The sequence below is a fragment of the Paracoccus niistensis genome, assembly GCF_042432925.1.
Classification (GTDB): domain Bacteria; phylum Pseudomonadota; class Alphaproteobacteria; order Rhodobacterales; family Rhodobacteraceae; genus Paracoccus; species Paracoccus niistensis.
In genome coordinates this window covers 108462-162887 of record NZ_JBHLWE010000017.1, presented here as the reverse complement: position 1 = coordinate 162887, position 54426 = coordinate 108462, and the positions used below count along the sequence as shown (strand labels likewise).

The window sequence follows — 54426 nt, the reverse complement described above, 5'->3', positions numbered from 1 at the left end:
GCACCAGATGCACCCGGTCCGCGACCCCCAGCGCCTGCGCCTGGGCGATGATGGCGGCCCGCAGCGCCGCGCGGTCGTCTTCCAGCGGATGGGCCTTGAAGACGATGTGATGGTGGCGCGGGGCCGCGCGGGCAAAGGCCTCCAGCACCTCGCCCGTGAACTCGGACATGGTGCGGTAAGGCGAATGGGCGCGGAAGCTCGAATCATGTTCAAGCTGCATCAGCACCAAGACATAGGGAAAGCCCGCCCCGCGGATCGCGCGGGCCTGCCGCCAGCGGCGGACGGCATGGACCGGCGACAGCAGCAGGCGCGCGAGGTTCAGCCGGAACTCGCGAGCCAGGGAGATGTCGCGGTGCGAGGTGAAGCCCGGATAGCGCCGGTTCGCCGTCAGCACGAGGAAGTGGTAAAGCGTGCCGTAGAACTTGTGCTGGCGCATGTCGCCCCACCGGGCGGGCGGGCGATTCACCTCGGCCCCGTAGGCGCGCTGGACGGCCCGCATCCGGTCCAGGCTGATCTCCATCAGTGCCGAATAGCCGTTCGAGCCGCCGCGTTCGTAGGTGATCCAGTAGGGGCGCAGGTAGCCTTCCTCGAAGACATGCAGGTTCAGGCCCTTGCGCGTGGCGGCCTCGCGCGCGGCGGCGTGGATCGGGCGGACGTCGCCGTAAAGCACGATGTCGGTGACGCCCTTTCCGGCGATCAGCCGGTCCAGGTGGGCGGGCCATGCATCGGGCCCGCCGGTGTGGGGGACGAAGAAGGCGCGGTCGCGCCAGAAGAACTCGTCCCCCGCGTTGAAGCCGACGCGCCAGACCGTGGCGCCCGCCGCGCGCAATAGCCGTCCCAGCCGGTCGAAGAACGGCCCGTGCGGACCCTGCAGCAGCAGGAAGACCCGCCGCTCGGGGGGCAGGTCCGCGGTCAGGGACAGGGCAGAGGGCAGGCCGGGCGCGGGCGCGTTCATGACAGGATCCAGCCCAGGCGAGGGAACGGCAGGTGAAGCGGGACGGGGGCGAATCTGCGGCAAGGTTAATAAACGGGACGAGGGCCGGGTCAACCACCGGGCGAGTCAGGCGCGGGCCAAGGCTTGCGCCCGCCGCGCGCGGGCGTCATCGTGTCGGTTCCACAAGGATAGCAGGGGCGGCCCGAGATGTTCACCGGAATCATCACCGATATCGGCACGGTCGCCGCGGTCGAGATGCGCGGGGACATGCGTGCCCGCATCGCCTGCAACTACGACATGGCCGGCGTGGACATGGGCGCCTCGATTGCCTGCGACGGCATCTGCCTGACCGTGGTGGCCAAGGGCATGGACTGGTTCGAGGTCGATATCTCAGCCGAAACGCTGGCGCGCACCAACATCGGCGCGCAGGGCTGGCAGCCCGGTCAGCGCATCAATCTGGAACGCGCCCTGCGGGTGGGCGACGAACTGGGCGGTCATATCGTGTCGGGCCATGTCGATGGCATCGCCCGCGTCGTGGGCGCCCGGGACGAGGGCGACAGCCTGCGGCTGAGCTTCGAGGCGCCGCAGGGGCTTGCGCGCTTCATCGCGCCAAAGGGCTCGGTCGCGCTGAACGGCACCTCGCTGACCGTGAACGAGGTCGAGGGCAACCGCTTCGGCGTGAACCTGATCCCCCATACCCGCGAGGTCACGACCTGGGGCGATGTGGCCGAGGGCGACCTGGTGAACCTGGAAATCGACACGCTGGCACGCTACGTCGCGCGGCTGGCCGAGGCGGGCTGAGAAAGGGCCGCCGGGACGTCGCGGGCCGTGACATCTTCCGCCCGGGGACCGCTTCGGTTAAGGCAACCCCAAATGTCTGCAGGGTGCCACGATGGAATATGAACAGCCCGGACCGGTCGAACGCGACTGGTCGGATGCCGTCTCCCCGATCGAGGAGATCATCGAGGACGCCCGCAACGGCCGCATGTTCATCCTTGTCGACCACGAGGACCGCGAAAACGAGGGCGACCTGGTCATCCCCGCGCAGATGGCGACGCCCGACGCGATCAACTTCATGGCGACCCATGGCCGCGGCCTGATCTGCCTGTCGCTGCCGGGCGAGCGGATCGACGCCCTGGGCCTGCCGCTGATGAGCCCCAAGAACTCGAGCCGCCACGAAACCGCCTTCACCCTGTCCATCGAGGCGCGCGAGGGCGTCACCACCGGCATTTCCGCCCATGACCGCGCCCGCACCGTGTCGGTCGCCATCGACCCGACCAAGGGCGCGGGTGACATCGCCACGCCGGGCCATGTCTTTCCGCTGCGCGCCCGCACCGGCGGCGTGCTGGTCCGCGCGGGCCATACCGAGGCCGCCGTGGACATCGCCCGGCTGGCCGGGCTGAACCCCTCGGGCGTGATCTGCGAGATCATGAACGACGACGGCTCGATGGCGCGGCTGCCGGACCTCGTGGCCTTCGCGCAGAAGCACGGGCTGAAGATCGGCACCATCAGCGACCTGATCGCCTATCGCCGCCGCCACGACAACCTGATCGCCGAACGCGATGCCCGCGCCGTGACCTCGGTCCATGGCGGCGAATGGATGATGCGCGTCTTCGCCGACGAGGCGCAGGGCGCCGAGCATATCGTGCTGAGCAAGGGCGACCTGACCACCTCCGAGCCGGTGCTGGTGCGGATGCATTCGCTGGACCCTCTGCACGACGTCCTCGGCATCGGCCGCGCCAGCGACCTGCCCGCCGCGATGCGGATGATCGCCGCCGAGGGCCGGGGCGTGGTTGTCCTGCTGCGCGACCTGTCGCCCACGCTGCCCAAGCCCGGAGAGACCGGATCGCACACCCTGCGCAACTATGGGCTGGGGGCGCAGATCCTTGCCACGCTGGGCATCCACGAGATGGTGCTGCTGACGAACTCGGCGCCGCTGAAGATCGTCGGGCTTGACGCCTATGGGCTTTCCATCCATTCCACCCGCCCGATTCCGCAGGACTGATCCGCCATGGCCGCGCTGACCGAACATTACACCCTGCCCGTCCCGGCCTTCGATGAGCCGGCCCGGCTGCTGATCGTGGTCGCGCCCTATTACCGCGCGGTCGCCGACGACCTGATCGCCGGCGCAAGGGCCACGGCCGAGAGGGCGGGGGGCACGGTCGATCTGGTCGAGGTGCCGGGGGCGCTGGAGATCCCGACCGCCATCGCCATGGCCGGGCGGCTTGCGCAATACGATGGTTATGTGGCGCTGGGCTGCGTAATCCGGGGCGAGACCACGCATTACGACACCGTCTGCAACGACAGCTCGCGCGGGCTGACGCTGCTGGGGCTGCAGGGACTGTGCATCGGCAACGGCATCCTGACAGTGGAAAACATGGACCAGGCCGTGGTGCGCGCCGATCCGCAGGGCCAGAACAAGGGCGGCGGGGCCGCCGCCGCAGCCCTGCACCTGATCGCGCTGCAGCGCCGCTGGGCCGGGGCAAAACGCCCCGTGGGCTTCGGCCGTGACGAAGGCCCCCGCGACGTGATCCGCCTGGCGGGCGAACTCGACGGATCGGCCCAGGGATGAGCGACCTGTCACAGAACCCCCGCCCCAACCGCCGTGCGCTCAGCGCCGCCGCCCGCGTGTATGCCGTGCAGGCCCTGTTCCAGATGGAAGCCGCCGACCAGTCCGCGGACCGCGTGGTGCGCGAGTTCGCCAACTGGCGCATCGGCGTCGATTATGACGAGGGCACCTCGCCCGAGGCCGACGAGGACCTGTTCGAACGGATCGTGGACGGTGCCGTCAACTGGCAGGCGCGGATCGACCAGATGACCGACCGCGCGCTGGTCGCCAAGTGGCCGATCGACCGCATCGACCCGGTCCTGCGCGCGGTCTTCCGCGCCGCCGGGTCCGAACTGGTGGGAACGGATACGCCGCCCCGCGTGGTGATTTCCGAATATGTCGCCGTCGCCGACGCCTTCTTCCCCGAAGGAAAGGAAGCGCGCTTCGTCAACGCCGTGCTGGACCACATGGCCCGCGCCGCCCGTCCGGAAGCGTTTTGAGCCTTTCCGGGCGGTGACAGGCGGAATGCGGGTCCCTACATAACAGGGATCACGCATGGGAGGTCGCGCGATGCCCGAACTCATCCGCCTTTATATCCGCAACATCTTCTTCGGCTTTCTGCTGGCGCTGGCCTTCACGGCGGCGCTTGTCGGGCTGGACGTGGCGAACCTGCGCCACCTGACGCTGGAAACCACCGGGGGCTGGCTTGCGCTGGGGCTTCTGGTGATCTTCAACACCATCGTCTTTGCGGGCGTGCAGTTCGCCATCGCCATCATGCGCATGGCCGAGCCCGAGGACGGCCCGCGCGGCGGCACCCGCGCCCCCGTGGCGACGCCCGAGCCGGTGCTGGCGCCTGCCCCGGCCGCGTCCCGCCGCCGCTGAGCGGGAGCGTTTCCGGGTCAGTTTGCCACGGGAATTGTGCGAGTTTTGCAACAGTCCGATCCGGCCCGGCTCTGCACTGCAGGGCCGGGCTTCTTTCAACGCACAGCGCAGTCGGCCTGCAAGCCGTCGCGCCTTGGTTGCGCAACCCCTTGTGCCCACGTTGTTCTTTTTGCCGAGGCAACCCTTCTTTGGCAGGTCGGGAGCCTTCCTGATCGGCTCTGTGCCGGTTCCATCACGTTCCCGTGAGCTTCGGGTCTTGTCCCCGGGTCTTAACGCTTGGGCACCTGATCCATAGATCCGCGTTGTATCATCGAGCGACCCATCTGAGTGGTCGCAGAAGGATCGAGAGGCTCAGAATGCAAAAGATTTCCCTGTTCGCGAGTGCGTCCGCCCTGGCCATTCTGCTTGGCGCCCCGGCGTTCGCACAGACTGAATTCGCCCCTGGCGCCAGCATCATCGGCGCGGGCAACATCAACGAGCAGATCACCGACGTCGAGGATGCGGTCGAAGACGATTTCGCCCGCTCCAGCGACCCGCGCCGCTTCGGTCGCCCCGACAGCGCCCGCGAAGGTCTGTTCGGCTCGATCGCGCTGTCCTACACCGGCCGCGATGGCAACGACGAGAACCAGGACTTCACCCTGGGCGGCCGCCTGTCGCACAACGCGGGCCCGTTCCAGCAGTCGGTCGGCATCTTCCTGGAATTCAGCGAGGATGACGACGGCGACAAGGAAACCGAGGACACCTCCGTCATCTATGACGGCAACTACTACTTTAACGACCAGCTCTACGCGTTCATTCTGGGCCGCGTGAGCACCGACGGTCTGGCCGAAGAGTGGGAAGACCTCGACCCCGTCCTCGACGCGGACGAGATCGCCGAATACGAAGGCCGCGCCAAGCGCGACGCGTTCATCGGCATCGGCCCGGGCTACCGGATCATCAACAACCAGCAGACCGCATGGCGCGTGCAGGCTGGTGTCGGTATCCGCTACACCCAGCTGGTGGACTTCGCGGAAGATGACGGCCTCGAGTCGAACACCGACACCGGCTACATCGTGTCGTCGCGCTTCTACCACGCGTTCAACGACAACTTCTTCCTGACCAACGACACCGACTACCTGACGTCGGACGCCAACGACCTGGCGACCAACGAACTGGGCCTGAACTTCCGCATGTCGGACAACCTCGCGACCCGCGTGTCCTACAAGTCGGAATACAACTCGGAGCGGGAAATCCGCACCGACAACACGGTCGGCGTCTCGCTGGTTGTCGGGTTCTGATCTTCCCTCGATCGGAACCTCTCTCGGGAAGGGGCGGTCGCAAGGCCGCCCTTTCTTCTTGGCCGCACCTGCCGTGACCCTTGCGCCCATGGAAAAGGCCGCCCCCGCGAAGGGGCGGCCTTTTGGATGTGGCGGGAACCGCAGCGACCGTGACGGCGCAGGTTCCCCCGAAAGCCTGGATGTCCAGGTGGGTGCCGGTTAACAGGACCAGGGCCCTGACAGAGCCAGCCCCCTCGGAGAAGTTATAGGCCAGTGGGAAAAATGGCCGATCACGAGAAGAGCAGAAACCCGCCTTTCTTCTAGGTAGGAAGGACGCGCGGGCTGCGCAAGAGCGTCCTGCACGGGCCCGCGCGCTTGCGGGATGTTTCCGCTTCGTTCATGGTGGCGCGCATGCATGACGACGTTTCATCCCCCGCCGACCTGCTGCCCGCGCAGCCCGGCCACAGGCTGGCCCGAGGCGTCGCGCGGATGCTGCTGGGCATGGGCCACGCGCCGCTGCTTGAATTCGTGCCCGCGCCGGGACTGCGGGTGGACGTGATCTCGGTCACGCCTTCGGGCGAGATCTGGATCGTCGAATGCAAGAGCTGCCGCGCGGATTTCACGGGCGACCGCAAGTGGCAGGGCTACCTCGAATGGTGCGACCGCTTCTTCTGGGCGACCGACTGCGATTTTCCTGTGGAGCTTCTGCCCGAGGACAATGGCCTGCTGGTCGCCGACCCCTATGGCGCGGAACTCGCCCGGATGGCGCCCGTGGCAAAGCTGGCCGCCGCGCGGCGGGCGCGGGTGCTGCGCGACATTGCGCGGGTCGCGGCCTGCCGGCTGGTGCGCGTGAATGATCCGGGGGCCTTCACCGAGGGATAGGGCAGGGGAGCCGCTCTGTTCGACGGCTTCCTCGAGTTATCCACCGCGCAGGCAGGTTCAGCGCCGCGCGGGACCCTTGGGGCGGGGCTTGCCCTTGGGCTTGGCGCCGCCCTGGCCGATCTCGCGCGCGGCCTCGGCGGCGGCCAGCAGTTCCTCGGCGATCTCGGTAGCTTCCTCGGGATCGAAGTCCAGCGGCAGGTCGATCCCTTCGCCCTCGACATAGATGCGGACCATCCCGAGGTCGGTCGGCCCGATCTGCAGGTTGGCGGCGACGTCGCTTTCCTTGTTGATGCCCATCGCGCGATCCCCTTGCATGGCTGTGACGCGGATCGGTCTAGCCGAGTGCGCCCGCAGACGGCAAGATGCGCTTGCATCGGGCGCCGCGACGATTTATCTGCTTCGCCTGTGCCGCCTTAGCTCAGTTGGTTAGAGCGCTGGATTGTGGATCCAGAGGTCCCCCGTTCAAGCCGGGGAGGCGGTACCATCTTCCAGCCTTTACGCTTTTGCCCGGGACCGCTAGCAGGCGGCGATTTCCCTTTGCGCTGGAGCCTGCCGGATGCCCGACACCCCTGATTCGCCATCCGAACGCAAGCGCGGCTCGGGCGTTCGTCTGGTTTATGACGCGCTGCGCGACGAGATCCTGGAACTGGTCCTGCCCCCCGGCACCCCCATCGACGAGGTCGCGCTGGCCGAACGCTTCGGCATGTCCCGCACGCCCATCCGCGAGGCCCTGCTGCGGCTGGCGGGCGAGGGGCTGATCGAGACGCTGCCCAACCGCTCGGCCATCGTCGCCAACATCGACTTCCTGAACCTGCATCACTTCTTCGACGCGATGACGCTGATGTATCGCGTGACGACGCGGCTGGCCGCGCTGAACCGCAGCGACGCCGATCTGGCGACCATCCGTGCCCGCCAGGCGCAGTTCGCCGCCGCGGTCGAGGCGCAGGACGCGCTGGCGATGATCGCCACCAACCGCGCCTTCCATGCCGCCATCGCGGATGCGGGCGGCAACCCTTACTACATCGCCTTCTTTCTGCGCGTGCTGGACGAAGGGAGGCGGCTTCTGCGGCTGTATTACCAGTCCTACAACGACCGCCTGCCGCAAAGCATCGTGGGCGAGCACGAGGACATCATCGCCGCGATCGAGGCGGGCGACGTCGAGCTGTGCGACCGGCTGGGCCGGGCCCACGCCGACCAGATCATCCGCCAGATCCAGTCCTTCTTCGCCCGTGACCGCCGCGAGGACGTGCCGCTCTGATCGAAAATTTTTGTCGACATGGAAAATACAATCCGGCAAGAATGCTCCTGACCACAGATTCGGGGCGCGCACACTTTCCCTGCGCCGAAGGAGCCAGCATGAAGACCGACATTTTCACCGGCGTGATCCCCGCGCTGATGACGCCCTGCACCGCCGACCGTCAGCCCGACTTCGACGCGCTGGTCCGCAAGGCGCAGGATCTGATCGCGGCCGGCATGTCGGCGGTCGTCTACTGCGGCTCGATGGGCGACTGGCCGCTGCTGACGGATGCGCAGCGGATGGAAGGCGTGGAACGGCTGGTGAAGGCCGGGGTGCCGGTCATCGTCGGAACCGGCGCGGTGAACTCGGGCGCTGCCGTGGCCCATGCGGCCCATGCGCAGAAGGTCGGCGCGGCGGGGCTGATGGTGATCCCGCGCGTCCTGTCGCGCGGCAGCTCGCCCATCGCGCAGAAGAACCACTTCAAGGCCATTCTGGCGGCCGCGCCGGACCTGCCGGCGGTGATCTACAACAGCCCGCATTACGGCTTCGAGACCAAGGCGGACCTGTTCTTCGCCCTGCGCGCCGAGCATCCGAACCTCGTTGGCTTCAAGGAATTCGGCGGCACCAAGGCGATGACCTACGCGGCCGAGCACATCACCAGCGCCGACCCGGAGGTGATCCTGATGGCGGGCGTCGATACCGGCGTCTTCCACGGCTATGTCAAGGCGGGCGCGACCGGGACCATCACCGGCATCGGCAACGTGATCCCGAAGGAGATCCTGCATTTCGTCGCGCTGGCCAAGGCCGCCGCCGCGGGCAACGTGAGTGCCCGCCTGCGCGCGCGCGAACTGGGCGAGGCCCTTGAGGTGCTGTCGTCATGGGACGAGGGCACGGACCTCGTGCTTTATTACAAGCACATGATGGTCATGCAGGGTGATGCGGAATATACGCTGCATTTCAACGAGACGGACGAGCTCAGCCCCAGCCAGCGCGCCTGGGCCGAGGCGCAGTTCAACCAGTTCCGCGCCTGGTACGCCGAATGGACCAGGCTGCCCGGCGCCGCCCCCGGCGACTACACCTGAAAGCAAGCTGTCGATTTGCCGGGTCGATGTGGAATACTGTCGGAATTATCAGGTTGATCCGCTGCAAGTCGCGCGGGTAGCTGACGACGTCAGGACGAACGGCCAGAGAGCCAGACAGGGAGTGTGACAATGAAGACCTCGATCTTCGGTGCGGCGCTGGTCGCCGCCACCGCCATCGCCGGCGCGGCCCAGGCCGACAAGCTGGACGACATCATCGCCTCGGGCACGCTGCGCTGCGCGGTGGTGCTGGACTTCCCGCCCATGGGGATGCGCGACGATCAGAACAACCCGATCGGCTTCGACGTCGATTACTGCAACGACCTGGCCGCGGCCCTTGGCGTCACCGCCGAGATCGTGGAAACCCCCTTCCCCGAGCGCATCCCCGCGCTGATGGCGGGCCGGGTGGACGTGGGCGTGGCCTCGACCTCGGACACGCTGGAACGGGCCAAGACCGTCGGCATGTCGGTTCCCTATTATGCCTTCGAAAACGCCGTCGTCGCCCGCGAAGGCGTCGAGATGACGAACTGGGAAGGCATGAAGGGCAAGACCGTGGGCGCTACCGCCGGCACCTACGAGGCGATCTGGCTGGAAGGCAAGGTCAAGGAATGGGGCGAGGGCGAGTTCCGTCCCTACCAGACCCAGGCAGACGTCTTCCTGGCGCTGAGCCAGGGGCAGCTCGACGCCACCGTCTCGACGGTCGAGGTCGCCAACGCCAACGTCAAGTCGGGCAACTTCCCCGGCATCCGCGTCGTGGACAAGGCGCCGATGGTGCCGGACTATGTCGCGCTGTTCACGCTGCGCGAGGAATACGGCCTCATCAACTACCTGAATCTGTTCGTGAACCAGCAGGTCCGCACCGGCCGCTACGCCGAGCTTTACGCGAAATGGGTGGGCGAGGGCGAGCCCGCCGACCTGACCGTGAACGGCGTCTACCGCTGATCCAAGGCGCGGCGCGGAACGACCCGCGCCGCGTTCCCCGACACGGACAGGATCAGGCATGTTCGGTTACACATTCCAGTGGAAGCAGGCCCTCGCGCGCCTGCCGCAGATGCTGGACGGCGCCCTTGTCACCATGCAGATCGCCATCCTGTCGATGGTCATCGGCATCGTGCTGGCAGTCCTGCTGACGGTGTTCCGTCGGTCCGGCAGCCGGATCCTCGGCGCCATCGCCACAACTTGGGTCGAGGTCGCGCGCAACACCCCCGCGCTGTTCCAGATCTACATGGCCCATTTCGGGCTGGCCAGCTTCGGCATCCATCTCAGCCCCTATGTCTCGCTTCTGGTGGGCATCACCTTCAACAACGCAGGCTATCTGGCGGAAAACTTCCGCGGCGCGTTGAAGGCCATCCCGGAAACGCAGACCCGCGCCGGCCGCTCGCTGGGGATGAGCGCGCTGCAGGCCTTCCGCCATATCGTCATGCCGCAGATGCTGCGCATCGCCTTCCTGCCCATGACGAACCAGATGGTCTGGGCGGTGCTGATGACCTCGCTGGGCGTGACCGTGGGGATGAACACCGACCTTTTCGGTGTGACGCAGGACCTGAACGCGCTGACCTTCCGCACCTTCGAGCTGTTCGCCATCGCGGCCGTCATCTTCTATCTGATCGTCAAGGTGATCCAGACCGCCGCGCGGCTGATCGCCTGGCGCATGTTCCGGTACTGAGGGGGCACGCATGTTCGACACGGCCCTGAGCACCGCCGACCTTGTCTTCCTCGCCAAGGGCGCGGGCGTCACCATCCTTGTCACCCTGATCTCGGTGGCGCTGGGCACCATCCTTGGCATCATCTTCGGGGTGGTCCGCTATCAGGTCGGCCCCTGGTGGGCCGCGCCCCTGACCTTCGTGCTGGACGTCTTCCGGTCCGTACCCCTGCTGATCCAGCTTGTGCTGGCGAACGCCTTCCTGGGCGTGGTGCTGAAGCTGCGGATGTCCGGCTTCACCGTCGCCTGCGGGGTGCTGACCATGTACACCGCCGCCTATTGCGCGGAAATCGTGCGCGGCGGCATCGAGGCCGTGCCGATGACCACCCGCCGCGCCGCGCGGTCGCTTGGGCTGACCTGGCGGCAGGACATGACCAACATCGTCATGCCGCTGGCGACGCGCGTCGCGCTGCCCTCCTGGATCGGCCTCGCGCTGGGGGTCATGAAGGACTCGGCCCTCGTCTATGTCGTGCAGGTGACGGAGCTGCTGAAATCCACGCAGATCCTCATCACCCGCCTGCAGGAGCCGCTGTTCCTGCTGATGATCTGCGGGGCCTTCTATTTCCTCATCAGCTTCCCGCTGGCCCGGCTTGGCGGCTATCTTGAAAGGCGCTGGTCCAATGATTGAGATCGAGAACGTCCGCAAATCCTTCGGCTCGCTCGAGGTGCTGAAGGGCATCGACCTGACCGTCGACAAGGGCGAGGTGCTGACAGTGATCGGCGGCTCGGGGTCGGGCAAATCGACGCTGCTGACCTGCATCAACGGGCTCGAACCCATCAACGGCGGCCGCATCGTCGTGGACGGGATCGAGGTCCACGCGAAGTCCACCGACCTCAACAAGCTGCGCCAGAAGATCGGCATCGTCTTCCAGCAGTTCAACGCCTTCCCCCACCTGACGGTGCTGGAAAACGTGACCCTTGCCCCCCGCAAGGTGCTGGGCATGTCGAAGGCCCAGGCCGAGGAGGTCGCGGTCAAGCAGCTGACCCATGTGGGCCTTGGCGACAAGCTGGGCGTCTATCCGACGCGCATGTCGGGCGGCCAGCAGCAGCGCATGGCGATCGCCCGGGCGCTGGCCATGTCGCCGTCCTACATGCTGTTCGACGAGGTGACCTCGGCGCTCGACCCCATGCTGGTGGGCGAGGTGCTGGACACGCTGCGGATGCTGGCGTCCGAGGGCATGACCATGATCTGCGTCACGCATGAGATGAAGTTCGCCCGCGAGGTCTCCGACCGCGTGGCCTTCTTCCACAAGGGCGTGATGGCCGAGATCGCGCCGCCCGCCGAGCTGTTCGGGGCGCCCAAGGACCCCGAGCTGCAGAAGTTCCTGGCCGCGACCCACTGACATGACTGCGGAACTGATCGTCATCGGGGCCGGCGTCGTCGGCCTCTCCATCGCTGCCGCCGCGCAGGATCGCGGCCTGTCGGTCACCGTGATCGACCGGGAAGGCCCGGCGGCGGGCGCCTCGGCCGGAAACGCGGGGGCCTTCGCCTTCACCGATATCCTGCCGCTGGCCTCGCCGGGCATCCTGCGGAAGGCGCCGCGCTGGCTGCTGGACCCCTTGGGACCGCTGACCGTGCCGCCGGCTTACGCCCTGCGGATCGCGCCCTGGATGCTGCGCTTTGGCCGGGCCTGCGCGCCCGACCGGGTGGCGCGGTCCATCGTCGCGCAGACGGCGCTGATGGACCTGTCCAAGGCCGAACTGGAGGGCTTTCTGGCCCTGACCGGCACGGCGGACATGCTTCGGCGCGAGGGCAACCTGCAGGTCTATGAATCGCAGGCCGAGTTCAACGCGAGCCTGCCCGGCTGGGACGCCCGCGCCCGCCACGGGATCGAGTTCCGCCACATGGACGCGGGCGAGATGGCGCAGGTCCAGCCCGGCCTGTCTCCGCGTTTCACCCACGGCACCTTCACGCCCGGCTGGTATTCCATCGCGGACCCCAAGCTTTACACACTGGCGCTGGCCGATCACGTCCGCGCCCGTGGTGGGGCCATCGAGACCGCCGAGATCGCCGCCCTGCGTCCCACTGACGCGGGCGTCGAGTTGCGCGCCACCGACGGCCGCAGCTTCACCGCCGCGCAGGTGGTCGTCGCGGCGGGGGCCTTTTCCCACCGCCTCGCCCGCACCCTGGGCGAGCGCATCCCCTTGGAAACCGAACGCGGCTACAACACCACGCTGCCCCCGGAGGCGCTTGACCTGAGGACGCAGGTGACCTTTGGCGGCCACGGCTTCGTCGTCTCGCGCCTGTCCACCGGCATCCGCGTCGGCGGGGCGGTGGAACTGGGCGGGCTCAAGCTGCCCCCGAACTTCCGCCGGTCCGAGGCGATGCTGAAGAAGGCCAAGGCCTTCCTTCCGGCGTTGAAGACCGAAGGCGGCGTGCAGTGGATGGGCTTCCGCCCCTCGCTGCCCGACAGCCTGCCCGCCATCGGCCGGGCGCGGGCGACGCCCCGCGTGACCTATGCCTTCGGCCACGGCCACCTCGGCCTGACGCAATCCCCCGGCACCGCCCGGCTGGTCGCGGACCTGCTGACCGGCCGCACCCCTGCCATCGACCTCGCGGCCTTCTCGCCGCAACGCTTCCGGAGCTTCGCATGACGACCCACACCTTCTCCTGCATCGACGGGCATACCTGCGGCAACCCGGTGCGGCTCGTCTCGGGCGGCGGCCCGCGGCTGGAAGGGGCGACGATGCTGGAACGCCGCGCCCATTTCCTGCGCGACTTCGACTGGATCCGCACCGGCCTGATGTTCGAGCCGCGCGGTCACGACATGATGTCGGGCTCGATCCTCTATCCGCCGACGCGCCCCGACTGCGACGTGGCGGTGCTGTTCATCGAAACCTCGGGCTGCCTGCCCATGTGCGGCCACGGGCTGATTGGCACCATCACCATGGGGATCGAGAACGGCCTGATCCAGCCGCGCGAGCCGGGGAAGCTGTCGATCGACGCCCCCGCCGGCCGCGTGGACGTGACCTACCGGCAGGAAGGCCGCTTCGTCGAGGAAGTGCGCCTGACCAACGTCCCCGGCTTCCTTTACGCCGAGGGGCTGACGGCCGAGGTCGAGGGCCTGGGCGAGATCGTGGTGGACGTGGCCTATGGCGGCAACTTCTACGCCATCGTCGAGCCGCAGAAGAACTTCCGCGACATGGCCGACCACACGGCCGGAGAGCTGATCGGCTGGTCGCCCAAGCTGCGGGCGGCGCTGAACGCGAAATACGACTTCACCCACCCCGAGCATCCGGCGATCAACGGGCTGAGCCACATCCTCTGGACCGGCCAGCCGACGGTTGAGGGCGCGCACGCCCGCAATGCCGTCTTCTATGGCGACAAGGCCATCGACCGCAGCCCTTGCGGCACCGGCACCTCGGCCCGCATGGCGCAGCTGGCCGCCAAGGGAAAGCTGAAGGTCGGGGACGAGTTCTGGCACGAATCCATCATCGGCTCGATCTTCAAGGGCCGGGTCGAGGCCGCCGCCCGCGTGGGCGACCGCGACGCCATCATCCCCTCGGTCGCGGGCTGGGCGCGGATGACCGGCTACAACACCATCTTCATCGACGAGCGTGACCCCTTCGCCCACGGCTTCGTCGTGAAATGACCGCCCGCCGCATCCTGCCGGGGCTGGCGGAAGGTCCAGTCCTTGCAATGGCCGAGGGCCTCAGCTTCTGGGGCGGCGTCGATCCCGAAACCGCCCGCGTCATCGACGCCCATCACCCGGCGCATGGGCAGGCGCTGGCCGGGGCCGTGGCGATGATGCCGACCAGCCGGGGGTCCTGTTCCGGCTCGGGCGTCATGCTGGACCTGATGCTGAACGCCCGTGCCCCGGCGGCGCTGGTGTTTTCCGAACCCGAGGACATCCTGACCCTTGGCGCCCTGATCGGGGCCGAGATGTTCGGCCGCACGATGCCGGTCCTGCGCGTCAGCCCCGAGGACTTCGCCCGCCTGTCTGCCCAGCCGAGCCTGCGGATCGAGGCGGATGCCATCACCGGCGGCGGCCTCTCGATCCCGATCGAAGACGCCCCCGACACCGCCCTGACGCTGACCCCTGAGGACCGCGCGATCCTTGATGGCCGGGACGGCGAGGCGGCGGCACTTGCCATGCGGATCGTCTGCGCCATGGCCCGCCAGCAGGGGGCCGAGCGCCTGACCGGCATCACGCGCGGCCACATGGACGGCACCATCCTCGCCCATCCGGCGAACCTGATCTTCGCCGAGAAGATGGCAGACCTCGGCGCGAAGGTGCGGGTGCCCACGACGATCAACGCGATCTCGGTGGACCGCGAGGGCTGGCCGGGGCAGGGGGTCGATCCCGATTTCGGCGCCCGCGCCTCGCGCCTGGCCGACGCCTATGTCCGCATGGGCTGCCGCCCCAGCTTCACCTGCGCGCCCTATCTGCTGACCGACCGCCCGGCGGCGGGGGAAGACATCGCCTGGGCGGAGTCGAACGCGGTGATCTTCGCCAACACGGTCCTCGGCGCGCGGACGCCGAAGCACCCCGATTACCTCGACCTCTGCATGGCCGTCACGGGCCGCGCCCCCTTGGCCGGGGTCTATCTTGAGGAGGCCCGCCACCCCGCGCTGGTGCTGGACGTGGAGGCCCCCGAGGGCGCGGATGACTCCTTCTGGCCGCTCCTCGGCTATGTCGCGGGCCATGCCGCCGGGGCTTCGATCCCGCTGCTGCGCGGAGTGGCGGGGCTGAACCCATCGACCGACGACCTGAAGGCCATGTGCGGGGCCTTCGGCACCACTTCCTCCGCCCCGATGCTGCATGTCGAGGGCGTCACGCCCGAGGCGCATCTGCCCCCGCTGCCCCATGCAGCCCAAGGCCGCATCACCCGCGCCGATCTTTCGCGGGCCTGGACCGAGCTGAACGGCCGCCCCGAGCAGGTGGACCTGATCGCCGTCGGCAGCCCACATGCCTCGGCCCCCGAATGCCGGATGCTTGCCGACCTGCTGGACGGCCCCGTCGCCATCCCGCTGATCGTCACCGCAGGCCGCGCGATCATCGCCGACCTCGGCCGCGACGGCACGCTTGCGCGGCTGAAAGCCAACGGCGTGCAGGTCATCCCCGACCTCTGTTGGTGTTCCATCACCGAGCCGGTGTTTCCCCCGCAGGCACGGGCGGTGATGACGAATTCGGGCAAATACGCCCATTACGGCCCCGGCCTGTCCGGCCGCCCGCTGCGCTTCGGCAGCCTTGCCGACTGCGCCCGCGCCGCGCGCACCGGCCGCGCCGCCCCCATCCCCGACTGGCTGACCTGAGAGGCCGCGATGCGCAGCAGCAAGACCATCCACGTGATCTCCGCCCATGCCGAGGGCGAGGTCGGCGACGTGATCGTGGGCGGCGTGACGCCCCCGCCCGGCGAGACGCTGTGGGAGCAGTCCCGCTGGATCGCCCGCGACAACACCCTGCGCAACTTCGTCCTGAACGAGCCGCGCGGCGGCGTCTTCCGCCACGTCAACCTGCTGGTGCCGCCGAAGAACCCCGAGGCCGACGCCGCCTTCATCATCATGGAGCCCGAGGACACGCCGCCCATGTCCGGCTCGAACTCGATCTGCGTGTCCACGGTGCTGCTGGACGCGGGCATCCTGCCGATGACCGAACCCGAGACGCGCATCACGCTGGAAGCCCCCGGCGGCCTCGTCCGCGTCCGCGCCGAGTGCAGGGACGGCAAGGCCGAGCGCATCTTCGTCGAGAACCTGCCGAGCTTCGCGGGCAGGCTGGACGCGTCCTTGGAAGTGGAGGGGATCGGTTCCCTGACCGTGGACACCGCTTACGGCGGCGACAGCTTCGTCATCGTGGACGCCGCCGCGATGGGCTTTTCGCTGACCCCGGACGAGGCGCATGACATCGCCCGCCTCGGCGTCCGCATCACCAGGGCCGCCGACGAGCAGCTTGGCTTCCACCATCCGACCAATCCCGACTGGCGGCATTTCTCCTTCTGTCTTTTCGCAGGCCCGGTGACGCGGGAAGGCAACGAGCTCCGCGCCGGCGCCGCCGTAGCGATCCGTCCCGGCAAGGTGGATCGCTCGCCTACCGGCACGGCACTGTCGGCGCGCATGGCCGTCCTGCACGCGCGTGGGCAGATGGGGATGGACGACCGCCTGACCGCTGTCTCGTTGATCGGCTCAACCTTCGCCGGCCGCATCCTCGGCACGACCACCGTGGGCGACCTGCCCGCGATCCGCCCCGAGATATCGGGGCGCGGCTGGATCACCGGCATCCACCAGCACATGCTGGACCCCTCGGACCCCTGGCCCGAGGGCTACCGGCTGACCGATACCTGGGGCGCCCGCTGAGGGCGCCTTTTCCGCAAGAAAAGGAGCGCATGATGGCCCAACCGATCACCGTCAGTCCCGAGGCCCTGGCCGAAAGGGTCACGCGCATCTTCGCGGCCGCGGGCCTGTCGCAGCTTCAGGCGGAAACGCTGGCGGCCACCATCGTCGCGGGCGAGCGCGACGCCTGCAAGTCGCACGGCATCTACCGGATCGAGGGTTGCCTGCGCACCGTCGCCGCCGGAAAGGTCCAGCCGCAGGCCGAGCCGGAACTGCAGGACGACGGCTCGCCCATCGTGCGCGTCGATGCGAAGGGCGCGTTTTCCACCGCCGCCTTCGCCGTGGGCCTGCCGGTGCTTGTGGCACGGGCGCGGCAGCACGGGCTCGCGGCGATGGTCGTGAACTCCTGCACCCATATCTCGGCGCTCTGGCCCGAGATCGAGGCGATCACCGCCGAGGGCCTTGCCGCGATGGCGATGTGCCCCAGCTATTCGACCGTCGCGCCTGCCGGTGGAGCCGCGCCGCTTCTGGGCACCAATCCCTTCGCCTTCGGCTGGCCGCGCAAGGGCGCGTCCCCTTACGTCTTCGACTTCGCCACCTCGGTCATGGCGCGGGGCGACGTGGAACTGCACCGGATCGAGGGCCGCCCGCTGCCCGAGGGCACGGCGGTGGACCGCGACGGGAACCCCACAACCGACCCGGCCGAGGCGCTGGCGGGCGCGATGCTGCCCTTCGGCGGCCACAAGGGCTCGGCCATCTCGACCATGATCGAGCTTCTGGCCGCCGCCATGATCGGCGACCTGACCAGTGCCGAATGCCTCGACTATCTCGGCACCACGACCCTCGGCCCGCACCACGGCGAGCTGATCCTCGCCTTCTCGCCCGAACGCTTCGCCGCCGGCCGTGGCGATCCCTTCGCCCGCGCCGAGACGCTGTTCGAGGCGATCCTGGGCCAGGGCGCCCGCCTGCCGTCCCAACGCCGCTTCGAGGCGCGCAAGCGCTCGGCGGCGGAAGGCATCGCGCTGACGGCCGAGGAGGTGGAGATGCTGGAGCGGCTGGAACGCGCGCCCTTTGGCGAGAAGGCGTAAGCGCTGGTCCGCTTTCGGCGGCAGGACACTGCCCGGAACAAGAAAACCGCCCGAAGGCAGCTTCGGGCGGTTTCATTATTTCACGGGCGTGACCCCAATCCCAAGTCAGGATCGAAAGGCGGCGCCCGCGACAGGCGCCGCCTTCACGTTCACCCCGCCAGTAGCGCCGCGTTGCCGCCCGCCGCCGTGGTGTCCACGCAGAGATGCCGCTCATGCGCGACATGGGCGCGGTCGGGCATCGCCGTGATCAGCGGCAGGACCGGGCCTTTCCGCCCGGCCAGCGCCTGCGCGTAAGCCTCGGCCAGCTCGGCCTCGCCCCACCACAGCGCGCCCGAGAAGCCGTCGAGATGCGCCAGCGCGGCGGGCTCGACCCGGCCCGTGGCCTCGACGGCCGATCCACCCAGTGCCTCGACCGCCGCGCGCTGGGCGCGGGCCGCGCCCGGACCGGGGCCGAGGCACAGCAGCGGCGGGCGGGTGTAGAGGCTCAGGCGGTTCATCTCGCCCGTCGGGCCCGGCATCAGGCGCTCGTCGATGCGGCGCTCCTCGGTCTGGCGAAGCGCGCGTTCCAGCGCGGCCATGTCCTGCGCGCCCTCGAAGGCGCCTTCGGCCAGGTCCGCCCCTTCAGGCGCATAGAAGCGCGGCAGGTAGTTCGGGCCGCCCGCCTTGGGGCCGGTGCCCGACAGCCCTTCGCCGCCGAAGGGCTGCGAGCCGACAACCGCGCCGATCTGGTTGCGGTTGACGTAGATGTTGCCGGCGTGGACGGCCTCGCTGATCTCCTGCACGCGGCCGTCGATGCGGGTGTGCAGGCCGAAGGTCAGGCCGAAGCCGCGGGCGTTCACGTCGCGCACGACCTCGTCCAGCTTCTCGGCCGGGAAGGTGGCGACGTGCAGCACGGGGCCGAAGACCTCGCGTTCCAGGTCGCCGATGCCTCCCACGCGGATCAGCGTCGGCGCGACGAAGGTGCCGCCGTCCGGCTGTGCGCCCTGGTGTAGCACGGCATTGCCGTTCGCCTGGATGTATCCAGCGATGTTGGCCTGCGCGTCGCGGTCGATCACGGGGCCAACGTCGGTCGAGACATGCCAAGGGTCGCCCACCGCCAGCTGGTCCATCGCGCCCTTGATCATCTCGATCACGTGCGGCGCGCTGTCCTCCTGCAGATAGAGGCAGCGCAGGGCGGAACAACGCTGGCCTGCCGACTGGAAGGCCGAGGCCACGATGTCGCGCACCGCCTGTTCCGGCAGCGCGGTCGAATCCGCGATCATGGCGTTCAGCCCGCCCGTTTCCGCGATCAGCGGCGTGCCGGGGTCGAGGTGCTGCGCCATGCTGCGCGCGATGATCTGCGCCGTGTCGGTCGAGCCGGTGAAGACCACACCCTTGACGCGCGGGTCCGCCGTGATAGCCGCGCCCACCGTCGCGCCGTCGCCCGGCAGCAGTTGCAGCGCGCTGCGGGGCACGCCTGCCTGGTGCAGCAGCCGCACGGCCATGGCCGCGATCAGCGGCGCCTGCTCGGCCGGTTTTGCCAGCACGGCGTTTCCAGCCATCAGCGCGGCGGCAACCTGCCCGGTGAAGATCGCCAGCGGGAAGTTCCAGGGGCTGATCGCCGCGAAGATGCCGCGGGGCGCGCGCGTGTCGTTCTCGCCTTCGGCGGCGTAGTAGAGCAAGAAGTCCACCGCCTCGCGCAGCTCGCCCACGGCATCGGGCAGGGTCTTGCCCGCTTCTCGCGCCAGCGTGGCGAAGATGGGGCCGAAGTTGCCCTCATACAGGTCCGCCGCGCGGCGCAGGGTGGCGGCGCGTTCCGCCGCCGGTGCGTCCCAGGTGCGGGCGTCGTCCAGCGCGCGGGCGACGGTGGCCTCGTCGGCTTCCGTCACCTCGCCGATGACCTCGCCCGTCGCGGGGCTCACAACGGGCCGGGTCGTGCCCGAGGGCTCGGCCACCGTCAGCGGCGCGGCGGGGGGCAGAGGGACTCGGCGGGCGGCCTCGATCCGGTCCAGGACGCCCGCGTCGGACAGGTCAAAGCCGCGCGAGTTCCGGCGGTGCGGCGCGAACAGTGCCTCGGGTGCCTTCAGGCCCTTGGGCGCCTGCGCCTCGGCCAGCGCCTCGAAGGGGTCGCGGGCGATGGATTCCGGCGTCACGCTTTCATCCACAATCTGGTGCACGAAGGAGGAGTTCGCGCCGTTTTCCAAGAGCCGCCGGACGAGATAGGCCAGCAGGTCGCGATGCGCGCCGACGGGGGCATAGATGCGGCAATGGCCCTTGGTCTCGGCCAGCAGGATGTCGTGCAGCCGCTCGCCCATGCCATGCAGGCGCTGGAACTCGAAGGGGCGGCCATTGGCCAGTTCCAGCACGGCGGCGGCGGTATGGGCATTATGGGTGGCGAACTGCGGGAACAGCCGGTCGCCCATGCCGAAGAGCTTCTGCGCGAGGCAGATATAGGCGACGTCCGTCGCAGTCTTCGAGGTGAACAGCGGGAAGCCCGGCATGCCGCCGACCTGCGCCAGCTTCATCTCGCTGTCCCAATAGGCGCCCTTGACCAGCCGGATGTTCATGCGCCGGTCATAACGCTGCGCCATGTCATACAGCGCGTCGATGGCCGCGCCCGCGCGCTTGCCGTAGGCCTGCACCACGACGCCGAAGCCGTCCCAGCCGGCAAGAGCCGTGTCCGACAGCACCGCGTCGATCACCTGCAGCGACAGGACCAGCCGGTCCTGTTCCTCGGCGTCCACGTGCAGCGCGATCCCCGCCTCGCGCGCCTGACGGGCGAGCCTGCTGACCACGGGCACAAGTTCCGCCATGACCCGCTCGGTCTTGGCGACCTCGTAGCGGGGATGCAGTGCCGACAGCTTGATCGAGATGCCGGGGTTCTTCACGATCGAATCCGCCTTGGCCGCGCGCCCGATGGCGGCGATGGCGTGTTCGTAGTCGCGGGCATAGCGGGCGGCGTCACCCTCGGTCCGCGCGGCCTCGCCGAGCATGTCGAAGGAATAGGTATAGCCCTGCGCCTCGCGCCTGGCACCGCGTTCCAGCGCGCGCTCGATGGTCTCGCCCAGCACGAACTGGCGGCCCATCTCCTTCATCGCGCGCCCCACGGCGGTGCGGATCACCGGCTCGCCCAGGCGGCGGATCGCGCCGCGCAGGGTGCCCGCGATGCCGGGGCGCGGCTCGGTCAGGACCTTGCCCGTCAGCATCAGCGCCCAGGTCGAGGCGTTGACCAGCGAGGACGCCGCCGTCCCGAGATGCCGGTTCCATTCCGAGGGCGCGATCTTGTCCTCGATCAGCGCGTCGATGGTGGGGGCGTCGGGGACGCGCAGCATCGCCTCGGCCAGGCACATCAGCGCCACGCCCTCGCGGGTGGACAGGCCGTATTCGGCCAGAAAATGCTCCATCAGCGTGGGCTTGGCCTCGCTGCGGATGCGGCGGACAAGCGCCGCGGCGCGGTGGGTGATGCGCTGGCGGGTGTCCGCGCCGATCGCGGCCTCGGACACCAGCCGGTCCAGGACAGCGGTTTCGTCGGCGAACTTGGCGTCCTGGCCAAGGGTGGGGAAGGCGGCAGGGGTCATGGCAGGCTCTCGGGGATGAGGGATGGCGCAGGATACACCTGCCGCGCTGGACGATGTGACCAAAGATCGTCAAATTCATAGCCCGAACGGCCAAGTTGAAGGACAGGAACAGGATGAAGGACCTGGACGCCATCGACCGCCGCATCCTCGCCATCCTGCTGGCCGATGCGCGGATCCCGCTGACGGAACTCGCCCGCGCGGTGGGGCTGTCCAAGACCCCCGTGGCGCAGCGGCTGAAGCGGCTGGAGGAATCCGGCATCATCACCGGCTACCGCGCGATCCTGTCGCCGCTGAAGCTGGGGCTGACCCATGTGACCTATGTCGAGGTATCCATGTCCGACACCCGGCAGAAGGCGCTGGAGGCCTTCAACGACGCCGTCCGCCAGATCCCCGAGGTCGAGGAATGCTACATGATCGCGGGCGGCTTCGATTATCAGATCAAGCTGCGCTCGCGCGACATGGCGCATTTCCGGCAGATCATGGCCGAGAAGATCTCGGCGCTGCCCTATATCACCTCGACCTCGACCTATGTCGCGATGGAGGCGGTGGTGGAACAGAACTGGACCGCCATCTGACGCGGCGGAGGACGGGCGAAACCCGTTGAAAGAGGCGCGCGTTTCCCTAGATATGACAGGAACATCAAGGGAACTTCCGTGACGCCAGAACTCTCCCGCAAGCTCGCGATCCTGTCGGACGCGGCGAAGTACGACGCCTCCTGTGCGTCCAGCGGAACGGAACGGCGCGATGCGCGCAAGGGGGGGCTGGGGTCCACCGAAGGCTCGGGCATCTGCCACGCCTATACCCCGGACGGGCGCTGCATCAGCCTGCTGAAGATCCTGATGACGAACTTCTGCATCTTCGACTGCGCCTATTGCGTGAACCGCGTCAGCAGCAACGTCGAGCGCGCCCGCTTCTCGGTCGAGGAAGTCGTGACCCTGACGCTGGAGTTCTATCGCAGGAACTACATCGAGGGGCTGTTTTTGTCCTCGGGCATCATCCGCAGCCCGGACCAGACCATGGCCGACATGGTGCGGATCGCGAAGACGTTGCGGGAAGAGCATGGCTTCAAGGGCTATATCCACCTCAAGACCATCCCCGACGCCTCGCCGGAACTGATCGACGAGGCCGGGCTTTACGCCGACCGCCTGTCCATCAACATCGAGCTGCCGCAGGACGACTCGATCCGCACGCTGGCCCCCGAAAAGCGCCCCGAGACGATCCGCACCGCCATGGCCCGCGTCCGCAGCACCCGCGAGGCGAGCCGCGAGACAAGCCACACCGGCAAGCGCCCCGCGCGCTTTGCCCCGGCGGGCCAGTCCACGCAGATGATCGTGGGCGCGGACGGGGCGAACGACGCGACGATCCTGAACACCTCGGCGCGGCTTTACGCGGGCTACGGGCTGAAGCGGGTCTATTACTCGGCCTTTTCCCCGATCCCCGATTCCTCGGCGGTGCTGCCGCTGGTGAAGCCGCCGCTGATCCGCGAGCATCGGCTGTATCAGGCCGACTGGCTGATGCGCTTCTATGGCTTCGAGGCGGAAGAAATCGCCTCGGCCACCCCCGACGGGATGCTGGACCTTGGCGTCGATCCCAAGCTCGGCTGGGCCTTGGCGCACCGCGAGGATTTCCCCGTGGACGTGAACCGCGCCACGAAGGAGCAGCTTCTGCGCGTCCCCGGCTTCGGCACCAAGACCGTTGACCGCATTCTGTCCGCGCGCCGCCACCGGACGCTGCAATGGGACGACCTCGTTCGCATCGGCGCGTCGATGACCAAGGCCAAGCCCTTCGTCAGCCTGCCCGGCTGGTCGCCCGGCGGGCTTATCGACGCCGCAAACCTGCGCGCCCGCTTCGCGCCTCCGGCCGAGCAGCTGAGCCTGTTCTGATGCATCGCGTCGTCCTGCCCGAGACCGGGACGATGGACGCTTGGCGCGATGCCGCCCGCCGGCTGGCCGCCCATGCCGTGCCGCCCGCGCAGGTGGAATGGGTGGTCGGAGAGGCCGAGCAGAGCCTGTTCGACGCCGATCCGCTGCCGGTCGGAGAGGGGCGGGCGCTGAAAGTGCCGCGCGCCTTTCTGGACATCGCGGAAAAGGCCATCCTGCACCGCGACCCTGTCGCGCCTGACCTGCTCTATCAGGCGCTGATGCGCTTGCAGGACCAGCCGCAGCTTCTGTCGGACGCGGCCGATCCGCTGGTCCGCCGCTTGGGCGCGCTGCAGAAGGCCGTTTACCGCGACATCCACAAGATGCGCGCCTTTGTCCGCTTCCGCGAGATCCCCTCTGACGACACCCGCCGCCGCTTCGCCGCCTGGTTCGAGCCCGAGCATCGTGTGGTCGAGGCGAACGCCGGCTTCTTCGCCCGCCGTTTTTCCGACATGGACTGGGCGATCCACACCCCGGACCTCAGCGTGATCTTCGAGGACGGAGAGATCGGCTTCGCCCCCGGCGCCCCGCGTCCCGACCTGCCGGACGACGCGGCGGAATCGCTCTGGGCCACCTATTTCACCAACATCTTCAACCCGGCGCGGATCAAGCTGGGGTCCATGCGCCAGCACATGCCGCTGAAATACTGGAAGAATATGCCGGAAACGGCGCAGATCCCGGCCATGCTGGAAGGCGCCGAGGCCCGCGTCCGCGCCATGCAGGCGGCGGGCGCGACCCATGCCCCGGCGCGCGCCGCCACCATCACCGAACGCTACCGCGCCGCCATGCCGAAACCGCCCGAGGTGATCGGAACGCTGGAGGACGCCCGCGCCGCCGTCCAGCATTGCACCCGCTGCGGCCTGTGCCGCCATGCCACGCAGGCGGTCTTTGGCGAGGGGCCAGCGGACGCCCGCCTGATGGTCGTGGGCGAGCAGCCGGGCGACCAGGAGGACCTGCAAGGCCGCCCCTTCGTCGGCCCGGCGGGCAAGGTGCTGGACGAGGCGATGCAGGCCGCGGGCCTCGACCGCAACGGCGCGTGGATGACGAATGCCGTCAAGCACTTCAAGTTCACCCCGCGCGGCAAGCGCCGCATCCACCAGTCCCCCGACAAGGGCGAGGTCGCGGCCTGCAAGTGGTGGCTGGACCTGGAACGCAACTTTGTCCGGCCGCAACTGACCCTCGGCCTGGGTGCCACGGCCGCGCTGGCGCTGACGGGCAACGGCGCCGGGATCACCAAGCGGCGCGGCACCGTCGAGGAGACGGCCACCGGCCCCGTGCTGCTCAGCTGGCACCCCTCGTATATCCTGCGCATCCCCGACGCGGGCCGGGCGGCCGAGGCGCGGGCGGAACTGGCCGAGGACCTTTCGCTCGCCCGCAGGCTGCTGGCGGGCGCCTGACCCGACCCGCGGGGGAAAGCAGCCGGCGGCTTGCGTCCGCGGGGAAGTTCGGCGACCCTCGGGCCAGAGGTGCCGTGCGGCTGACCGGATGCGGGGCCTCGAGGTCCTCAGTTCAGGCGCCCCATGCCCCGAGCCCTTCCCGCCGCTGTCTTCGTCACCCTGCTGATCGGCCTGCTGGTGCTGGCGGCCTGGCACCTGTCCTTCGTGCTGCTGCTGGCGTTCGCGGGCATCCTGCTGGCGGTGCTGCTGCGCCATCTCGCGCTGGTGCTGTCGCGGCACACGCCGATCCCGACCTCGGCCGGGGTGGTGGTCGTGGCGCTGGGCATCGCGGCGCTGCTGGTGCTGGGCATCGTCTTCCTAGGGCCGCAGCTTTTCGGGCAGGTCGACCAGGTCATCCGCAGCCTGCCCGCCGCGCTGGATCAGGCGCAGGCGCTGCTGGAACGCTTTTCCTGGGGCCAGTTCCTGCTGGAGCGTGTGCCCTCGGTCGAGGAACGGCCAAGCTGGAACATCCTCGGCACCATCAGCGGCACCGTGTCCACGGTTGTGGGCGTGGTGGCCAACGTGGTCATCGTCATCACGGTGGGGGTCTTCCTCGCCTCGGACCCGCAGCTTTACCGGCGGGGCGTGCTGCACCTGATCCCCATCGACAAGCGCCGGCGCGCGGCCGAGATCATGGACGCGCTGGGCCGGGGGTTGTGGCGCTGGCTGATCGGGCAGGGGCTGGCGATGGCGACCGTCGCGGTGCTGTCGGGCGTGGGCCTGTGGCTGATCGGGGTGCCGCTGGCGATGGCGCTGGGGCTGATCGCGGGGCTGCTGGACTTCATCCCCTATGTCGGCCCCTGGCTGGGCGCGGCTCCCGCGATCCTGCTGGCGCTGGCGCAGGGCCCGACCGAGGCGGTCCAGGCCGCGATCCTGTTTCTGGTGATCCAGCAGGTCGAGGGCAACGTGCTGATGCCGGTGATCCAGAGCAAGGCAAGCTCGCTGCCGCCGGTCCTGACCATCCTTGCGGTCGTGGCCTTCGGCGTCCTGTTCGGCTTCATGGGCGTCCTGCTGGCGACGCCGCTGCTGCTGGTGACGATCATCCTCGTGCGGATGATCTATGTCGAGGACGTGCTGGGCGACCAGTCCGCCGCCGGTCCCGAGGAACAGCCCGACGGCAAGGCCGCCTGAGCCTGTCGGGGAACATTCCCCGCGCTTTCATGTTTTCCCCGCAGGGGAGACAACGCCATGACCGACAGGCAATGGATATGGGCCGGGGCCATCCTCGGCTTCGCGCTGGGCGGGTTCTTCGACGGCATCCTGCTGCACCAGATCCTGCAGTGGCACCACCTGCTGAGCCTCGTGCCGGGCATCGGCGACCTGCGTGCGCAGGTCATGTGGGACGGCGTCTTCCACGCGCTGATGTATGTGATCGCCGCATGGGGCCTGGTCGCCCTGTGGCGCGCGCATCGGCGCGACGCAAAGGTGTCGCGCGGAATCGTCACGGGTGCGATCCTGATCGGCTTCGGCACCTGGCATGTCGTGGACACGCTGCTGTCGCACTGGTTCCTGGGCATCCACCGCATCAAGATCGACAGTCCCAACCCGCTGGCCTGGGACCTGCTGTGGCTGGTCGTCTTCGGGATCGTCCCCCTGCTTCTGGGCCTGCGGATGCGGCGCGGGGGCGGAGGAGCCGCGCCGTCCGGCGCCTTCGTGGCAGGGGTGGCGCTGGTCACGCTGGGGGCGGGGGCCTGGGCGCAGCGCACGCCCGCCGACATGGCCCTGACCGCGATCGTCTTCCGCCCCTCGGTCGATGCCGCGCAGGCCGAAAGGGTCCTGGCCGAGGCCGACGCGCGGATCGTCTGGGCCGACCCGACGATGGCCGTGGTGCTGGTCGATGTCGCGCCCGGGAAGCGCTGGGGTTTCTACGCCCGGGGCGCGATGATGGTCAGCGGCTCGGGCGTGCCGGCCGGCTGCTTCGACTTCAGCCGGGCATGAGATCGGCCCGGCGCTTGACGAAGCGCACCTGCCCGTCGTCCAGCACCCCCGCCGGAACCCAGCCGAGGTGGAGATAGAAGCCCCAGGCCCGCAGGCTTTCGTCGCTGCCGGTGGCAAGCCAGATCTGGTCCCAGCCCTGCGCGAACAGCCAGGCCTCGGCCTCGGCCATCAGGCGGCGGCCGACGCCGCGCCCCTCGAACTCGGGGCGCACGAACAGGGCAAAGACCGTCGCCCGCGCGGCGTCCGCCATGGCGAAGCCCGCGGCGCTGTCTTCCGCATGGCACAGCCAGGCACGGCTGCGGGTGCGCAGCATCTCGGCCAGCCGGTCGGGCGTCACGCCGAGGTGGCTCAGCTCCTCGCGCGACTGGTGGTTCTGCGCGACGCCCGTGCGGATGTCCAACAGCGTCTCGATGTCGTCGGGCGTGGCAAGGGTGATCTGCATGGCTGTCGTCCTTGCCGCAGCTTACCCGATCTTCGCGGCGGCGTGGTATTTTTCCTCGACCAGTTCCGACCGCAGCAGGGCGTTCACCTGCCGCTTCAGCGCCGACCGTTCGTCATTCGTCAGATACACCGAGCGCGCGAGTTCCACGAACCGGGGGCCGAAATCGCCTGCCGCTTCCCGGGCGCGGATGTCGTCCTCGATGTCCCACAGCGCGGCATTCACGCGGCGCAGGCCGTCCAGCAGGGGCGCAAGGCCCGGCTGGTCCAGGATGGGGGCGGCGATCCCGCGCAGCAGCGAAAGCTCGCGGCCCACGTTGGCCTGCGCGGCAGGGGCGGCGATGCGCTCGGCCTTGATCTCGAGGATGGTGATCTTGTCCAGAAGCTCGCCCCAGGAGACGGGGGCCAGCGGGGCGGGGCGGGTCTCGGTCATGTCATCGTCCTTCGTTCGTCGGTCCCTTTCAGCGCCCGGGCGACCTCGGCGATCACACTGGTCCAGTCGCCGGGGCCCGGCTGGCGGAAGACGCGCATCGACGGATACCAGGGCGTGCGCGTGCCGGGCACGGGCCAGCGCCAGTCGGGGTCGTGCTTGAGCATCAGCCAGACGGGGCGACCCAGCACCCCCGCCAGATGCGCGATCATCGTGTCCACGGTCAGGACCAGCGCCGAGCCCGCGACCAGCCGCGCCGTCAGCATGATGTCTAGGGGGCAGCCCTGCGGGTTCAGGACCGGCAGCGCGGTCGGCCCCGGCATCAGCGACAGCGCCGGACCGGTGCAAAGAGGGGCCAGCATCCCTTCCGGCACCGCGCGGTCGGGGTCCCAGTCCCCTGCGCCCCAGCAGAGCGCCATCGTCCCGGTGGGCAGCGCCGCGCGGGTGACCTCCAGCCTTGGCATCGGCGCGTCCGACGGCGCGGCGCGCAGTGCAAGGGGCAGCTCCATGATCTCGAGGTCGCAATCCTGCGGTGGCAGCGGGTGGGCCACGTCGAAGGGCACCAGCCGGTCGATGCCGGGAAAGCCCCGGAACAGCGGGACCAGATGGGGCTGCATCTCGACCGTGACCCGCGCCGCGCGCCGGGCCAGCACCGGCAGGAATCGGGAAAACATCAGTGTGTCCCCAAGCCCGTGATAGCAGCGGACCAGCACGTCCCGGCCGTCGAAGACCCGCCCGTCCCAGACCCATCGCAGGTGATAGGGCAGCGAGGGATCGTCGCGCGTGGCAGGGTCGCGCGCCGCCAGCGCCCGGTCCGCGACGGCCCAGGCGGCGGGGAAGTCGCCACGCCGCATGGCCTGCGTCCAGGGATCGGCCATGATGCTCAGCCGGCGACCCCGGCCGCGGGCTCGGCCACCAGTTCCTCGGCGAACCAGGCGCAGGTGGCGTCCAGCCCCTCGGCCAGCGGCACGCGCGGCGCCCAGCCCAGCAGCGCGCCCGCGCGGCTGATGTCGGGGCGGCGGCGGCGCGGGTCATCCTCGGGCAGCGGATGATGCACCACGCGGGCACGGGTGCCGGTCAGCTTGAGCACATGGCCCAGAAGCTCGTTCACCGTCATCTCGTGGGGGTTGCCCAAGTTCACCGGCTCCATCCCGTCGAACTCGGCGTCCATCAGCGCGATCAGGCCCGCCACCATGTCCGAGACATAGCAGAAGGAGCGGGTCTGGCTGCCGTCGCCATAGACGGTCAGTTCGTCGCCCCTCAGCGCCTGGCAGATCAGGTTCGACACCACGCGCCCGTCGTCGGGGTCCATGTTGGGGCCGTAGGTGTTGAAGATGCGGGCGACGCGGACCTGCGCCCGGCCCGCGCGGCCATAATCGAAGGTCAGCGCTTCGGCGGCGCGCTTGCCCTCGTCATAGCAGGCGCGGGGGCCGGTGCAGCTGACATTGCCGCGGTAATCCTCGGCCTGCGGGTGGATCTCGGGGTCGCCATAGACCTCGCTGGTCGAGGTCAGCAGGAACCGCGCCTTCGCCGCCTCGGCCAGGTGCAGCAGGTTGTTGGTGCCGACCACGTTGGTCAGCATCGTGTGTTCCGGGTCGCGCTGGTACAGCGGCGGAGAGGCCGCGCAGGCGAGGTTCCAGACGCGGGTGATGCGCGGCGCCAGGCGCGTCAGTTCCGCCGGCAGGGGCTGGCTGATGTCATGCCGGAGGAAGCGGAAGCGGGGATGCCCTTCCAGCGCCCGCAGGTTCGAGGGCCGCGAGGTCTGCAGGTTGTCGAGGCAGAGGACCGATTCCCCCCGGTCCAGCAGCGCCCGGCAGAGATGCGAGCCGATGAAGCCCGCGCCCCCCGCCACGACGTTCAGCGCCAGGGGTTGAACGGTCGCGCCAGAGCCGTTGGGGTTGGTCTTCTTCATGCTCATCCCTCCGCTGTCTCGACTGGTCGGGTGCCAGCCTTGTGATGTGCCGCCTCGGCCAGATGCGCCTCCAGTTCGGCCGCGCGATGGTCGGACGAATGCGCGTCCTCGATCCGCGTCCGCGCCGCACGCCCCATGGCGCCCGCGTCGCCGTCCAGCGCCGCCAGCACGCAGGCGGCGCCGTCGGCCAGCACGATCTCGGACCTCGGACGGAACAGGGTCTCGATCCCGTCCCACTTGTCCGAGATGATGGGCGTGGCACAGGCCCCGGCCTCGAACAGCCGGACCGAGGGCGACCAGCCCGCGCGGATCATGTCGGCCCGCGTCACGTTCAGGGTGAAGCGGCTGGCCGAGTAGAAGTCCGCGTGGTCGGCGGGCGGGCAATGCTCGATCCGCTCGACGTTCTCGGGCCAGTCGATGCCGGACGGATACTGCGGTCCCGCCACCACGAAGCGCAGGTCGGGACGGCGGCGGGCGGGTTCCAGCAGCAGTCGTTCCAGCGTCGGCTGGCGGTCGTCGCTGTAGGTGCCAAGGTAGGACAGGTCCCAGCGCTTGGGCACCTCGCGCGGACCGTAAAGGTCCAGGTCCACCGAGCAGTAAAGCGCCCGCGCCATGGGCGAGCGGTAATGCCGCTCGATATGCCGCAGCGTGGGGCCGCCGGTGAAGGACAGGTAAACGTCGAAGCCGGGGATGACCTCGGGCGAGAGATATTCGTAGTCGCCCCGTTCCAGCTTGGCGAGCGTCACCGGCGTGTCGATGTCGTAGAAGCCGGTCGTGCCGCGCGCCCATGACTGGACGCGGCGGGACACCTCGACCCCTTCGGGGACATAGGAGCCGACGATCACGGCATCCGCCTGCGCGATTTCCTCGCGCCAGCGGTCGAGGCCGGGAAGGTCCGCGTAGAACTCCAGCCGGCACCAGTCGGGGTCGGTCAGGTCGCGCTGGCTCGCATACCAGGGCACGTCGCGTTCAAGGAACAGCACCTCGTGCCCGCGCCGGGCGAAGGACTTGAGCAGCGCACGGAAGGTGGTGGCGTGGCCGTTCCCCCATGAGGACGACAGCGACAGGCCGAGGACGACCAGCTTCATGCCCGGGCCTCCTCGGGTTGCCGCGCATGGGCCTTGAACAGCGCGTCCACCTGCGCGCCGCGCAGGGCATAGGTGTGTTCGGCCTTGATCCGCGCCAGCGCGGCCTGCCCGATCTCCTTCGCGCGCTCGGGCGTCAGGCTGGCGAGATGATCGGCCACGTCCTGCCCGTCGCGGGCGACCAGCACCTCCGAGTTCGGGGTCAGGAACAGCTCGATCCCTTCCCAGGCGTCGGTGATGAGGCAGGCGGCCGCGCCTGCCGCCTCGAAGACGCGGGTGGCGGGGGAAAAGCCCACGTTCGCCATGCTGTCGCGGGCGACGTTCAGGACCGCCAGCGGCGTGCAGTTGAAGGCGTTGTGCTCATGCGTGTAGACGTGGCCCAGATGGCGGACGTTGCCCGGCATCTGCTTGGTTTCCCAGCCGTTCCCACCGATCAGGAAGCTGCGGTCCGCCAGCATCGCGGCGGGCTTGAGGAAGAACTCCTCCACCCGCGCCTCGCGGTCGGGCAGGCGGTTGCCGAGGAAGGCGAGGTCCGAGGCGAACTTCGGATCCGCCGGCGCGGGGTGGTGCGTCGCGGGGTCCAGCGCATTGTAGACCGGCTCGCACAGCTTTGCGCCGAAGCCGTGGTAGGCGTCCACCACCGGGGGGCCGCCGCCATAGGTCAGCACCATGTCGAGGTGGGGCAGCGCCCGCCGCACGGGATGGCTGTCGTCGGCGCGCATCTCGTCCAGGGTGGCAGCGGCGTCCACGTCCCAGAAGATTTTCAGGGCGCCGGGCCTGGCCTGTGCAATGATGCCCTCCAGCAGCTCGCGGTCGAAAACGCCGACGCCGTTGGCCTTGACCACGATGTCCGCGTCCGCCGCCTCGGCCAGGACGCCGCGCATGGCGTCCTCGGTCGCCGGATAGACGACGGACCGGCACCAGTCCGGCGGGTCGATGTCGCGGTGCTTCTGCCGGTCGAAGGCGTCGGGCTCGTAGAAGGTGATCTGATAGCCGCGCTTGGCGAGTTCGCCCAGGATGCCGCGGTAATAGGTGGCCGCGCCGTTCCAGTAGGACGACAGCAGGCTCGATCCGTAGAATGCGATCTTCATGCCGCAGAGGCTCCGAGGTTGAGGCCGAGCTGGGCGGCGATGGACAGAAGTTCCTGCGCGCGATGGGCGCAAGTGTGGCGGGCGCGGAGGGTTTCCAGCCCCCGCGCGACAAGCGAGGCCCGCAGGTCGGCGTCGTTCGACAGCGCCCGCAGGTGGGCGGTCATCTCGGCCCCGTCGCGGGCGAACAGGAAGTCGCCGGGACGGAACAGGTTCTCGCTGTCGCTCCACGGGGCCGAGACGAGGGGGATGCCGCAGGCCAGCGCCTCGAAGACACGGATGGTCGGGATGCCGGGCAGCATCGTGGTGTAGAAGCGGCGCGGGACGTGGACCGTCGCCATGTGGCGGGCGAAGATGCCGGGTGCCGCGGCATTGGGTGCCCAGCCATGATAGCGCACGCCGTAGCGGTCCAAGGTCGCCAGCGCCTCGGCCGGATAGCGGACGCCGTAGATGTCGAGGGCCAGCTCCGCGTCCCGCGCCGGGCGGAACAGGAAGCGTTCCAGTTCCTCGGTCCGCTCGCCGTCGCCCCAGTTGCCGATCCAGACGAGGCCCTCGCGGTCGGTTTCCTTGAGCGGAGGATGGAACAGCCGAGTGTCGGCGGCCTCGTGCCAGGTCCAGACGCGGTCGCCCCAGCACCAGCGGCGGTAAACCTCGGACAGCGTCTCGCCAAAGGCCAGCACGCCGTCGAAGCCCGACAGGTCGAAGGCGCGGATCGCATCCGGGTCGCTGACGGCGCGGTGATGGGTGTCGTGGAACAGCAGCTTGAACCGCGCGGCCCCCTTGCGCGCCTTGCCCAGCGTGGCCGCCAGCGCCGGGTCGTTCCATTCGTGGACGATCACCAGGTCGGCATCGCCCGCCAGATCCACCGGATCGGCGGCGGGGTCATAGGTCTCGACCGACAGGTCGGGATAGTTCCGGCGGAAGGGGTCAAGCCCCGCCTGCCCGTGGTCACGCAGCAGGTTTTCCAGGCTCCAGGCGCCCTGCGGTTCCAGCGCGCGGACGGCATGGCCCCGGGCCATCAACTCCCGCAGCACGCCGCGCAGGAAATGGGCGTTGCCGTGGTTCCAGCAGCTTTGCAGCGAATGGGTGAAATAGACGATCTTCATGCGGCTTGGGTCCGTCTTGAAAGCGCGTCGCGATAGATCTCGGCCATCCGTGCGGCCGTCGCGGCGGGGGTGTAGCGGGCTGCGTGCTGGCGGGCGGCCTGCCCAAGCGCAGCATGGCGCGCGGGTTCGGCCAGCAGCCCGGCAATGGCATCGGCAAAGCCTTGCGCGTCGCCGGGCGCGACAAAGGTGGCGGCACCGTCCCAGAGTTCGCGGAAGGTCGGGATATCCGACAGAACCAACGGGCAGCCGGCCTGCGCGGCTTCCAGCACGGCAAGGCCGAAGGGCTCGAACCGCGCGGCGCTGGTGAAGACCGGGCGGCGGGCCAGCCAGTGGGCGATGATTTCGGCCGGAAGCGGACCGGTGGCCTGCAGATGCGTAGGCGTGACCGTCGCGCCGTGCGGCGCGCGGGTCGCGCCGATGGCGACAAAGGGGGCGTCCAGCAGGGCGGCGGCCGCATCCAGCGTGGCGCTGTCCTTGACCTCGTCCCACAGCCGCCCGACCGTCAGCGCGCCTTCGAAGGGCGGTGCTTCGGGCAGGGGCAAGGGCGTCCGGCCATTGTGGACCGTCGCGGGCAGGATCGGCAGGGCATACCGCCGCGCAGTGGCCTCGGCATAGGCGCGCGTCGGGGCGACGACGCGATCCGCCGCGCGCAAGCCCCGGCCAACCAGTTCCGGCAGCCAGGCGAGCGCAGGGTCCACGGGACCTCCCCGCGCCGCGTCCCACCAGGTGCCGAGGCAGCCGTGGTTCACCGCGACGACCGGCTGGGCGAAGCGGGCAACCGCCAGCGCGGGGGCGTTCAGATGCACCACATCCGCCTGGACCTCGTGCGCCAGCCTCGCCACGGCCTCGCCCGCGGCCAGCACCGGCGCGGGGCCGTCGCTCAGCCAGTCGAGCGGCAGGCCGGTGTCCACCAGCCTCACGCCCGCCGCCTCCGCCGCCGCGCGCTGGTCGGCATCGGGCGCGGGGCCCAGCACCGCCAGCACCACCTCGGCCTTCAGCGCGGCGGCGAGTTCCAGCGAATACTGCCAGACCCCGCCGACCGCATCGGTGGTCATCAGCAGCCGCGTCATGCCGACTGCTTCAGGGGCGGCTGCCCCACGGGCAGGTTCACGCCGTTTTCCGCAGCCAGCCACTGGGCCAGCCGCGTCACGCCCTCCTGCCAGTCCACCTTGGGCGACAGGTCCAGCGCCTTCTCGGCGGCACGGGTGTCGGCCACGAAATAACGCTGGTCGCCCGCCCGCCAGTCCGAGAACTGGATGTCCACGGGCCGGTCGATGATCCGGCCCACGAAGTCCAGAAGCTGCCGCAGGCTGACCGCGTTCTGCGGCCCGCCGCCCAGGTTGAAGACGCGGCCCTGCACTTCCTCGATCCGCGCCCACGCCGCGAGATAGGCTTCCACGGCGTTCGACACGTCGAGGATGTCGCGGACCTGGCAGCCGTCGCCGAACAGCGTGATCTGCTGGCCCTTGAGCGCGCGGATCAGGAAATGGGCGACCCACCCTTGGTCCTCGGTCCCCATCTGGCGCTGGCCATAGATGCAGGACATCCGCAAGACACAGGTGGGCACGCCGTAGCTGCGGGCATAGTCCAGCACATACTGGTCCGCCGCGCCCTTGGAACAGCCATAAGGCGTGTGGAAATCCAGCGGGCGGGCCTCGCCGATCCCATGAGCGCGCACGTCGGCGTCGGTGGGCTCGTAGGCCTCGCCTTCCAGCGCGAAGTCGAGGTCGGCCAGGTCGCCATAGACCTTGTTGGTCGAGGCGAAGATCAGCGGAGTGCCGTCACCCTTGGCGCGCAGGGCCTCGAGCAGGTTCACGGTGCCGATCAGGTTGATCGTCATGTCCTCGATCGGTTCGACCATGCTGGTGGTCACGGCGACCTGCGCGGCCATGTGGAACACCACCTTGGCCTCGCGTGCGACCTGCGCCAGCCGGGCGCCGTCGCGGATGTCGGCCTGCACATGGACGATCTTCTCGCCGTGGCGGGACTGCAGCCAGGCAAGGTTGCGTTCCACGCCGGGACGGCTCATCGCGTCATAGACGATGACCCGGTGGCCGTCCGAGGCCAGCCGGTCGGCGAGGTTCGAGCCGATGAAGCCCGCGCCGCCCGTGACCAGCACGGGCCGGGGATCGGCGGATGCGTCGGTCCGCCGCGTCATGCCACCAGCCCGCGCTTGTCGAGCTCGGCCCGCATCTTCTCGACATTGTCCACGGCGGTCTGGCTGGCGACCCATTCGGCCAGCTCCGCCAACCCTTCGCGGAAGTCGGTGTCGGCGCGGAAGCCCAGCTTCTCGGCAGCAAGCGTCGTGTCGCAGAAGCAGTGGCGGATGTCGCCAATGCGCGCCTTGCCGACGATCAGGGGTTCGAGGTCATTGCGGCCCATGGCCCGGCCCAGTTCCTGCGCAACCTCGGTCACGGAACGGTCATTGCCCGAGCCGATGTTGAAGGTGCCGCCCGCCGCCTGCGGCAGGCTCAGCGCCTCGGCGAAGGCGCGGGCCACGTCCGAGACATGGACGAAGTCGCGGCGCTGCTCGCCGTCCTCGAAGATCATCGGCGCCTGGCCGTTCAGGTAGCGCGAGGCGAAGATCGCCAGAACGCCGGTATAGGGGTTCGACAGCGCCTGTCCGGGGCCGAAGACGTTGAACAACCGCAGGCACACGCCCTCGATCCCATAGGGGGCGGACATGATGTGGGTCGTGCGTTCCTGCACATACTTGTTCAGCGCATAGATCGAGGCGAGGTTCGGCTGCTTCCATTCGGGCGTGGCGACCGGGGTCAGCGGGCGGCCCTGCGCATCGACCGGGTCCCACTGCTTCAGCCCGTCGCGGATGCCTACGCGCTCGGCGTCCTGCACCAGCGCGCCGTCGGCATCCTTGTAAAGCCCCTCGCCATAGATCGACATGGACGAGGCGGTGACGACGCGGCGCACGGGATTGTCGATCAGCTTCTCGAAGAGGACCGCGGTGCCCACGTCGTTGGTCGAGGTGTAGCGCTCGACCTCGTACATGGACTGGCCGACGCCGACCTCGGCGGCGAGGTGGATCACGCTGTCCACGCCCTTCAGCGCGCGTGCCACGGCCTCCCCGTCGCGGACGTCGCCGTGGATGAACTCGGCGTCCTTGTTCAGCGCCTCGGGGCGGCCCGCGCCCTCGCCATGCACCTGCGGGATCAGCGCGTCCAGCACGCGGACCTGGTGGCCGCGCCGCAGAAGCTCGTCCGCGACGAAGCGGCCGATGAACCCTGCACCCCCGGTGATCAGAACCTTTTCCAACTTGTCCCTCGTCGTCGGTTTCTTGGAAATTGAAGCAGTCTCAATGTCGTGATGTAAAAGCCTTCATGCGACAAGGGTTCCATCTTCTTCTTCATCTTTGTTGCTTGACATGGTTTTTACGGCACAGCGGGGGCTTGGCATGGGCGTTCTGATCGGGCTGGTCCGCCACGGATCGCATGACGACCTGGGCACATGGCTGAGCGGACGGACCCGCAACGTGGCGCTGAACGCGGCGGGGCGCGAGGAAACGGTGGCCCTTGCGCGGCGGCTTTCAGGAAAGGGCGTTGCGGCGATCAGCACCAGTCCGCGCCGCCGGACGGTGGAGACGGCGGACATCTTGGGCGCCGGGCTGAACCTGACGCCGGTCCTTGCGCCGGACCTCGACGAGATCGACTTCGGCGGCTGGTCGGGGCGGCGCTTCGCCGACCTGGATGGCGAGCCGGACTGGGACCGCTGGAACGCCGCGCGCGGAACGGCGCCGACCCCGGGGGGCGAGACGATGGCGGCGGCGGTCGCCCGCGCCATGCGCCACATCGACCATCTGGCGGGGCAGGGCGGCGGCCCGGTGCTGTGCGTCAGCCATTGCGACGTGATCCGGGGGGTGGTCGCGCAGGTGCTGGGGCTGCCCTTGGACAACCTGCTGCGCTTCGAGATCGCGCCCGCCTCGGTCAGCTGGCTGATGGCGCATGGACAAGGCGCGGGGCATGTCCTAACCCTCAACGGCACTGCCTGACGGAACGGACAATGAACGCAACGCAGATCGCGCAAAGGGTCGAGGGTCTCGGGCCGTGGTTCCACAACCTGGACCTGAACGGCATCCGCACCGCTCCCGGCCATTTCCTGGGGGATTACCCCGCCGACAAGTTCGCCCGCTTTTCGCATCTGGTGCCGGAGGATCTGACCGGGAAAACCGTGCTCGACATCGGCTGCAACGCCGGCTTCTACAGCTTCGAGATGCGCCGCCGGGGTGCCGCCCGCGTGCTGGGCATCGACATGGACGCCCGCTACCTGGCGCAGGCCCGCTTTGCCGCCGAGGTGCTGGGCGAGGACGGCGTCGAGTTCCGCCAGATGGGCGTCTATGACGTGGGGCGCCTGGGCGAACGCTTCGACCTCGTGATCTTCATGGGCGTGCTTTATCACCTGCGCCACCCGCTGCTGGCGCTGGACCTGATCCGCGAGCATGTCGCGGGCGACATGATGCTGTTCCAGACGCTGACGCGCGGCCCCGACACCGTGGCCGAGCACGCCGAGGACTACGACTTTTCGGAAGATGCCCATTTCCAGCAGCCCGACTGGCCCCGCATGGCCTTCATCGAGCGGAAATGGGCCCATGACTGGACCAACTGGTGGGTCCCGAACCGCGCGGGGGTCGAGGCGATGCTGCGCGCCTCGGGCTTTGCCGTGGAAGCCGGCCCCGCCGACGAGGTCTATCTGTGCCGCACCGCCGAGGTGCCCTTCGCCAATTACGGACCCCACGTGGTCTATCCCGCCCGACCCGAGGAGCCTGCCCGATGATCGAAGCCGCGATGATCTGGAACGAGCCGAACAACAAGTCCCACTGGGACCCTGAACTCGACCCGGACTGGTCGCGCTTCGGCCAATGCGTCACGCTCGCGGGGCAGGCGATCAAGGCGGCGAACCCCGCGATCACCCGCGTCCTCGGCGGCATGTCCCCGATCGATCCGCTGTGGGTGCAGCGGATGCAGGGCCACGGGGCGCTGGACCACGTGGACGTGGTCGCGGTGCATGGCTTCCCGCTGGACTGGAACCTGTGGCAGATCCAGGAATGGCCCGCCAAGGTGGCCGAGATCGAGGCCGTGACGGACAAGCCCGTCTGGGTGACCGAGGTCGGCGTCGGTTCCTTCGGCGCGGAAGAGGTGCAGGTCTTCGGCGTCCAGAAGACGGCCGAGCTGCTGGTCGGCCGGGTGCCGCGCATCTTCTGGTATTCGCTGTTCGACCTGCCGCAGGAATGGGGCGCGACGACGCGGCACCGCGAGGCCGAGGGCTCCTCTTACTACCGCCATTTCTACATGGGCCTGATCCGCGCGGACGGCACGCCCAAGCCGGGGCTGGACGCCTATGCGCCCCACGCCGCCGACATGGGGCTGATGCAGTGGTTCCATTACCAGGACCCGCGCCTTGATGACGCGGTCGCCTGGATGAAGCGGCTGGGCGTGAAACACCTCCGCACGGGCCTGTCTTGGGCCGACAGCTTCCGCCCCGACGCGCTGGGCTGGTTCGACCGCCAGATGGAGGCGCTGGCCGATTTCGACACCACCGTCACCTTCTGCTTCACACCGGAACATCTCGGCCCCGGCGCGCATCACACCAGCCCGCCGCATGATCCGCAGCAGTTCGCGGATTTCTGCGCCGCGATGATCGAACGATATGCGCCCGCGCGGGTTGAGGCGGCGCCGGCCGCGCTCCAGCCGGCCCTGACCTGAAGGCCCTCCGCATGAAAGACGCCCACATGCCGATCAACATCGCCATCGTCGGGGTCGGCAACTGCGCCAGCTCGCTGGTGCAGGGCCTGACCCACTATGCCGGGCGCAACGACGCCATCGGGCTGATGCATCACGCCCTGGGCGGCTATCGCCCCGACGACATCCGCGTCGTTGCGGCCTGGGACATCGACACCCGCAAGGTCGGCCGCGACGTGGCGCAGGCGATCTTCGCCGCGCCCAACTGCACCGCCGTCTTCGCCCCCGAGGTGCCGGACACGGGCGCGGTGGTCCGCATGGGCCGCGTCCTCGACGGCGTGGCCGAGCACATGGCCGACCACCCGGCCGAGCGGACCTTCATGCCCTCGGATGCGCCTGAGCCCTCGCGTGAGGAAGTGGTCGCCGCGCTGCGCGAGGCGCGGGTGGACGTGCTGATGAACTACCTGCCCGTCGGCAGCCAGAAGGCGACCGAGTTCTATGCCGAATGCGCGCTGGACGCGGGCGTGGCCTTCGTCAACAACATCCCCGTCTTCATCGCCTCGGACCCGGCCTGGGCCGAGCGCTTCCGCAAGGCGGGCGTCCCGATCATCGGGGACGACATCAAGGCCCAGCTTGGCGCGACCATCGTGCACCGCGTGCTGACGGACCTGTTCGCCAAGCGCGGCGTCAAGCTCTGCCGGACCTACCAGCTGAACACCGGCGGCAACACCGACTTCCTGAACATGGCCAACCGCAAGCGGCTGGAAAGCAAGAAGATCTCGAAGACGGAGGCCGTGCAGTCCGTCGCCGCCGAGCGGATCGCGGACGAGAACATCCACGTCGGCCCCTCGGACTATGTCGCCTGGCAGAAGGACAACAAGGTCTGCTTCCTGCGGATGGAAGGCGAGCTGTTCGGCGGCGTCCCCATGAACCTGGAACTGCGCCTGTCGGTCGAGGACAGCCCGAACTCGGCCGGCGTCGCCATCGACATGATCCGCTGCGCCGCCATTGCCCGCGACCGGGGCCTTTCCGGTCCGGTGCTGGCCCCGGCGGCGTATTTCTGCAAGCACCCGCCGCGACAGATGACCGATGACGAGGCCTATGAGGCCGTCGAGGCCTTCATCGCGGAGCCGACCCTGGCCGCCCCGGCGTCGTGAGTGCGGGGATGACCGGGGGCGCCGCCGTCCCCTTCGACCTCTTCCAGCGCGTCAAGGACCTGCTCGGGATCGACGTTCTTCTCGACCTCCTCGACGGCCTGTTCGTCGATCGGCACATCCAGTTTCTCGGCCATCCGGTGAATGACGGTCGCGAGCTTGCTCAACTCGTCCTCGGTCAGCAGGCTGACGTGCAGCGTGAAGTCGGCGCGGGCGTCGGCGCGCTGCTCCTCGCGCCGCTGGTTCATCAGCACGAAAAGCGACAGGAAGATCGCCTCGGTCGAAGCGACCGAGCCGATCAGCCCCAGCCCGTCGCCGAAGGGGATCGGGACCGGGATCAGGTCCGTCAGGACCAGCAGTGCGCCGCCGTAGAAGACGACGTGCAGGATGATGAATGTCATCGAGCCCGCGACGCGGGTGATGGTTTCTGCCACACGGTCGCTCAGCGAGGCGCGGGCGTCCTCCTCGCGCCGCCGCTTGACCAGCCGCATGATGTTGCTGGTCAGTTGCTCCTTCATGCCCTCGTCGGACGGGGCGGGATCTTCGCGGTCCATGACAGCCTTTCCACCTTTGCCATCCACAAGGGGAGGCGCCGCGATCCGGTTCCGGCCCCCGACATTGTTACGGACGATTGACGATGACCCAGACCATGCGTGCGGCGGTCCTTGAGGGACCGCAGCGGTTTTCCGTGGCCGAAGTGCCCGTCCCCCAGCCCGGCCCCGGCGAGGTGCTGATCCGGCTGGAAGGCTGCGGCGTCTGCGCCTCGAACGTCGAACCGTGGGAGGGCCAGCCCTGGTCCACCTGGCCCGGTGCGCCCGGCGGCATGGGGCACGAGGGCTGGGGCCGGATCGTTGCCTTGGGCGAGGGCGTCCAGGGCCTGTCAGTGGGCGACCGCGTGACGGCGCTGACGGAACGGTCCTATGCCGAATACGACGTGGCCCGCGCCGACATGGTGGTGCCGCTTCCCGGGGCGCTCGACGGAATGCCGGTTCCGGGCGAGCCCGTGGCCTGCGCCATGAACATCTTCGCGCGCTCGGACGTGCGCCCCGGCCAGACCGTCGTGATCGTCGGAATCGGCTTCCTGGGCGCGATCCTGACGCGGCTGGCGACGGACGCAGGTGCGCGGGTGATCGCCGTGTCGCGCCGGGCCGAGACGCTGGACCTCGCCCGCCGGATGGGCGCCGCCGAGACCATCCCGATGGACGACCACTGGCGCATCATCGAGGACGTGAAGCGCCTGACCGGCGGCCGCATGGCCGAGCGGGTGATTGAATGCGTGGGCAAGCAGTGGCCCTTGGACCTTGCGGGGGAACTCGTGGCCGAGGGCGGGCGTCTGGTGATCGCAGGCTATCACCAGGACGGACCCCGGCAAGTGAACATGCAGATGTGGAACTGGAAGGGCATCGACATCGTCAGCGCCCATGAACGGGACGCAGGCGTCCGCGTGGCGGGCCTGCGGGCGGCGGTCGATGCGCTGGCCTCGGGCCGGTTGGACCTGTCGCCGCTGCTGACCGGGACCTATGCGCTGGACCAGTTGGGCGAGGCGCTGACTGCCACCCGCGACAAGCCGGGCGCCTTCGTCAAGGCTTGGGTGGCGCTGTGAGCCGCCCGCGGCTTGGTTTCCTCGGCACCGGCTGGATCGGGCGGCACCGGATGGCGGCGCTGGCCGCGACCGGGCTGGCCGAGATCGTCGCGGTGGCCGAGCCCGACGACAACGGCGCGGCCGAGGCGCTGGCGCTGGCACCGGGTGCGCGGCGGGTCGAGGGACTGGAGGCGCTGCTGCGCGAGGACATCGATGCGGTGGTGATCGCCACCCCGAGCGCGGCGCACGCCGAGCAGTCCATCGCCGCCCTGAACGCGGGCAAGGCCGTCTTCTGCCAGAAGCCCCTGGGCCGCACCGGCCCCGAGGTTGCCGAGGTGGTCGAGGCCGCCCGCCGCGCCGACTGCCTGCTGGGCGTGGACCTGTCCTATCGCCAGACCGCCGCGATGGGAGCGATCCGGACTTTGCTGGACGCCCGTGCGCTGGGGCATGTCTATGGCGTGGACGTGACCTTCCACAACGCTTGGGGACCGGACAAGCCGTGGTTCTACGACCCCGCGCTTTCGGGCGGGGGCTGCGTCGTGGACCTCGGCGTCCACCTGATCGATCTCGCGCTGTGGTCGCTCGGCTGGCCCGAGGTGACGGGCGTCGAAAGCCGCCTTTACGCAAAGGGCGCGCCGCTGGCCGACCCTTCGCGCCAAGTCGAGGACTATGCCGTCGCCACGCTGGACCTCGCGGGCGGGACCGTGGTGCGGCTCGCCTGTTCCTGGGGGCTGCAGGCCGGGCGCGAGGCCGTGATCGCGGCCGAGTTCTACGGCACGGAAGGGGGCGCATCCCTGCGCAACGTGGGCGGGTCCTTCTACGACCTGCGGGCCGAGCGGCATCACCATATCCGCGCCGAAAGCCTCGCCGAGCCGCCGGACGACTGGGGCGGGCGCGCGGCGGTGGACTGGCTGACGCGGCTGGCCCAAGGGGCGCGTTATGACGACGAGGCGCGGCATCTGGTAACGGTCGCGCGGGTGATCGACCGGATCTACGGGCGATAGGATGCGCGTCGGAGTCCTGACCTTCCACCGCTGCATCAACTACGGCAGCTACTGGCAGGCCCGCTGCCTGGTCGAGGCCATCGCCGCGCGGGGCCATGACGCCGTGCTGCTGGACCACCAGTCCTGCGAGGTCACCTCGCGCGAGTGGCGCTATGCCTTCCAGCCGCTGACGCCCGACCGCTCGTCCCGCGCGGACGTGGCGCAATACGGGCGCAAGCTGCGCAAGTTCCTCGACGCCTTCCGGGCGCTGCCGCTGTCCGCGCTCTTCGATCTGGACGTGCCCGAGGCGATGCCGCCGGTCGATCTGGCGGTGATCGGCAGCGACGAGGTGCTGAACCTCTCGCACCCCTGGTATGGCGGCAAGCCGGTCTTCTGGGGCGAAGGGATCGCCGCGCCGCGCGTCGTGACCTATGCCGCCAGCTTCGGGAACTACGCCGCCGATTTCGTCGAGCCCGAGTGGTCCGACCGCCTGCGCGCGCTGGACGCGATCTCGGTGCGCGATGACAACAGCTTCGGGCTGGTGGCGGGCGCGACGGGCGCCGAGCCCGCGATGGTGCTGGACCCGGTGCTGCTGAACCCGCCCCGCGTTCAGGCAGCGGAGGAAGCGCCCTATGTGCTGGTCTACGGCCACCACATCCCCGGCTGGTTCGCCGCCCGCGTCAGCGAGGCGGCGCAGGCGCGCGGCCTGCGGACACTCAGCGTCGGCTATCGCAACGACTGGGCCGACGAGCAGCGGCTGGATGCCGGGCCGGAAGAGTTCGCCGCGCTGGTGGCGGGGGCCGAGGCCGTGGCGACGACCTATTTCCACGGCTGCTGCTTTGCGCTGCTGAACGGCAAGCCGCTGGCCTGCGCGCCTTCGGATTACCGCTGGACCAAGGTCCGCGACCTGACCTCGCTGCTGGGGGCCGAGCGGCACCTGACCTTCGAGGACCGCGACCCCGCCGATGTCGCCGCGCTGCTTTCCGAGCCGGTTTCAGAGGCGGTGCAGGCGCGCATCGCCGACCTGCGGGCGCAGTCCTCCGCGTGGCTCGACGCGGCGCTGGCGGGGCGGGCATGACGCAGCCGCTCAGCCCCGCGCAGATCGTCCGCTCGGGCCTCTGCATCGGCTGCGGAGCCTGTGCCTCGGGCACCGATGCCACCATGAAGTGGGACGACTACGGTCAGTTGAAGCCCATCGGCCCCGCCACCCACCGGCGCAGCGAGAGCTTCGCCCGGCTCTGCCCCTTCTCGCCCGAGGCGGCGAACGAGGACCAGATCGCCGCCGCCCGCTTCCCCGAGGCGCCGCATCACGATCTCCGCTTGGGCCGGTACACCTCCTGCCATGTCGGCGCGGTGGCCGAGCCGCCCTTCCGCGAGCGGGGCAGTTCCGGCGGCATGGTCAGCTGGGTCGCGGCCGAGCTGATGCGGCGCGGCGAGATCGACGGTGTCCTGCACGTCCATCCCGGCGCGCCGGGGCAGCCCTTCTTCGGCTATCGCATCAGCCGGTCCGAGGAGGAACTGCTGGCCGGCGCCCGGTCCCGCTATCACCCGATCCATCTGGCCGAGGTGCTGGACCAGGTCCGCGCCATCCCGGGCCGCTATGCCGTGGTCGGCATTCCCTGCTTCATCAAGGCCGTGCATCTGGCCCGCGCGCAGGATCCGGTGCTGGCGGAACGGATCACGCATTTCCTTGGCCTTTTCTGCGGTCACATGAAAAGCGCGCGCTTCGTCCAAAGCTTTGCCTGGCAGCTTGGCGCGGACCATGACCGGGTGCGGGCGGTCGAATACCGGCTGAAGGACGCGAACCGGCCCGCGAACTGGTACACCGCGCATCTGACGCTGGACGACGGCTCGACGGTGCAGAACGAATGGTTCCATCTGGCGGATGGCGACTGGGGCGCGGGGTATTTCCAGAACTCGGCCTGCAACTTCTGCGACGACGTGGTGGCGGAAACCGCGGATGTCAGCTTCGGCGACGCCTGGGTCGAGCCCTATTCCTCGGACGGCCGAGGGACCAACGTGGTCGTCGTCCGCGCCCCCCTGATCCAGCGCCTGATCGACGAGGCCCGCGCCGAGGGGCGGCTGGACCTGCAACCGGTCGGTGCCGATTTCGTCGCCGACACGCAGGCCGCCGGCTTCAGGCAACGGCGCGAGGGACTGGCCTATCGCCTGACATGGGCCAAGCGCGGCATCCGGCCGGTCAAACGGGTTGCACCGCAGGCGAAAGGGATCGGCTGGCGCCGCAAGCTCGTCTATCGCACCCGCGCGGCGATCAGCCGGGGCTCGCACCGGATGGCCTGGCTTGCGGCCCGGACGGGGCGGCCGCAGCTTTACCTCGGCTGGGCACGGCGGGCCTATGCGATCTATGAGGGACTGACCTATGATCGCGGCCGCTTCGCGCCGCTGTTTTCCCGCATCGAGCGCGCGGCCGGACGGCGGCCGGACGGCGGGGGATCCTAGGCCGCCTTCCGACGCAGGCGGCGGGCGCGGGCCTGCGCGGTTTTTGTGGACAAAAGAGGCAATGCGCGGTCCAAACTGGGCGCATCCGTGATCCACTTGCGAGGCCGCGATGCAGGACTTCGACCATGCCGGCTTCCTGAAGTCATGGTTCCCCTCGATTGCGGCAACCAACCACCCGGCGCGGTTCTTCTGGGCTCATAACGAGTTCCTCTGCACCACTCCGGCCGCCAAACGCGCGGTGCTGGACGACAAGCTGCTGTTTTCCGGGCTGCTGGCGGTCAGCGGCCTGCCTGCGCCCCGGACGCTGCTGGCGATCCTGGGGGGGCGGTTCGTCTCGGGCTCGGGCGAGGAACTGGACGAGGCCGAAGCGGTGCGCCGCCTTCAGGGTCGGGGGGCCTTTGCCAAGACGCGGACCGGCTGGGGCGGCGAGGGCTCGTTCCGCATCGGCGCGGACGGGACGATCCACGGCACGGACGGGACAAGGGTGGCAAAGAGCCTGGGCGGGTGGCTGAGGCGGATCAGGAAGTCCGACTACCTGGTGCAGGAGCTGGTGCAACAGGACGAGCGCTGCGCGCAGGCGGCGCCCGCCTCGGTCAACACCGTGCGCTGCATCACCTTTCCCGGCAGCGGCGATGACGTTCCCCGCGTGGCGCTGGCCTTCTGGCGCGTCGGGAACGGCCGAACCGTCGTGGACAACATCTCGAGCGGAGGGATGATCTGCGCGGTGGACCCGTCAACCGGGCGCGTCACCAGCGCGGCGGCCGACAAGACGCGGGCGACCTACGAGGCGCATCCGGTCACCGGCTTCCGCTTCCGGGGGGCCGACCTGCCGGGCTTCGACGCGATCCTGCGCACGGTCAGGGCCGGGCACCGGGCGCTGGACACCTCCATGTCCATCGCGTGGGACGTGGCGGTCACGCCCGAGGGACCCGTGATCCTGGAAGGCAACGGCCATTGGGGGATCAGCCTCGAGGACCTGATCCAGCCCGGCTACGAGCAGGTGCTGTGGGACGCCTTCATGGCGGGCCGCAGGGTCGAAGGCCGCGGCTTCCCGGCCGAGGCGGGGCCCGTTGCCGAGACGGACATGGTCCGCGCCACCTTGACGATCCGCGGCAAGGTGCAGGGCGTGGGCTACCGCCGCTGGGTGACGCGCCATGCCGCCGACCGCGGCGTACAGGCCGAGGCAAGGAACCTGAGCGACGGCACCGTGCGCTGCCGCCTGTCGGGGCAGCGCTGGCGGGTCGAGTTCGTGACGCTCGCCTGCCATCGCGGCCCCCCGGCGGCCGGGGTCGAAGGGATCGACGTCCGGGACGTGCGGCGGCTGCGCTGAGGGGGAGGGATGGTGGACAGCGGGACCATGTTCGAGCGGGCGCATGTCAGGCTGCCGCGCCGCTTTTCGAGCCGCAAGAGCGCCGAGCTGATCGCGCGTGCCGCGCTGGACAAGGGCCTGAAGGTCCGGAAGATCTCGGGGGACATCTTTCTCGTCGAGGGGCGCGGCCGGCGCGAGTTCTTCGACGCGACCATGGCAGGCTCGATCAGCCACCTGGCGCGGACGATCGTCACCAGCAAGGATCTGGCCAAGCTGTTCCTGTCGCGCAACGGCATTCCCGTGCCCGAGGGTCTGGCCTTCCCGCGCCGGGCGGTCGGCAAGGCGGTGGACTTCATGGCGCGTTCACCGGGTTCGCAGTTCGTGCTGAAGCCCACGAATGGCGGGCTTGGCGCCAATGTCTTCATGGGCATCGACGGCGAGCGGAAGCTGCGCGAGAAGATCGCCGCGACCCCGCGCGAGTTCCGCAGGCTGCTGCTGGAGGAGCAGGTCGAGGGTCCCGAATGCCGCTACTTCGCGCTGGGCGACGAGGTGATCGCGGTGGCCGAGCGCCGCCCGGCCAGCGTGAAGGGTGACGGCACCCTGACGGTCGAGGACCTGGTCGCCGCCAAGAACGAGGCCCGCAAGGGTCATCTGGCGCTGTCCGGCATCGCGCTGGACGGCGAAACGCTGGAACTGCTGGCCGAGCAGGGCCTTGCGCCCGGGGACGTACCGGCACCGGGGCGTGTGGTGCGGCTGAAGCGGGTGTCCAACATCTCGCAGGGCGGGGACAGCGTGGACCGGACGGATGAGGTTCATCCCGAGCTGAAGGCGCTGGTGGTTGCGGCGCTGAGGTCCGTACCCATGCTGCCTTACGCGGGCGTGGACGTGATCGCCGAGGACCACTCGGCGCCCCTTGCGGGGCAGCGGGTGGCGGTGCTGGAGTTGAACTGGTTCCCGATGCTGCGCATCCACCACGCCCCCGCCGAGGGCCAGCCGCGCGACGTGGCGGGCGCGATCATCGACCACCTGTTCTGCCGGTGAGATCCGCCGCAATGGGAATCAATCGGCGCCATCCCTGCGGTGGATCGAGGCGGGTTGTCCGAGGGAAAAGGCCGGAAAGACCCCTGCTGCCGCCCGGTGTTGCGTCCCGCGCGGTTGGGTGTTGCGCTATTTATCCTTTTGAATATAAATGATTAAACGGGATTCCGGAAGGTCCTGCCTGCCCAGGCGGATTGACTTTGCGAACGGTCCAAGATACACATTCGACATGCTGGGAGAAGTGGGCAAGCGGCCGGGTCGGTGACCTCGGGCCGCTTTTTCGTTTCTCGCTCGTGCGGACAGGCACAGGGGCGGGGCATCACACAACATGGACATGAGCTTCGAGCCGGGGGGCGCACCCCTGGAGGGACCTTTCGTTGGCGGGGGGAACGAGGGGGCGCTTGGCGCGGGCGAGGCGATCGACGTCGCGGGGGAAATGTTCCGCGAGGTCGCCGAGGAGCTGCACAGGCTGAGGATCGGGCTGCGGGGAGGCAGCACCGAGGACGTCAAGGACACCGCGAGGCTGGTGCGCGACCTGAGGGCCGCGACCCAGCTGGTGCTGGAGGAAAGGAACCGAGTTGACAAGCTTCGCAAGGAAGTCGCCGGAGATGTCGGGGCCGGCCGCCTCGACCTTGCCGCCGCACGAGACGAGATCGGGCGCCGCCTGGCTTGCCTCCGCCGGGCCTCAGGAGGTTGACGCCTTCATCTCGGGGCTGTCGGACAACGCGCTGGCCTCGTTGCCCTGGCTGTTCGAGTTCTGGGCCCTGCCGCACCAGTTGCCCCCCGCGGGCGACTGGAAGTCCTGGGTGATCATGGGCGGGCGCGGGGCGGGGAAGACCCGCGCCGGGTCCGAATGGGTGCGCGCGCAGGTCGAGGGGGCGACGCCCGAGGCGCCGGGGCGGGCGCGGCGGGTAGCGCTGGTGGCCGAGACCTTTGACCAGGGGCGGGATGTCATGGTGATGGGGGACAGCGGGATTCTGGCCTGCTGTCCGCCGGATCGGCGGCCTGTCTGGGAGGCCGGGCGGCGGCGGCTGGTGTGGCCGAACGGGGCGACTGCCACGGTCTATTCTGCGCATGAGCCCGAGGCGCTGCGGGGACCGCAGTTCGACGCGGCCTGGGTGGACGAACTGGCCAAGTGGAAGAAGGCCGAGGAGACTTGGGACATGCTACAGTTCGCGCTGCGGCTGGGAGAGAACCCGCAGCAGGTGGTCACCACCACGCCGCGCAACGTCGGCGTTCTGAAGGCGATCCTGCGAAACGCCTCGACCGTGGTGACCCATGCGCCGACGGATGCGAACCGGGCCTATCTGGCCGAGAGTTTCCTGGCCGAGGTCCAGGCGCGCTATGCCGGGACGCGGCTGGGGCGGCAGGAGCTTGAGGGCGTGCTGCTGGACGACGTCGAGGGTGCGCTGTGGACGACCGCCATGCTGGAAGGTTGCCGGGTGGACGCGGCGCCTGCAATGGACCGGGTGGTGGTCGCAGTGGATCCGGCGGTGACCGGGGGAGCCGCCAGCGACGAATGCGGGATCGTGGTTGCAGGCGTTGTCTGCGAGGGGCCGCCGCAGGAGTGGCGGGCCTATGTGCTGGAGGATGCCTCGGTGCGGGGCGGGCCGGTGGACTGGGCGCGGGCGGCGATTGCGGCGGTCGAGCGGCACGGGGCCGAGCGGCTGGTGGCCGAGGTCAACCAGGGCGGCGATCTGGTCGAAAGCGTGATCCGGCAGGTGGACCCTCTGGTACCCTTCCGGGCCTTGCGCGCCGGTCGCGGCAAGGGGCTGCGAGCCGAGCCGGTGGCCGCACTGTATGAGCAGGGGCGGGTGAAGCATCTGCGGAGCGGCCGGCTGGGGGCTCTGGAGGACCAGATGTGCCGGATGACGGTGCGGGGATATGAGGGACGAGGAAGCCCCGACCGGCTGGATGCGCTGGTCTGGGCGGTCCACGAGCTGATGATCGAGCCGGCGGCGAGTTATCGGCGCCCTCAGGTCCGAGGTCTGTAGCGAGGCGCCTTGTTGCGCTGTTTGAGGCAGGAAGAAGCCGGCTTGGGCTTTGGCAGGATCGAAGGGGTCGTCCTTTGGGGGCGGCCCTTTTTCTTTGGGTCAGGAGGCACGCATGGCGATGCGGTGGTTCGGGCGGCGCGCGCCGCGGGAAGGCATGGGCGCCCCTGAAGGGGCCGCCGAGGTGAAGGTGGCGCCGGTCGCGGCCGTGGTCGAGGCCAAGGCGAGCGCCGCCGGGAAGGTGATGGCGGCGCAGGCAGCCGGGCGGGCGCTGTGGGGCGCGCGCGACACGGGCGCGCTGACGCGGGGGGGCTTTGTCGGCAACCCGGTGGGCTTCCGGGCGGTCAAGCTGGTGGCCGAGGCAGCGGCGGCGGTTCCACTGGTCTGCCAGGACGCCGAGCGGCGCTATGACGTGCATCCGGTGCTGGACCTGATGCGGCGGCCCAATCCGGGGCAGGGCCGGGCCGAGCTGTTCGAGGCGCTTTTCGGGCAGATCCTGCTGTCGGGGAACGGGTTTCTTGAGGCGGTGGACGTGGGTGCCTCGGGGTTGCCGGGCGAGTTGCACGTGCTGCGCTCGGACCGGATGAGCGTGGTGCCGGGGGCGGATGGCTGGCCTGTGGCATATGAGTATGCGGTGGGCGGGCGCAAGCATCGCTTCGACATGACCGGCTCGCCCGATCCGATCTGCCATATCCGCAGCTTCCATCCGACGGATGACCACTATGGGCTGTCGCCCATGCAGGCGGCGGCAGTGGCGGTGGATGTCCACAACTCGGCCAGCGCGTGGTCGCGGGCGCTTCTGGACAACGCGGCGCGGCCGAGCGGCGCGATCATCTACAAGGGCGCGGACGGGCAGGGGGTGCTGAGCCCCGATCAGTACGACCGCCTCGTCAGCGAGATGGAGCAGCATCATCAGGGCGCTCGGAACGCGGGCCGTCCGATGCTGCTGGAGGGCGGGCTCGACTGGAAGCCGATGGGGTTCTCGCCCTCGGACATGGAGTTCCACGAGACCAAGCTGGCGGCGGCGCGCGAGATCGCCATGGCCTTCGGGGTGCCGCCGATGCTGATCGGCATTCCAGGGGACGCGACCTACGCAAACTACGCCGAGGCGCATCGGGCCTTCTATCGGCTGACGGTGCTGCCGCTGGCGACGCGCGTCGCGGCAGGGGTGGCCTGGTGGCTGTCCGAGCATCTGGGCGCCGAGATCGACCTGAAGCCGGACCTGGACCAGATCCCGGCGCTGGCCGAGGAGCGGGACCAGCACTGGGCGCGGGTCGGGGCGGCGGGCTTCCTGACGGATGCCGAGAAGCGGGCGGCGCTGGGGCTGCCTCCGGTCGCGGGGGGCTGAGATGGAGGGGTCGAAGTTCATCGACCGCCCCTCGGTCTGGCACGAGCAGAAGCTGGAGGCGCAGGAGCGCATCATGGCGCTGCAGTTCGGGCAGGTGGACAAGCGGCTCGAGCGCATCGAGGCGCTGATCGAGGGGCTGGAAGGGCGGCTGTGGATGACGGTCTACGGCGTCATCGCCGTGATCCTGACGCAGGCGATCCAGTCGATCCTGCAATTCGCGGAAAAAGGGGTCTGAGGGATGCGGATGGACGATCTGGGGCTTGAGCTGAAGTTCGCGGGCGGCGCGCCCGTGCTGACGGAAGGCCATGTGATCGAGGGCTATGCGAGCCTGTTCGGCCTGGCCGACCAGGGCGGCGACATCGTGGCGCCGGGGGCATACGCGGCGAGCCTGGCGCGGCTGGCCGCCCGGGGGGACAAGGTGCGGATGCTGTGGCAGCACGACCCCGCCCAGCCCATCGGCATCTGGGAGGAGATCCGCGAGGACTCGCAGGGTCTCTGGGTGCGCGGCCGGCTGCTGCCCGAGGTGGCGCAGGCGCGCGAGGCGGCGGCGCTGATCGCGGCGGGGGCCATCGACGGGCTGTCGATCGGCTATCGCACGGTGCGGGCCGAGCGCGACCGCGAGGGGCGCCGGGTGCTGGCGGAGGTCGAGCTGTGGGAGGTATCGCTGGTGACCTTCCCGATGCTGCGCGAGGCCAAGGTCGGGCGGAAGTCCGAGGAACTCGGGGCCGGCGAGGAACTGGCTGAGGCGCTGCGGGCGGCCTCGGCCGTGCTGCGGGGCTGACAAAGGGATCGCGGTCGGGCGGCGGGAGGGCGGGGCTGGTGAGGCGCCCCGGACCCGCCGCCTTGGGGCCGCTGAGGGGACCGGCCGGGCCATGCGCCCGCGCCGACGGCAGGCGGTCGGGGCGCAAAGGCGCTGCGGCCGCCTTTTCTGACGAGGAGAAACGGCGATGACCGAGGCAAGGACCGGCTTTGGGGAGGCCTGCGGCAGCGGGACGCCTGCCGGGCTGAAGGGCGCGATGGCCGAGTTCGTGAACGAACTCAAGGCTTTCCGTGAGAACGTCGAAGAGAAACTGCAAGCACAGGACAAACGCATGACCATGCTGGACCGCAAGACCGCCTTCCGGGGCCGCTCGCCCCTGTCGCAGGCCGCCGACACCGAGGCGCCGCATCAGAAGGCCTTCGCGGCCTACCTGCGCCGCGGTGATGACACGGCCCTGCGCAGCCTGGCGCTGGAGGAGAAGGCGATGGCCTCGGGCACCGACGGGGGGTATCTCGCCGCGCCCACGATCTCGGGCACCGTGCAGGCGGTGCTGCGCGCGACGGGCTCGATCCGCTCGCTGGCGACGGTCGTGCAGGTCGAGTCCTCGTCCTACGAAGTGCTGATGGACAAGTCGGACATCGGCGCGGGCTGGGCGTCCGAGGTCGCCTCGACCGCCGAAACGGACACGCCGCAGGTCGAGAAGATCTCGATCGCGCTGCATGAACTGGCGGCAATGCCCAAGGCCACGCAGCGCCTGCTGGACGACGCCTCGTTCGACCTGGAAAGCTGGCTGGCCGAGCGCATCGCCGAGAAGTTCGCCCGCGCGGAGGCAGCCGCCTTCATCAACGGCAGCGGCCTGGACAAGCCCAAGGGCATCCTGAACGTGCCGATGGCGCCGCAGGCCACCGCGACCGAGGCGCAGGTGGGCTTCGTCCTGACGGGCGTGCCGGGCGACTTCGCGGCCTCGGCTCCGGCCAACGCTCTGATCGACATGGTCTATGCGCTGGGCGCGGCTTATCGCGCCAACGCCACCTGGCTCATGAACAGCCGCCTGGCCGGAATGGTGCGCCGCATGCGCGACGGGGACGGCCGCTACCTGTGGTCGGACGGGCTGGCCGCGGGCGAGCCCGCGCGCCTGCTGGGCTATCCGGTGCTGATCAGCGAGGACATGCCGAACCCGGCGGCGGGGGCCAAGACCATCGCCTTCGGTGACTTCCGCCAGGCTTACACCATCGCCGAGCGGCCCGACTTGCGCATCCTGCGCGATCCCTACTCGGCCAAGCCGCACGTGCTGTTCTACGCGACCAAGCGCGTGGGCGGCACGGTGGTCGATCCTCGCGCCTTCAAGCTGCTGCACATGGGCACCTGAGGATCGCGGGGCGGGGCCGCGCAGGGCTGCCGGCCAGACCGGCAAAGCCACTGTCCGCGCGCGCTGTGGCCTGTGGCCGTGCCGCGGCCCCGATCTTCACCAGCGGCTGCTAGAGAAACGGGAGGTTTCAGGAATGTTGCTCGTCGAGGAAACCGCACCGGCACAGGCGTCGCTGCCCGTCGCCGCGCTGCGGGGCCACCTGCGGATGGGGTCGGGATTCGAACTGGTCGAGGATGCGACCGAGGACGCGGCGCTGGCGGGGTTCCTGCGCGCCGCCATCGCCACGGTCGAGGCGCGCACCGGCAAGGTGCTGCTGACGCGGGTCTTCCGCATGAGGCTGGAGGACTGGCGCGACCCGGCAGGCCAGCCTTTGCCGCTGGCCCCCGCGCTGTCGGTCGAGACGGTCGAGATGACGGACCGCGAGGGTCGGGTGAGCGAGGTGCCGCCCGCCCTGTGGCGGCTGGTGCCCGACAACCAGCGTCCGATCCTGGCGCCTACGGGGTCCAGCCTGCCGGCTGTGCCGCGGGGCGGCTTTGTCACGGTGCGCTTCGCGGCGGGCTTCGGGACCAGCTGGGACCGGGTGCCGGGCGATCTTGCACAGGCGGTGATGATGCTGGCCGCGCGCTATTACGAGGACCGGGGCTTCGACGGCAGCCAGCTTGCCCTGCCGCACGGGGTCAGCGCGCTGATCGAGCGGTGGCGGGCGGTCAGGACGCTCGCAGGACGCGGGGGGCGGGCATGAGCGCGCCCAGGGCGACGGTTCCGCTGGTGCTGGAACGCCCCGAGCGGGTGGCGGACGGCATGGGTGGCTACCGCATGGAATGGCGCTCGCTGGGCATCCTTTACGCGCAGATGCGCGCGGGCTCGGGCGCCGAGCGGCAGGGCGAGGTCGGGGCGGAAAGCGTCGTCCCCTGGCGGATCACCGTCCGCGCGGCGCGCGCCGGCGATCCGCGAAGGCCCGGCGCGGGGCAGCGCTTCCGCATGGGCGGGCGGGTCTTCCGCATCGAGGCGGTGGCCGAGGCGGACGGGGCCGGGCTGTGGCTGGACTGCCGCGCAAGGGAAGAGGGTCTGACATGAGTTTCCGTGCATCCGCGGCATTGCAGGCCGCGGTCTATCAGGCGTTGCGGGGTAACCCCGCGCTGGCCGCGCTGGTGGGCGACGCGATCTTCGACGCGATGCCCGCGACCCCGCCCACCGGCACCCACGTGGCGCTGGGCCCCGAGGACGTGGCGGACGCGGGCGACATGACGGGCGGCGGGGCGCGGCATGACTTCGTCGTCTCGGTGTTGTCGGGCACCGAGGACAGCGGCGGCTTTGCGGCGGTCAAGGCGGCCGCCGCGGCGGTGGTCGAGGCGCTGGAAGATGGCGGGCTTTCGCTTTCGACCGGCCATCTGGCCGGGTTGTGGTTCGTCAGCGCGCGGGCGCGGCGGGCCGATGGCGGCGCGGGTCGGCGCGTGGACATGACGTTCCGCGCGCGGATCGACCTGGGCCTGAAGGTGGCATGAGGAGGATGGATTGATGGCGGTGCAGAACGGGCGCGACCTGCTGATCAAGATGGACATGACGGGCGACGGCAGCTTTTCCACCATTGCCGGGCTGCGGGCGACGCGGCTCGCCTTCAACGCGGAAACCATCGACGTGACCTCGGTCGCAAGCGAAGGCGGCTGGCGCGAGCTGCTGGGCGGCGCGGGGGTGCGGTCGGCCTCGATTTCCGGGTCGGGGGTCTTCCGCGACGAGGCGACGGACGCACGGGCGCGGCAGGCCTTCTTCGACGGCGAGGTGCCGCGCTTTCAGGTGGTTATCCCCGGCTTCGGCACGGTCGAGGGGCCTTTCCAGATCACCGGGCTTGAATACGCGGGTAGCTACAACGGCGAGGCGACCTATGAGCTGTCGCTGGCCTCGGCGGGGGCGCTGAGCTTCCTGGCTGTGGCGGTGGTCGAGCCGTGAGCGTGAA

Annotated in this window: 58 protein-coding genes and 1 tRNA gene (2 of these 59 running past the window's edge); 45 read left to right on the top strand and 14 right to left on the bottom strand. The window is 69.5% G+C overall.

Going from position 1 to position 54426, the window contains the following annotated elements; translation table 11 throughout:
* Positions 1-955, bottom strand: partial view of a capsule polysaccharide biogenesis protein gene (locus ACFFII_RS05100; protein WP_377697809.1) — the 5' portion only. The gene continues 383 nt to the left of window position 1, outside the view; the window shows 955 of its 1338 coding nt (coding positions 1-955); its start codon is at positions 953-955; its stop codon lies off the left edge, out of view.
* Positions 956-1141: 186 nt separating this feature from the next.
* On the opposite strand from ACFFII_RS05100, the gene ACFFII_RS05095 reads away from it, so the two are divergent.
* The 7 genes from ACFFII_RS05095 (at position 1142) to ACFFII_RS05065 (ending at position 6502) form a co-directional block, all read left to right on the top strand.
* Positions 1142-1735, top strand: a complete 594-nt coding sequence (locus tag ACFFII_RS05095; RefSeq protein ID WP_377697808.1) for a riboflavin synthase — start codon at positions 1142-1144, stop codon at positions 1733-1735.
* Between the two features lie 91 nt (positions 1736-1826).
* Entirely contained in the window at positions 1827-2939 is a 1113-nt protein-coding gene (ribB, locus tag ACFFII_RS05090; protein ID WP_377697807.1) for a 3,4-dihydroxy-2-butanone-4-phosphate synthase, read from the top strand.
* Between the two features lie 6 nt (positions 2940-2945).
* Complete coding sequence (locus tag ACFFII_RS05085; RefSeq protein WP_377697806.1) at positions 2946-3506, top strand: 6,7-dimethyl-8-ribityllumazine synthase; 561 nt, start codon at positions 2946-2948, stop codon at positions 3504-3506.
* Positions 3503-3982: a transcription antitermination factor NusB gene (gene nusB, locus ACFFII_RS05080; RefSeq protein ID WP_377697805.1), complete on the top strand. Its 480-nt coding sequence runs from the start codon at positions 3503-3505 to the stop codon at positions 3980-3982. Before ACFFII_RS05085 ends, nusB begins: the two co-directional genes overlap by 4 nt.
* Positions 3983-4052: 70 nt before the next feature.
* Positions 4053-4364 carry a hypothetical protein gene (locus tag ACFFII_RS05075; RefSeq protein WP_377697804.1) on the top strand — a complete coding sequence of 104 codons (312 nt, stop codon included), beginning with the start codon at positions 4053-4055 and terminating at the stop codon, positions 4362-4364.
* A 356-nt stretch (positions 4365-4720) separates the two neighbouring features.
* A complete protein-coding gene (locus tag ACFFII_RS05070; RefSeq protein WP_377697803.1) occupies positions 4721-5641 on the top strand; it encodes a DUF481 domain-containing protein in 921 nt (306 codons plus the stop codon).
* Between the two features lie 390 nt (positions 5642-6031).
* Positions 6032-6502 (top strand): MmcB family DNA repair protein, encoded by a 471-nt coding sequence (locus ACFFII_RS05065; RefSeq protein WP_377697802.1) that lies wholly within the window; start codon positions 6032-6034, stop codon positions 6500-6502.
* A 57-nt stretch (positions 6503-6559) separates the two neighbouring features.
* On the opposite strand, the gene ACFFII_RS05060 is transcribed toward ACFFII_RS05065, so the two are convergent.
* The gene (locus ACFFII_RS05060) at positions 6560-6799 is read right to left on the bottom strand and encodes a DUF6324 family protein (protein WP_090754338.1); all 240 of its coding nucleotides are present in this window, start codon (positions 6797-6799) and stop codon (positions 6560-6562) included.
* Positions 6800-6909: 110 nt separating this feature from the next.
* Between ACFFII_RS05060 and ACFFII_RS05055 the strand changes: the two genes are divergently transcribed.
* From ACFFII_RS05055 to ACFFII_RS05000, 12 genes are all read left to right on the top strand, one after another.
* Positions 6910-6986, top strand: a tRNA-His gene (locus ACFFII_RS05055).
* 72 nt (positions 6987-7058) lie between these two features.
* Entirely contained in the window at positions 7059-7760 is a 702-nt protein-coding gene (locus ACFFII_RS05050; protein WP_377697801.1) for a GntR family transcriptional regulator, read from the top strand.
* Positions 7761-7858: 98 nt separating this feature from the next.
* Positions 7859-8821: a dihydrodipicolinate synthase family protein gene (locus ACFFII_RS05045; protein WP_377697800.1), complete on the top strand. Its 963-nt coding sequence runs from the start codon at positions 7859-7861 to the stop codon at positions 8819-8821.
* Between the two features lie 129 nt (positions 8822-8950).
* Positions 8951-9760: an ABC transporter substrate-binding protein gene (locus ACFFII_RS05040; protein ID WP_377697799.1), complete on the top strand. Its 810-nt coding sequence runs from the start codon at positions 8951-8953 to the stop codon at positions 9758-9760.
* 58 nt (positions 9761-9818) lie between these two features.
* Positions 9819-10484, top strand: coding sequence for an amino acid ABC transporter permease (locus ACFFII_RS05035; RefSeq protein ID WP_377697798.1), 666 nt, complete (start codon positions 9819-9821; stop codon positions 10482-10484).
* Positions 10485-10494: 10 nt separating this feature from the next.
* On the top strand, positions 10495-11148 hold the full coding sequence (locus ACFFII_RS05030; protein ID WP_377697797.1) for an amino acid ABC transporter permease: 654 nt from the start codon (positions 10495-10497) through the stop codon (positions 11146-11148).
* Positions 11141-11863: an amino acid ABC transporter ATP-binding protein gene (locus ACFFII_RS05025; RefSeq protein WP_377697796.1), complete on the top strand. Its 723-nt coding sequence runs from the start codon at positions 11141-11143 to the stop codon at positions 11861-11863. The genes ACFFII_RS05030 and ACFFII_RS05025 overlap by 8 nt, the downstream gene beginning before the upstream one ends.
* A gap of 1 nt (position 11864) precedes the next feature.
* Complete coding sequence (locus ACFFII_RS05020) at positions 11865-13115, top strand: NAD(P)/FAD-dependent oxidoreductase (RefSeq protein WP_377697795.1); 1251 nt, start codon at positions 11865-11867, stop codon at positions 13113-13115.
* On the top strand, positions 13112-14113 hold the full coding sequence (locus ACFFII_RS05015; RefSeq protein WP_377697794.1) for a 4-hydroxyproline epimerase: 1002 nt from the start codon (positions 13112-13114) through the stop codon (positions 14111-14113). Before ACFFII_RS05020 ends, ACFFII_RS05015 begins: the two co-directional genes overlap by 4 nt.
* A complete protein-coding gene (lhpI, locus tag ACFFII_RS05010) occupies positions 14110-15777 on the top strand; it encodes a cis-3-hydroxy-L-proline dehydratase (protein WP_377697793.1) in 1668 nt (555 codons plus the stop codon). Before ACFFII_RS05015 ends, lhpI begins: the two co-directional genes overlap by 4 nt.
* Before the next feature lie 9 nt (positions 15778-15786).
* A complete protein-coding gene (locus tag ACFFII_RS05005) occupies positions 15787-16815 on the top strand; it encodes a trans-3-hydroxy-L-proline dehydratase (protein WP_377697792.1) in 1029 nt (342 codons plus the stop codon).
* A gap of 32 nt (positions 16816-16847) precedes the next feature.
* On the top strand, positions 16848-17879 hold the full coding sequence (locus tag ACFFII_RS05000; protein WP_377697791.1) for an Ldh family oxidoreductase: 1032 nt from the start codon (positions 16848-16850) through the stop codon (positions 17877-17879).
* Between the two features lie 149 nt (positions 17880-18028).
* On the opposite strand, the gene putA is transcribed toward ACFFII_RS05000, so the two are convergent.
* Positions 18029-21436, bottom strand: a complete 3408-nt coding sequence (putA, locus tag ACFFII_RS04995) for a bifunctional proline dehydrogenase/L-glutamate gamma-semialdehyde dehydrogenase PutA (RefSeq protein WP_377697790.1) — start codon at positions 21434-21436, stop codon at positions 18029-18031.
* A 113-nt stretch (positions 21437-21549) separates the two neighbouring features.
* On the opposite strand from putA, the gene ACFFII_RS04990 reads away from it, so the two are divergent.
* The 5 genes from ACFFII_RS04990 to ACFFII_RS04970 all read left to right on the top strand — a co-directional run bounded on the left by ACFFII_RS04990 (position 21550) and on the right by ACFFII_RS04970 (position 26729).
* Complete coding sequence (locus tag ACFFII_RS04990) at positions 21550-22011, top strand: Lrp/AsnC family transcriptional regulator (RefSeq protein ID WP_377697789.1); 462 nt, start codon at positions 21550-21552, stop codon at positions 22009-22011.
* Between the two features lie 78 nt (positions 22012-22089).
* The gene (locus ACFFII_RS04985) at positions 22090-23319 is read left to right on the top strand and encodes a putative DNA modification/repair radical SAM protein (RefSeq protein WP_377697788.1); all 1230 of its coding nucleotides are present in this window, start codon (positions 22090-22092) and stop codon (positions 23317-23319) included.
* A complete protein-coding gene (locus ACFFII_RS04980) occupies positions 23319-24752 on the top strand; it encodes a UdgX family uracil-DNA binding protein (RefSeq protein ID WP_377697787.1) in 1434 nt (477 codons plus the stop codon). The genes ACFFII_RS04985 and ACFFII_RS04980 overlap by 1 nt, the downstream gene beginning before the upstream one ends.
* Before the next feature lie 123 nt (positions 24753-24875).
* Positions 24876-25922, top strand: a complete 1047-nt coding sequence (locus ACFFII_RS04975) for an AI-2E family transporter (RefSeq protein ID WP_377697786.1) — start codon at positions 24876-24878, stop codon at positions 25920-25922.
* Between the two features lie 57 nt (positions 25923-25979).
* Positions 25980-26729 carry a DUF2243 domain-containing protein gene (locus tag ACFFII_RS04970; RefSeq protein WP_377697785.1) on the top strand — a complete coding sequence of 250 codons (750 nt, stop codon included), beginning with the start codon at positions 25980-25982 and terminating at the stop codon, positions 26727-26729.
* On the opposite strand, the gene ACFFII_RS04965 is transcribed toward ACFFII_RS04970, so the two are convergent.
* From ACFFII_RS04965 to ACFFII_RS04920, 10 genes are read right to left on the bottom strand one after another with little or no spacing between them, the layout of a single operon-like run.
* Complete coding sequence (locus tag ACFFII_RS04965) at positions 26716-27171, bottom strand: GNAT family N-acetyltransferase (RefSeq protein WP_377697784.1); 456 nt, start codon at positions 27169-27171, stop codon at positions 26716-26718. The two genes, ACFFII_RS04970 and ACFFII_RS04965, sit on opposite strands and share 14 nt — an antisense overlap.
* 21 nt (positions 27172-27192) lie before the next feature.
* A complete protein-coding gene (locus ACFFII_RS04960) occupies positions 27193-27600 on the bottom strand; it encodes a DUF6165 family protein (RefSeq protein WP_377697783.1) in 408 nt (135 codons plus the stop codon).
* On the bottom strand, positions 27597-28475 hold the full coding sequence (locus ACFFII_RS04955; RefSeq protein ID WP_377697782.1) for a glycosyltransferase family protein: 879 nt from the start codon (positions 28473-28475) through the stop codon (positions 27597-27599). The genes ACFFII_RS04960 and ACFFII_RS04955 overlap by 4 nt, the downstream gene beginning before the upstream one ends.
* Positions 28476-28480: 5 nt before the next feature.
* Entirely contained in the window at positions 28481-29509 is a 1029-nt protein-coding gene (locus ACFFII_RS04950; protein WP_377697781.1) for a UDP-glucuronic acid decarboxylase family protein, read from the bottom strand.
* Between the two features lie 2 nt (positions 29510-29511).
* Positions 29512-30597: a CgeB family protein gene (locus ACFFII_RS04945; RefSeq protein ID WP_377697780.1), complete on the bottom strand. Its 1086-nt coding sequence runs from the start codon at positions 30595-30597 to the stop codon at positions 29512-29514.
* A complete protein-coding gene (locus tag ACFFII_RS04940) occupies positions 30594-31685 on the bottom strand; it encodes a CgeB family protein (protein ID WP_377697779.1) in 1092 nt (363 codons plus the stop codon). Before ACFFII_RS04940 ends, ACFFII_RS04945 begins: the two co-directional genes overlap by 4 nt.
* Positions 31682-32788: a CgeB family protein gene (locus tag ACFFII_RS04935; protein ID WP_377697778.1), complete on the bottom strand. Its 1107-nt coding sequence runs from the start codon at positions 32786-32788 to the stop codon at positions 31682-31684. The genes ACFFII_RS04940 and ACFFII_RS04935 overlap by 4 nt, the downstream gene beginning before the upstream one ends.
* Entirely contained in the window at positions 32785-33858 is a 1074-nt protein-coding gene (locus ACFFII_RS04930) for a glycosyltransferase family 4 protein (protein ID WP_377697777.1), read from the bottom strand. The genes ACFFII_RS04935 and ACFFII_RS04930 overlap by 4 nt, the downstream gene beginning before the upstream one ends.
* Positions 33855-34946 carry an SDR family NAD(P)-dependent oxidoreductase gene (locus ACFFII_RS04925; protein WP_377697776.1) on the bottom strand — a complete coding sequence of 364 codons (1092 nt, stop codon included), beginning with the start codon at positions 34944-34946 and terminating at the stop codon, positions 33855-33857. Before ACFFII_RS04925 ends, ACFFII_RS04930 begins: the two co-directional genes overlap by 4 nt.
* Complete coding sequence (locus ACFFII_RS04920; protein WP_377697775.1) at positions 34943-36058, bottom strand: NAD-dependent epimerase/dehydratase family protein; 1116 nt, start codon at positions 36056-36058, stop codon at positions 34943-34945. Before ACFFII_RS04920 ends, ACFFII_RS04925 begins: the two co-directional genes overlap by 4 nt.
* A gap of 139 nt (positions 36059-36197) precedes the next feature.
* On the opposite strand from ACFFII_RS04920, the gene ACFFII_RS04915 reads away from it, so the two are divergent.
* From ACFFII_RS04915 to ACFFII_RS04900, 4 genes are read left to right on the top strand one after another with little or no spacing between them, the layout of a single operon-like run.
* A complete protein-coding gene (locus ACFFII_RS04915) occupies positions 36198-36791 on the top strand; it encodes a histidine phosphatase family protein (protein ID WP_377697774.1) in 594 nt (197 codons plus the stop codon).
* A gap of 11 nt (positions 36792-36802) precedes the next feature.
* Positions 36803-37573 carry a TIGR04290 family methyltransferase gene (locus ACFFII_RS04910; RefSeq protein ID WP_377697773.1) on the top strand — a complete coding sequence of 257 codons (771 nt, stop codon included), beginning with the start codon at positions 36803-36805 and terminating at the stop codon, positions 37571-37573.
* Positions 37570-38502 (top strand): glycosyl hydrolase, encoded by a 933-nt coding sequence (locus ACFFII_RS04905; RefSeq protein WP_377697772.1) that lies wholly within the window; start codon positions 37570-37572, stop codon positions 38500-38502. Before ACFFII_RS04910 ends, ACFFII_RS04905 begins: the two co-directional genes overlap by 4 nt.
* An 11-nt stretch (positions 38503-38513) precedes the next feature.
* On the top strand, positions 38514-39635 hold the full coding sequence (locus ACFFII_RS04900) for an inositol-3-phosphate synthase (RefSeq protein ID WP_377697771.1): 1122 nt from the start codon (positions 38514-38516) through the stop codon (positions 39633-39635).
* Here ACFFII_RS04900 and ACFFII_RS04895 read toward each other — a convergent pair.
* The gene (locus ACFFII_RS04895; protein ID WP_377697770.1) at positions 39578-40186 is read right to left on the bottom strand and encodes a DUF1003 domain-containing protein; all 609 of its coding nucleotides are present in this window, start codon (positions 40184-40186) and stop codon (positions 39578-39580) included. The genes ACFFII_RS04900 and ACFFII_RS04895 overlap by 58 nt on opposite strands.
* A gap of 83 nt (positions 40187-40269) precedes the next feature.
* Between ACFFII_RS04895 and ACFFII_RS04890 the strand changes: the two genes are divergently transcribed.
* From ACFFII_RS04890 to ACFFII_RS04810, 17 genes are all read left to right on the top strand, one after another.
* Positions 40270-41235 carry an MDR/zinc-dependent alcohol dehydrogenase-like family protein gene (locus tag ACFFII_RS04890; protein ID WP_377697769.1) on the top strand — a complete coding sequence of 322 codons (966 nt, stop codon included), beginning with the start codon at positions 40270-40272 and terminating at the stop codon, positions 41233-41235.
* Complete coding sequence (locus tag ACFFII_RS04885; RefSeq protein ID WP_377697768.1) at positions 41232-42218, top strand: Gfo/Idh/MocA family protein; 987 nt, start codon at positions 41232-41234, stop codon at positions 42216-42218. The genes ACFFII_RS04890 and ACFFII_RS04885 overlap by 4 nt, the downstream gene beginning before the upstream one ends.
* Before the next feature lies 1 nt (position 42219).
* Positions 42220-43275: a polysaccharide pyruvyl transferase family protein gene (locus ACFFII_RS04880; RefSeq protein WP_377697767.1), complete on the top strand. Its 1056-nt coding sequence runs from the start codon at positions 42220-42222 to the stop codon at positions 43273-43275.
* The gene (locus tag ACFFII_RS04875) at positions 43272-44657 is read left to right on the top strand and encodes a Coenzyme F420 hydrogenase/dehydrogenase, beta subunit C-terminal domain (RefSeq protein ID WP_377697766.1); all 1386 of its coding nucleotides are present in this window, start codon (positions 43272-43274) and stop codon (positions 44655-44657) included. The genes ACFFII_RS04880 and ACFFII_RS04875 overlap by 4 nt, the downstream gene beginning before the upstream one ends.
* A 109-nt stretch (positions 44658-44766) precedes the next feature.
* On the top strand, positions 44767-45987 hold the full coding sequence (locus ACFFII_RS04870; protein ID WP_377697765.1) for a sugar-transfer associated ATP-grasp domain-containing protein: 1221 nt from the start codon (positions 44767-44769) through the stop codon (positions 45985-45987).
* Between the two features lie 9 nt (positions 45988-45996).
* Positions 45997-47007: a hypothetical protein gene (locus ACFFII_RS04865; protein ID WP_377697764.1), complete on the top strand. Its 1011-nt coding sequence runs from the start codon at positions 45997-45999 to the stop codon at positions 47005-47007.
* A 331-nt stretch (positions 47008-47338) separates the two neighbouring features.
* Positions 47339-47701: a permease gene (locus ACFFII_RS04860; RefSeq protein ID WP_377697763.1), complete on the top strand. Its 363-nt coding sequence runs from the start codon at positions 47339-47341 to the stop codon at positions 47699-47701.
* Positions 47613-48998, top strand: coding sequence for a DNA-packaging protein (locus ACFFII_RS04855; protein ID WP_377697762.1), 1386 nt, complete (start codon positions 47613-47615; stop codon positions 48996-48998). Before ACFFII_RS04860 ends, ACFFII_RS04855 begins: the two co-directional genes overlap by 89 nt.
* A gap of 112 nt (positions 48999-49110) precedes the next feature.
* Entirely contained in the window at positions 49111-50343 is a 1233-nt protein-coding gene (locus ACFFII_RS04850; protein ID WP_377697761.1) for a phage portal protein, read from the top strand.
* 1 nt (position 50344) lies between these two features.
* On the top strand, positions 50345-50578 hold the full coding sequence (locus tag ACFFII_RS04845; protein WP_377697760.1) for a GTA head formation protein, RCAP_rcc01685 family: 234 nt from the start codon (positions 50345-50347) through the stop codon (positions 50576-50578).
* Between the two features lie 3 nt (positions 50579-50581).
* On the top strand, positions 50582-51124 hold the full coding sequence (locus ACFFII_RS04840; protein WP_377697759.1) for an HK97 family phage prohead protease: 543 nt from the start codon (positions 50582-50584) through the stop codon (positions 51122-51124).
* Between the two features lie 166 nt (positions 51125-51290).
* Positions 51291-52472 (top strand): phage major capsid protein, encoded by a 1182-nt coding sequence (locus tag ACFFII_RS04835; RefSeq protein WP_377697758.1) that lies wholly within the window; start codon positions 51291-51293, stop codon positions 52470-52472.
* 133 nt (positions 52473-52605) lie between these two features.
* Positions 52606-53214, top strand: coding sequence for a head-tail connector protein (locus ACFFII_RS04830; RefSeq protein ID WP_377697757.1), 609 nt, complete (start codon positions 52606-52608; stop codon positions 53212-53214).
* Positions 53211-53549 carry a head-tail adaptor protein gene (locus ACFFII_RS04825; protein ID WP_377697756.1) on the top strand — a complete coding sequence of 113 codons (339 nt, stop codon included), beginning with the start codon at positions 53211-53213 and terminating at the stop codon, positions 53547-53549. The genes ACFFII_RS04830 and ACFFII_RS04825 overlap by 4 nt, the downstream gene beginning before the upstream one ends.
* The gene (locus ACFFII_RS04820; RefSeq protein ID WP_377697755.1) at positions 53546-53977 is read left to right on the top strand and encodes a DUF3168 domain-containing protein; all 432 of its coding nucleotides are present in this window, start codon (positions 53546-53548) and stop codon (positions 53975-53977) included. Before ACFFII_RS04825 ends, ACFFII_RS04820 begins: the two co-directional genes overlap by 4 nt.
* A 13-nt stretch (positions 53978-53990) precedes the next feature.
* Positions 53991-54419 (top strand): phage major tail protein, TP901-1 family, encoded by a 429-nt coding sequence (locus ACFFII_RS04815; protein WP_377697754.1) that lies wholly within the window; start codon positions 53991-53993, stop codon positions 54417-54419.
* A protein-coding gene (locus tag ACFFII_RS04810) for a gene transfer agent family protein (RefSeq protein ID WP_377697753.1) crosses the window boundary here: on the top strand, positions 54416-54426 show its beginning. Its footprint extends 307 nt past the window's final position; only the first 11 of its 318 coding nucleotides appear in the window; its start codon is at positions 54416-54418; the stop codon falls past the right edge of the window. Before ACFFII_RS04815 ends, ACFFII_RS04810 begins: the two co-directional genes overlap by 4 nt.

What these genes read in the sequence shown, in the direction of transcription:
- ACFFII_RS05005 (WP_377697792.1), top strand. Translation starts at nt 15,787, where the DNA reads ATGCGCAGCAGCAAGACCATCCACGTGATCTCCGCCCATGCCGAGGGC.
- ACFFII_RS05040 (WP_377697799.1), top strand. Translation starts at nt 8,951, where the DNA reads ATGAAGACCTCGATCTTCGGTGCGGCGCTGGTCGCCGCCACCGCCATC.
- ACFFII_RS05060 (WP_090754338.1), bottom strand. Translation starts at nt 6,799, where the DNA reads ATGGGCATCAACAAGGAAAGCGACGTCGCCGCCAACCTGCAGATCGGG.
- ACFFII_RS04850 (WP_377697761.1), top strand. Translation starts at nt 49,111, where the DNA reads ATGGCGATGCGGTGGTTCGGGCGGCGCGCGCCGCGGGAAGGCATGGGC.
- ACFFII_RS04900 (WP_377697771.1), top strand. Translation starts at nt 38,514, where the DNA reads ATGAAAGACGCCCACATGCCGATCAACATCGCCATCGTCGGGGTCGGC.
- ACFFII_RS04930 (WP_377697777.1), bottom strand. Translation starts at nt 33,858, where the DNA reads ATGACGCGGCTGCTGATGACCACCGATGCGGTCGGCGGGGTCTGGCAG.
- ACFFII_RS04865 (WP_377697764.1), top strand. Translation starts at nt 45,997, where the DNA reads ATGGTGGACAGCGGGACCATGTTCGAGCGGGCGCATGTCAGGCTGCCG.
- ACFFII_RS04890 (WP_377697769.1), top strand. Translation starts at nt 40,270, where the DNA reads ATGACCCAGACCATGCGTGCGGCGGTCCTTGAGGGACCGCAGCGGTTT.
- ACFFII_RS04875 (WP_377697766.1), top strand. Translation starts at nt 43,272, where the DNA reads ATGACGCAGCCGCTCAGCCCCGCGCAGATCGTCCGCTCGGGCCTCTGC.
- ACFFII_RS04980 (WP_377697787.1), top strand. Translation starts at nt 23,319, where the DNA reads ATGCATCGCGTCGTCCTGCCCGAGACCGGGACGATGGACGCTTGGCGC.
- ACFFII_RS05000 (WP_377697791.1), top strand. Translation starts at nt 16,848, where the DNA reads ATGGCCCAACCGATCACCGTCAGTCCCGAGGCCCTGGCCGAAAGGGTC.
- ACFFII_RS05065 (WP_377697802.1), top strand. Translation starts at nt 6,032, where the DNA reads ATGCATGACGACGTTTCATCCCCCGCCGACCTGCTGCCCGCGCAGCCC.
- ACFFII_RS05045 (WP_377697800.1), top strand. Translation starts at nt 7,859, where the DNA reads ATGAAGACCGACATTTTCACCGGCGTGATCCCCGCGCTGATGACGCCC.
- ACFFII_RS04855 (WP_377697762.1), top strand. Translation starts at nt 47,613, where the DNA reads ATGTCGGGGCCGGCCGCCTCGACCTTGCCGCCGCACGAGACGAGATCG.
- ACFFII_RS04975 (WP_377697786.1), top strand. Translation starts at nt 24,876, where the DNA reads ATGCCCCGAGCCCTTCCCGCCGCTGTCTTCGTCACCCTGCTGATCGGC.
- ACFFII_RS05085 (WP_377697806.1), top strand. Translation starts at nt 2,946, where the DNA reads ATGGCCGCGCTGACCGAACATTACACCCTGCCCGTCCCGGCCTTCGAT.
- ACFFII_RS04860 (WP_377697763.1), top strand. Translation starts at nt 47,339, where the DNA reads ATGAGCTTCGAGCCGGGGGGCGCACCCCTGGAGGGACCTTTCGTTGGC.
- ACFFII_RS05020 (WP_377697795.1), top strand. Translation starts at nt 11,865, where the DNA reads ATGACTGCGGAACTGATCGTCATCGGGGCCGGCGTCGTCGGCCTCTCC.
- ACFFII_RS04925 (WP_377697776.1), bottom strand. Translation starts at nt 34,946, where the DNA reads ATGACGCGGCGGACCGACGCATCCGCCGATCCCCGGCCCGTGCTGGTC.
- ACFFII_RS05070 (WP_377697803.1), top strand. Translation starts at nt 4,721, where the DNA reads ATGCAAAAGATTTCCCTGTTCGCGAGTGCGTCCGCCCTGGCCATTCTG.
- ribB (WP_377697807.1), top strand. Translation starts at nt 1,827, where the DNA reads ATGGAATATGAACAGCCCGGACCGGTCGAACGCGACTGGTCGGATGCC.
- putA (WP_377697790.1), bottom strand. Translation starts at nt 21,436, where the DNA reads ATGACCCCTGCCGCCTTCCCCACCCTTGGCCAGGACGCCAAGTTCGCC.
- ACFFII_RS04945 (WP_377697780.1), bottom strand. Translation starts at nt 30,597, where the DNA reads ATGAAGCTGGTCGTCCTCGGCCTGTCGCTGTCGTCCTCATGGGGGAAC.
- ACFFII_RS05035 (WP_377697798.1), top strand. Translation starts at nt 9,819, where the DNA reads ATGTTCGGTTACACATTCCAGTGGAAGCAGGCCCTCGCGCGCCTGCCG.
- ACFFII_RS04825 (WP_377697756.1), top strand. Translation starts at nt 53,211, where the DNA reads ATGAGCGCGCCCAGGGCGACGGTTCCGCTGGTGCTGGAACGCCCCGAG.
- ACFFII_RS05095 (WP_377697808.1), top strand. Translation starts at nt 1,142, where the DNA reads ATGTTCACCGGAATCATCACCGATATCGGCACGGTCGCCGCGGTCGAG.
- ACFFII_RS04835 (WP_377697758.1), top strand. Translation starts at nt 51,291, where the DNA reads ATGACCGAGGCAAGGACCGGCTTTGGGGAGGCCTGCGGCAGCGGGACG.
- ACFFII_RS04830 (WP_377697757.1), top strand. Translation starts at nt 52,606, where the DNA reads ATGTTGCTCGTCGAGGAAACCGCACCGGCACAGGCGTCGCTGCCCGTC.
- ACFFII_RS04870 (WP_377697765.1), top strand. Translation starts at nt 44,767, where the DNA reads ATGCAGGACTTCGACCATGCCGGCTTCCTGAAGTCATGGTTCCCCTCG.
- ACFFII_RS04845 (WP_377697760.1), top strand. Translation starts at nt 50,345, where the DNA reads ATGGAGGGGTCGAAGTTCATCGACCGCCCCTCGGTCTGGCACGAGCAG.
- ACFFII_RS04965 (WP_377697784.1), bottom strand. Translation starts at nt 27,171, where the DNA reads ATGCAGATCACCCTTGCCACGCCCGACGACATCGAGACGCTGTTGGAC.
- ACFFII_RS04970 (WP_377697785.1), top strand. Translation starts at nt 25,980, where the DNA reads ATGACCGACAGGCAATGGATATGGGCCGGGGCCATCCTCGGCTTCGCG.
- ACFFII_RS05030 (WP_377697797.1), top strand. Translation starts at nt 10,495, where the DNA reads ATGTTCGACACGGCCCTGAGCACCGCCGACCTTGTCTTCCTCGCCAAG.
- ACFFII_RS04915 (WP_377697774.1), top strand. Translation starts at nt 36,198, where the DNA reads ATGGGCGTTCTGATCGGGCTGGTCCGCCACGGATCGCATGACGACCTG.
- ACFFII_RS04990 (WP_377697789.1), top strand. Translation starts at nt 21,550, where the DNA reads ATGAAGGACCTGGACGCCATCGACCGCCGCATCCTCGCCATCCTGCTG.
- ACFFII_RS04905 (WP_377697772.1), top strand. Translation starts at nt 37,570, where the DNA reads ATGATCGAAGCCGCGATGATCTGGAACGAGCCGAACAACAAGTCCCAC.
- ACFFII_RS05075 (WP_377697804.1), top strand. Translation starts at nt 4,053, where the DNA reads ATGCCCGAACTCATCCGCCTTTATATCCGCAACATCTTCTTCGGCTTT.
- ACFFII_RS04840 (WP_377697759.1), top strand. Translation starts at nt 50,582, where the DNA reads ATGCGGATGGACGATCTGGGGCTTGAGCTGAAGTTCGCGGGCGGCGCG.
- ACFFII_RS04960 (WP_377697783.1), bottom strand. Translation starts at nt 27,600, where the DNA reads ATGACCGAGACCCGCCCCGCCCCGCTGGCCCCCGTCTCCTGGGGCGAG.
- ACFFII_RS04820 (WP_377697755.1), top strand. Translation starts at nt 53,546, where the DNA reads ATGAGTTTCCGTGCATCCGCGGCATTGCAGGCCGCGGTCTATCAGGCG.
- lhpI (WP_377697793.1), top strand. Translation starts at nt 14,110, where the DNA reads ATGACCGCCCGCCGCATCCTGCCGGGGCTGGCGGAAGGTCCAGTCCTT.
- nusB (WP_377697805.1), top strand. Translation starts at nt 3,503, where the DNA reads ATGAGCGACCTGTCACAGAACCCCCGCCCCAACCGCCGTGCGCTCAGC.
- ACFFII_RS04910 (WP_377697773.1), top strand. Translation starts at nt 36,803, where the DNA reads ATGAACGCAACGCAGATCGCGCAAAGGGTCGAGGGTCTCGGGCCGTGG.
- ACFFII_RS04815 (WP_377697754.1), top strand. Translation starts at nt 53,991, where the DNA reads ATGGCGGTGCAGAACGGGCGCGACCTGCTGATCAAGATGGACATGACG.
- ACFFII_RS04955 (WP_377697782.1), bottom strand. Translation starts at nt 28,475, where the DNA reads ATGGCCGATCCCTGGACGCAGGCCATGCGGCGTGGCGACTTCCCCGCC.
- ACFFII_RS04880 (WP_377697767.1), top strand. Translation starts at nt 42,220, where the DNA reads ATGCGCGTCGGAGTCCTGACCTTCCACCGCTGCATCAACTACGGCAGC.
- ACFFII_RS05015 (WP_377697794.1), top strand. Translation starts at nt 13,112, where the DNA reads ATGACGACCCACACCTTCTCCTGCATCGACGGGCATACCTGCGGCAAC.
- ACFFII_RS04935 (WP_377697778.1), bottom strand. Translation starts at nt 32,788, where the DNA reads ATGAAGATCGTCTATTTCACCCATTCGCTGCAAAGCTGCTGGAACCAC.
- ACFFII_RS04950 (WP_377697781.1), bottom strand. Translation starts at nt 29,509, where the DNA reads ATGAAGAAGACCAACCCCAACGGCTCTGGCGCGACCGTTCAACCCCTG.
- ACFFII_RS05050 (WP_377697801.1), top strand. Translation starts at nt 7,059, where the DNA reads ATGCCCGACACCCCTGATTCGCCATCCGAACGCAAGCGCGGCTCGGGC.
- ACFFII_RS05025 (WP_377697796.1), top strand. Translation starts at nt 11,141, where the DNA reads ATGATTGAGATCGAGAACGTCCGCAAATCCTTCGGCTCGCTCGAGGTG.
- ACFFII_RS04895 (WP_377697770.1), bottom strand. Translation starts at nt 40,186, where the DNA reads ATGGACCGCGAAGATCCCGCCCCGTCCGACGAGGGCATGAAGGAGCAA.
- ACFFII_RS04940 (WP_377697779.1), bottom strand. Translation starts at nt 31,685, where the DNA reads ATGAAGATCGCATTCTACGGATCGAGCCTGCTGTCGTCCTACTGGAAC.